This is a genomic window from Rhizobacter sp. Root1221, from assembly GCF_001425785.1.
Taxonomy (GTDB): Bacteria; Pseudomonadota; Gammaproteobacteria; order Burkholderiales; family Burkholderiaceae_C; genus Rhizobacter.
On record NZ_LMDI01000076.1, the window covers coordinates 56311 to 113602 of the forward strand.

Consider the following 57292-nt stretch of genomic DNA (forward strand, 5'->3'; position numbering starts at 1 on the left):
TCCATCACGTCGGCGGGGTGGAACGGAATGGTTTCGAGGTCGAGCTTGCCGGCCTCGATCTTGGAGAAGTCGAGGATGTCGTTGATGATGCCGATCAGCGATTCGGCCGCGCCGTGGATCTTGCGCACGTAGTCGAGCTGCTGCGGATCGAGCCCGCTCTCCATGGCCAGGTAGGACATGCCCAGGATCGCGTTCATCGGGGTGCGGATCTCGTGGCTCATGTTGGCGAGGAAATCGCTCTTGGCCCGGTTCTCCAGTTCGGCCACGCGTCGCGCATCGCGGTCGGCATCCGCCTGCCGGCGTGCGGTGATGTCACGTGCGGTGCCCACGGTGCCCGCGATCCGGCCCTCGCCGTCGTGCCAGGCCGTCTTGATCGTCTCCACCCACGCCAGGCTGCCATCCGCCCGCGAGTGCCGCTCCTCGATCCGCCGGGGGCCCCGCGACGCCATCACCTTGATGTCGTCGAGGACGTAGGCGCGGGCGAGCTCTTCCGGGTGCACATCGAAATCGGTCTTGCCGATCAGGTCGAGCGGCTGCGCAAACCCCGTGGACTGGGCCACCGCCCGGTTGACCGCGATGAACCGGCCCTCGGTGTCCTTCACCCACGCCAGGTCCGGCATGTTGTCCAGGAGGGCCGCCATGCGTGCGTTCGCCGTGCCGATGTCGGCGGCATGCTGGCGCATGCGTTCGCGCATGGCGTTGAGCGCGTCCACCAGCTGGTCCAGTTCGTCGCCCTGGGTCCGCGGACGCCGCAGGCGAAGCGGCGAGGCATCGGCACCGGTGACACGCGCGGCTGACGCGGCGATGTCCAGCAAGTGGCGCGTCGCCAGGTGGTGCACCACGAACAGGATGAAAAACGCGACCAGGAAGGTCTTGGCGGCGTTGCTGAGCAGGATGACAACGGCCTGCGCCGCCAGGTCGCGGTAGATGTCCGTCAACGTGGCCTCGATGTGCAGCACGCCGATCTGCTGCGGCCGATCGCCGCAGCAGACCAGCGGGAACTCCTTCGCCACCACCCGGCTCGACTGCGGCTCACCGCGAACGATCGAAAACTCCTGGCCGGCCGACGACCCCTCCCGCACCGCCACCGCACGCATGGAGGGCAGGCGCAGGATGCCGTCGAGCTGCTCCCCGAGTTGTTTCGAGTCCATCGCCCACAGGCTTTCGCCCAGGCTGCGCGACGTGGCCTGGTCGATCTCGCCGAGGCGGGTCTCGAGGCGCGCCCGCTCGCTGGAGTAGCTCAGCGCCAGTTGCACGACGGTCAGGACCAGCGTGACCGCCGAACTGAACAGCACCACGCGGATCAGCAGTGCCATGGCGATGCCGCCGCGAGGCATCCTCGCCACCGAACCCAGCCAGCCACGGTACGGCGGCGGCGGTTCGGGTTGGGGTTCCGAGGAAAGCATCGATGCGTTGGCCGGTCACACGGGGCTTCATGGTACGCCCGGGGGTCGGGGGGGTCGCATCGGGGATGTCCGGAGCGATCCCCCCAGGCGCGGGGTCACCTGGGCTGGAGAACCAGGCCCCTGTCGGCACCGGGGCCTCCGGCCGGAGGCACCCCTGCCACGCCACCCGGCGGGCAGGTCGGCTACTCGTCGTCGAGTTCTTCGTCGTCGTCGGCCTCGGCCAGCGTCGCGCGGGCGTTCTTGATCAAGGCCGTGACGGTGCGGCGTGGTTTGGCGGCGTTGAGGCGTTCCAGTGCATCGAGGTCTTCCTCGAGCACCTCGCCCACATCGAGGAACATCTCGACCAACCCGATGTGGGCGTCGATGTTGCCCCGGTCGAGGCGGATGATCTCGCGCAGGCAGACTTCCTTGTCTTCGCGAATGCCGTCCACGTCAGGGTTCTCGTCGAAGTTGTCGGATTCCTCCAGTTCGGCGAGCGTTTCGGTGTGCTGCTCCACCGCGGCGAACAGGCGGGCAATTTCCTGCTGGACGGCCCCCGCGTCCGGAATGGCGGCGGGAACAGCATTCGGCTCTGTCGTCTTTTTCACGGCATCCCTTTCAGTGACAGCGGGCCATCGGCCGCGCCTCAGGATCTGTGAATGTAGCCCTTTCGGGCTTCAACGCACGAGCTGTCGCGTCCGGGCCGCCGGGTCGCGCTCGATGTCCCGCTCATCGAAGGGAAACCGCAGCCAATCCTTGCGCGCATAGCGCCGCATCGCGGAGAGGCCGGCGCCACCTTCTTCCGCGGACTCGGGCTCGCCATGCGACAGCAAGGTGTAGGCCTCGGGCCCGCGTGGCCCGAACCGGACCACCTGCAAATAGGTGTTCGCATGCGACTGGAGCACGTCCGCACCGCCGGTGTCGGCACGGCACGCGATGACGAAATAGCCGGCCTCGTGGCAACCGCCGTACAGCGGCACGCGCGCCGCCCCGCCGCGCATGTACACGTGGCCGCGCAGCGGTGCGTCGAGCGGCCATCCCTTGCCATCCAGCTCGGCCACCGCGGCGCGGAGCGCGTCGCCCACGCGGGGGTCGTCGCCGTTGGCGGCCCGCGGAGTGTCGAGCGGCGCGTCCGCCGAGAACGCCACCCGGTAGCGTTCGGCCTCGGGCAGGCCGGCCAGCTGGCGCCAGAAGGTGCCCCACAGGAGCGCCCCGCGGTCACCTGCATTCGCCGTGTCGGGCCATTGCCTCAGCACACGGCACGCCTCGGCCACACGTCCCGCCGGGGCCGCGCAGACCGCCGCGAGCAGGTCGGCCTTGAACAGCTCCGCCGAATGCGCGCGCGGCCACAGCGCGTCGTGCCTCACGCGCTCCCCCAGTACCCGCGAGGATGCCGCCCCGCCGGACGCCAGCGCGATCGCCATGCGGTGCCCCAGCCGGCTTCGCAGCGACAAGGGCTGGCGCTCCCCGCCCATCACGGCCGGATACCCCGTCAGCGGCTGGTGCACGTTGTTCAACCAGTAGCTGCCGTTCATGTTGGCTACGTAGTCACCGCGCAGCAGGCTCGGCATCCCCTCCGCAGGCATCGTCCCCGGTTGCACGGCACCGGCGCTGCTCGGCCAGTCGCAGGCCGACCGCGTGCCGTCGAGGAACGGCGTGGATGCGTCCAGCGTGGCAAACATGCGCGCCTTCGGCGTGGCACAGGCCTCGCGATGCACATCGCTGACGTTGGGTACCGTACCGATGTCGGCGTACCAGACCCGCCCGTCGCCCCGCGCGATGGCCGAGGTGTTCACCCACGGCAGCGCTGCCTCGCGGCGCTGGATGGCAATGAAGTCGTCGAGCGACGTGGCCTGGTTCCAGAAGAAGAAGTTCCGGAACACCCGGAAGTTGTCGGCATTGACGTCGCGGACCGCAAGCGCATGGCCCGCGCGCCATCCGAAGGCCTCGTGATGGGCACCGAGGTCGACCACCGGCCCGAACCGCGTGCGGTAGAACGTGCGCGACACGCTGCCCTCGCGCAACGGCACGACCACCTCGCGGGCGTCCATGGCCGCCCATTCGCCGTCCACCCGATAACGGGTGGGATCGGCCGGGTCGAGGACCAGGTCGAACAACCCGAAGCGCCTCGCCTCGGACACCGTGTGGCTCCACGCCACGTCGCGGTTGAATCCGATCATCACCACGGGAATGCCGAGGAACGCCACGCCGGCCACGTCGAGCCGGCCCGGGATCGTCAGGTGCATCTGGTAGAAGCGATCGGGGCCACCCCAGAACCAATGCGGGTTGCCGAGCAGCACGGCACCGTCACCGCCAGTGGCCTCGCCGCCGAAGGCCAGCATGTTGCTGCCGATGCCAGGCTGGTCGCCCACGCGCAGTGCGAGCCGGTCGCGCAGGCTGGGGGTCACGGACGCCTGGGGCACGGCCGCGCGGCCCGGGCTCGCCTGGGCCAGCTCCTTGACGAAGCGTGAGTAGCCTGCGGCGATGTTGGCGGCGAACATGCGCCGGTAGATGTCGTTCGCCGAGATCTCGCGCACCCACGGTTCATTCCGGCACACGCGGTGGGCGCCCCGTGGTTCCTGTTGCCGCACCTCGCGGAGGTGGCGGTTGTACCCGTCGGCGAAACCCTCGATCAGCGCCACCAGGTCGGGTGGTTGCTCCGCCCGGTATCGGGCCACGACCGTGTCGTCCGCCACTGCGCGGAAGAAGAAATCGAGATCCAGGTTCTTCGATCGGCCGAAGGTGGCGTCGTGGGACGGCTGGGCGTCGGGACCGAAGAAGTAGGCGCGCCGCCCCTCGAAGGTGACGAACGCTTCGGCAAGCGTGCACAGCGCATCGCTCGCCTGCGCGTGCCCCACGCCCACACCGAGGTCATGCCAGTTGTCGGCCTTCACGTGTGGGATGCCGTCGGCCGTTCGCCGCACCGCGACGGCCCCGGACGCCTGACCACCCATGACCACCGCCCCGAGCACCACCAGCCACAGCCATCTTCGCATCGTCGTTCCCTGATTGGCATCCATCACCTGTAGACGGTGCAGAGCGGCGGATGTTCAGAAAGAAAGGGGGCGCCCCAATGGAAAATGCCCTTGCCTCAAAGCATCAGGTCCCCAACGGTCGGGCGCGGACCAGCAACGTTCGTTGGGGGTCGTGCAAGCCAGGCGCGTTGATGCCACCATTCCCGTCCCATTTGAGATCTTTCAGGTCGTGGGACTCCCATCCCACCGATTTGGCGTTCTCGAAGCCGACACAGTCGTTCTTGTTTCCGCACGCACGCCCCTCCCCGACGCTCAGCATCGCGTGAACGAGCCGCTCGCCCTCGAAGAATCCCACAACGCTGCCTGCCGGCAGCTCTTTGGCCGCCTTGTAGTTGGGAACGAGGGGGTCGGTATCCTTGACGAGTCCGTCCTTGGCGTCAACGCCGCGACTCACGGCACCGGCCTCGACGCCGCAATGCTTCACAGAGTCCCAGCACATCGCGGCCGACAGAGGCTCGTAGTGCGGATGGTTCGTATCGGCAGCCGCCTCTCGAGCCAGATCTGCCGCGAGGTTGGCGCGCCCAGGATCGGCCGGGACTTCTGGAGCCCGCTCTTCCTCGGCTTGCGTGCGCACCTGACGATCGGTCTGTGCTGGTGCTCCGCCCATCCCCAGGGCGGATGTGACCTTGGTCGCCACCGCCCGGACGACATGGCCCATGCCACAGCACGGGTCGGTGGCGGGGTCGCGCGGACGGAGGTCCGGTGAGGGCGTGTTCAGCGGCGCCTCCTGCACCGAGCGCGAACTGGTGGGGGTGAGCTGGGGAGCCACCTCCTGAGTGGGCTGCTGCCGCGCGGGCTGCAGTGCAGGCTGCCGGGACGGTCCCGGGTTTCGTTCGAACATGACGTTTGCTCCAGTGTTCGGCGTGTGTCACGCCATCGTGATGAATGCCTTGAGGACGGCGGCGTTCGCCGAGCCCGGCACTCGCCCGGGAACTTCGACTTCATCGGTTGATGCCCTGGTGACGCGGAGCCATCGCGCGAATGACAAGACAAGCGATTCGAATGGCCGTTGCCACCTGACGAGGTGATCGCGATCGCCCGAAGTGCACGCCGATCGATCAGAGCTTTTTCTCGTTCGGGAAGATCTGGTAGACGCTTCGAATGCTCCCATCAACCGCGTCCTTCTTCTGGGCAAACAGACGCCACTGCCCATCGGTGTCGCGCACGCCGATGATCTCGGCGCGGCGATGGTCCGAGTCATATTGGCCGCCGATGGCTGACGCACCATAGATTCTTGCGGCGGGCTGCGCGCCCTTGAGCTCGGCGTAGAGTTCCTTGCCCGTCTGTGCCGGCATGTCCGGCGTGTCCGGCTCGCCGTCTTGACCCTTTGTGCCCTTCTGTGATGGCCTGGGCTTGACGTGAGCGACGTCCACATGCCCTCCGTCCACCGGCTGCATCACGATGCTGCACCCCGACAACTCGCCGGTCAGCATGATCGATGGCCCCTTGTCGCCGAGTCGATGGAATTTCATGGCGGCGGTACCCTCATCCATGCGAATCGAGTGCGCCCTGAATCCGTGCCCATCGTCATTCGGCACCAGAGACGCGGGCTTGATATCGAAGGCCTCGGTGCCGCGCATCCGATTCGTACCGAAGACCAAACTCGGTCGCATCGGCGTTTCCCCTCGCATCGACGTGTCCCGATGGCGCATCGCGTAGTCGGCCTCACCGGATCGCTGGCTCGGGCCGAGGCCGAATATCTTGACCGGGAACTGCTTCAGAAAACGCCCAGGATCCGACAGAAGCCTGCCGTAGGCCTCTGCCGGCGACATGACAATTCCTCGAGCATCTCCTTCCTGCGTGGTGCTCGCGCGCGACGAGTCGGTGGCGGGAGCTTGTTCCTGGTGCACCTCTGGCGGCAACGCGGCTGGCTGCGAGAGCGGCTCGCGGGGCGTGATGTGAGAGGCCCCCGGCTGCGTGGCCTGCTGTCGTGTGGCCTGTTGCTGTGCAGGCTGCTGGGTAGTAGGCTGCGGGGTAGGCTGCCGGGACTGCCCTGGTGATCGTTGCATGACGTTTGCTCCAGTGTCCGGCGTGTGTCACGCCATCGTGATGAATGCCTTGAGGACGGGCGGCGTCAATCGAAGCGAAGGCCGGGGGCATGCCCGGCCCACACCCGCGCAAACGCGGCCCACGGGTTCCTTGTCCCTACACCTCGGAGACGCCGCCCCCAGACTCGTCATCCCTGTCACCCGGCCCCTTCGGAGCGCGCTTGGATTCCTCATGCTCGGAGTCACCGGGCACGAATTTGTATTTCTTGCGTTTGTCAGCCACGCCGGCGGACTCATCCTTCGTACTCTGCTTGTGGTCGTAGCCGAACTTTTCCAGGTGGCTGTCAGAGTCGGAACCGCCCTCCTCCAGTTCCATGCCTGTCCCCTCAAGCGCCTTGCCGGATTCCAGACCATAGATGCGGTCGTGCGTGCCCTTGACCTTGGTATACGCGTCGGGACGCGGAGTGGTGATGCTGACGCTCATGTCCTCACCAATGGCGCCAGGCAGCCTCAAGGTGTCGCGCACCAGGCGCTGGGTGGAATAGCCAGACGTACCACGCGGCACTCTCGGCATCTGGAAATGCAGGTTGGCCCCGGGGGGCAATTCTGATAGACGCTCCGCCGTCTCGGCGGTCTTGCTGATGTCTACGCTGCGCAAAATGGGAACACCCTGAACTTCCAGGTTGTGCCGGTTTTTTTCGAAGTTCGCGTACTTGGGTGTCTCTTCAAACGTGCTCACTGCCATGCGATCAACGAGACCGGGATCTTGACGCTGGCGGGCCATGGCGCCGGAAAGATCAGCCTCGGACAAGAAGACCCGGTCACGATCAGCCAAATTCTCTTCAGGTGGACGAACTTGGCCCGGGGGATGCCTGCCGCCAACGGTGGGCCGGTAGCCGAGAATCTGGTCTTCGGGGACCGGAATTCTTCCATGACGGTCCGTATCGAACAAATGCTGGCCATCAGTTCCACGGCCGACGTACTTGCCGATGAGCGGGCCTGATTCCGGCCCTGGGTAGTGGACCTGAAAATCCCGGTCCACCTCCGACCGGTGCGGTCGATACCCGCTTGAGGCGGCAGGCATGGCCGGCAACGCGGCTGGCTGCGAGAGCGGTTCGCGGGGAGCGAGGTGAGAGGATGCCTGCGTGGCCTGCTGCCGTGTGGCCTGCTGCTGTGCAGGCTGCTGGGTGGGCTGCTGGGTAGGCGGCCGGGACTGCCCTGGTGATCGTTGCATGACGTTTGCTCCAGTGTTCGGCGTGTGTCACGCCATCGTGATGAATGCATCGAGGACGGGGCGTTCCCCTGGGGTCACTCGAATCGAAGGCCGGGGGCATGCGCAGCGCACACCCGCGCAAGCGCGGTCCTCGCGTCAGGCGTGTCCGCCTCGGCCGCATCGCCCAGGCGAAGGAAGTGCAGTTCGTTGTCGGGCTGCTGCGCCGCGGTGGCCATCGGCGCGTAGCCCAGCGCGGCCAAGGCCGCGAGCGAGCGGCGGTTGTTCGGCTTCATCGCCGCGAACAGCTGCCGGATGCCGGCGGCTTCGAACATGGGCTGCAGCAGCCGCGCGGCCTGCACGCCGTGGCCCTCCCCCTGGCGGTCCGCCCCGATCCAGAAGCTGAAGAGGCCAGCGTCGTCCGCCATCCCGGCACCGACGATGCCGATGGCGCCCCAGTCCTCGTGCAACACCACGCAGTCGAGCCGGTGCGGGTTGCGGGTGGCCTCGTCGATCCACGCCGCCAGGCCGTCGGGCGACGCCGAGGCCGGCAGCCGGAACGCCATCGAGACGTCGACGTCGCGGTACTGTAGCCACAGCGCCTGCGCATGGTGCGGCGCCAGCGGCTGCAGCCGCAGCGATCCCTCCGCAGCCGCGGAGGGCAGGAACCAGCGATGCGCCTGCAGGAGCGGTTCGCGCCGCGCGAGTTCGGCGCGGACCGCGAGGCAGGTGGGATCGTCGGGCACGGCGGCCAGCACCTGCGACGCGTCTTGCGCGGCGGCTTCGTGGTCGCCCGTGTGCAGGCCGCACACGGCCAGCGTACTCAGGTCCTGGAGGTTGTCGCCGCACACCGCCATGCCGGCCAGGCTGGCCTCGCGCGCCAGGCCGTAGTGCCGGGCCTGCAGCGCCAGGTAGCTGAGCGCCTGATGCATCGGATACGCCGCTCTCGACGGCAACCACAGGCGCCATGTGGCCTCCAGCGCACGCTGCCATGGCCCGAGCGGGAAGTCGGCTTGCGCCCAGTCGAGCGACGTGAGGGCACCGTACATCGACAGCAGGACTTGCGGGTCGTGGTCCGATTGCCGCAATGCCGACAGGCACTGGGACGCGGACGCTGCCGATGCTGCGGCAACCCCGGCAGCATGCGTGTCCTGGCGCACGCCGGCGACACGCCCGGCCAGCTTGGCCAGGACGCCGGGCGCCTCGTCCAGGGGCGCCATGATCAGCAGCAGATCGGGCACGCCCTCGCCCCCTGCATCGACCGTCCACTCGGCACCCAGCCGTTGGGCGCCCTGCGCGAGCGCGTGGAAGTTCGCGGCCTGCCGTGGCGGCGGCAGCGTCAACGCCACGGGCAGGACGAACGCGCCAGCGCGGATCGCCCGCTCTTGCGACACCGCCCGGTCAGCCGCCAGCAGCAGGAAGCGGCCGCCGGCGACCCGGTGGATGGCATCGAGCATCCGGAGGCCCTCCAGCGGCACGCGCACCTGCACGGACTCGGCCGCGCCGGCGTATGCGTCCACCACGGACCGCGCGAGGTCCGACAGCCCTGCGCCGTCCTGCGCGAGGTCGAACGGACGCCACCCGGCCTCCAGGGCGACCGCGCCGCGCCCCGCCTGGCCGGGCCGCGCGAGGACCTGCGCGACCGAGACATGGCCGCCACCGCAGTCCACGAGGGCGTGGGGCAGCGTGGCGAAGTAGCGCTCGGCCAGCACCACCACCGGATTCACTGCCGACAGTGGTTCGGCGCGGGCCAGCAATTCGCCGCGCTGCAGCGTCGCGAACAAGCCGTGCTCCGCCGCGACCGCGAGGGAGGGATGCCTGGCCAGTGTCAGGGCTTGGGCCTCGTCATCCACGCACACGACATAGCGAAGCGAAGGCCAACCCTCACCGAGGTCGGTCAGCCGGGCTTGCAGGGACACCAGCAGCTTCCACAGGAACGCGCCGTTGCCTGGCCACAGGTCGAGCACCATCAGCGGCTCGTCGAGCGACAGCTCGGCGTGCTGCCAATAGGTCACGATGGCATCGGCATAGGCCCGGGCCACGGCCACCGGTGCCGCCGCCTCCTCGTCTTTGGCGCCAGCCCTCAGAAGGGCATGGAGGTCGTCGAACGGCATGGCGCTGCCCGGCAGCGCGGGGATCGCCACGCCGCCGTCCGGTGGCGCAGGCACCGGACGCGTCTCGGCCTGCGCGGGCGATGGTTCCGGCGGCTGCGGCGCGGGAGTCGCCGTGAATGCCTTCACGTAGAAGTCACTGGTTGCCACGGCGGACTGGTAGCGCGCCCAATCGCCGTGGGGCAAGGCGGCCGGAATGGGCACCTTCCGCCGCTCGGTGCCGATCGTCACCTCGTGCATCGGGACGGCGGTGAACCGCTCGCTGAAGTAGTCGTCCTCGAAGTACCGGACCTTGTCTGCCTTGATCACCGGCATGCCGGACCGCACCACGAGTTCCAGGTCCTTGCTCATCTGCAGCAGTTCCTGCGGCAGCATGATGGCCCGCGACTGGTACTGCTCCGTGGTGCTGGGATTCCCGCCGTCGGCCTTCACGCCGAACAGGCTGCCCTTCGGGGTCTGCCGGCTCGACGTTGACACGGTGTCGTTGCCGATCATCTTCGAGTACTCCTCCGCCTCGCTGATCTGCGACGGCGTGAAGTAGATGACGGCCCCCATGTTGCTGACGATGTTGTGGGCGTCTTCCTGCCCGTACACGGCCTCGAGCTGGTTCTTGTCCTGGATGATGATGGCCAGCCGCATGTTGTAGCCGGCCATGTACCCCACGCCCTTGGCGATGATCTCCACCTTCCCCATGGCCGTGAACTCGTCCAGCATCAACAGGCACTGGTGCTTGAGCTCGGGGTTCTGCTCCGGCAGCTCCTTCACGTTTTCGTTGATCAACTGCGAGAAGAACAGCTTGATGATGGGCGCGGCCTGCAGGATCTCGCCCGCCGGGATGTTCAGGTAGATCGTGACCTTCTTCTTGCGCACGTCGCGCAGGCTGAAGTCGTCGCCGGAGGTCGCCTTGTCGATGACGGCGTTGCCCCACGGTGTCAGCGCTGCGGAGAACGTGGCGTGCACGCCCTTGAGCGCCTGCTCGCCGCTGTTCAGGAAGCGGTTCAGGGTGTCTCGGCAGCTGTCCGACAACGGCTGCGCGCTGCCCGCCCGCTGCGCCATCACCTGCTTGAGGTACTCCTCGATGGGCATGCCCTTGCCGGAACCTTGGCGCAGGATCTCGCCGATGGTGTGCGGCAGCTCGGGCGTCTCCAGCACCAACAGGCCAAGGCCGATGAAGAGGTTCTTCGCCGCGTCCGACCAGAACGGATCCTTCTCGTTCACCGGGTAGATGATGGTGGCGAGCGCCATCAGGTCATTGGCCCGGAAATTGGGATCGTCCGAGACGTAGCCCAGCGGGTTCCAGCGGTGGGTGTTTTCCGAGAACGGGTTGAAGTAGACGATCTCGTTGCCGAGGTACCTGCGCCGGAACTCCGACGTCAGGTTGTAGTTTTCGCCCTTGATGTCGAGCACCACGGCGGACCCGGCGAACTGCAGCAGGTTCGGCACGCAAAAGCCCACGCCCTTGCCGGTTCGGGTGGGTGCAGCCAGCAGCACGAATTCGTAGCCCCCCAGTCGAAGCAGCTTGTTCTTGAACTTGCCGAGGACCACCCCATTGTCCCCGTCCAGCTTCTCCTTCCTGATGTCCTGGGCGGTGGCGAAGCGGGCCTTCCCGAACAGCGTCTCGTTGGTCACGCGCGCGCGCGCGGCCATGAAGGCCGCGAACGTGCCGCCAAAACACATCAGGAACGACATGAAGAACAAGGTCTTCACCCGCAGCAGCACGGCCGGATCGGTGTACGAGAAGTAGGCCTGCTGGATGGTGAACAACCCCGCCTGCCCCGGCGACTGCTTGTACGAGAGGTACAGCAACACGCCGGCCATGTAGTTGGCGATGCCGAACAGCAGCAACGCGCCCACCACGCCGCCGACCCACATCGGCCATCCCGAGGTTTTCGATTTCATGAGACCGCCGCCAGCTTCTTTTGTGGATCGAAGTAGATTTCGCTGATGAACCGCTCGCCATCGTGGTTCTGGAACTGCACCACGATGTCGATGGTCAACGTCAGCAGACGCTTGATCACGTCGAACGTGAGGTTGGCGCCCCCGGGAGAGTCCTGGATCATGATCGCCAGCTGTTCGAACGCGAGCGCCGGTGAGCCGGCATGGCAGCTGGTGATGCTCCCCGGGTGGCCCGACGCGGCGTTGCGCACGTAGTACAGGCATTCGTCCCCGCGAACCTCGGCGAGCAGGATGCGGTCGGGTTTCATGCGCAGGCAACTCTCGAGCAGGTCCTTGGGCCGCACCTTCGACTTGTCCTGGCCGCCCTTGCTGTACAGCAGGTGGACGCTGTTCTCGTGCGGCAGGAAGAGTTCTCTCACGTCCTCGATGGTGATGAGGCGCTCGGCCATCGGGATCTCGTAGACCAGGCCCTTCATGAAGGTCGTCTTGCCGGAGCCGGTGGCGCCGGACACGACGATGTTCTTCCGGTACGCCACGGCCTTCTTGATGAACTGTTCGTACTTCTCCGCTTTCAGCAGGCCCAGCAACTCATCGTCCTGGGCGCTGACCTGGCTCTGCAGTGGCGTCACCTTGCGGAACAGCCCCTCTGCCGCGAAGTCGTCGATCCGGCGCACCAGCTGCGACGGCTTGCGCATCGTGAACGAGTACTTGCCTTCCTCGACGGCGGGCGGCATCACGAGCTGGATGCGCGAGCCGTCCGGCATCGATGCGCTCAGGATGGGTGCAGTTTCATCCCACTTCTGGTTGGAGTAGGTAGCCACGGCCGTGCCCAGCGCGCGCAGCAGGTCGGTCACTGCCTCCGGGCACGGATGGGATGTCCAGCTGGAGTGCGCCTCGACCCACACCACACCCGGCGCGTTGACGGCAATCTCGGTGATCGCCGGGTCGTCGATCCAGGCCTTGAACGGCTCCAGGAAGATGAGGACCGACGACTCCCTCACCAGCACGGACGGGTTCTTCGCGTTCATGGGTTGCCGGCCACCGTGTGGGTGTAGACCGTGTTGAACCACAGGTCGCGGTTGAGGTACACCATCACCCGGTCGCCCCGGTTCTTGGAGATGGTGGGCGGGATGTTGATCGTGGACTCCAGCACCCGTTCGGCCAGGCTCTTCGACGTGCTGCGCGTGTTCTCGCCCGTCACGACCGTGGTCCCCCGGCTGTTTTCCTCCTTCTGGAGCTCGATGACGTCGCCGATGATCGACAGCAGCACGGCGGCGCCGATGCGCTGCGCCCAGTGGTAGTCGATGCCCCCCTGCACGCCCATCGCACCCACTGCGTCGGTGGCGGGTGAATCCACGTCGATGACCACCCCGGTGGGTGTCTTGATGCGCTGCCACAGAATGGCGATGCGCACGTCGCCCTGCTTCACGTCGGACTTGTATTCACCGATGATCTTGCTGCCCTTCTCGATGAGCAGCACCTTGCCGTTCTCCGAGTACACGTGTTCCGGCACCACGCAGTTGGAGCTGCCCGACACCGTCGAGATCAGCTGGGTCTCGAGCACGCAGGGAATGAACGAACCCCGGGCCAGCAGGTACGAGCGGTCGCCGAACTTGCGTGCGCTGACCTGCGGCGTGGTGGTAGGCACGTTGATGCCGTCGGCCACCTGCTCGCCGTACGCTTCGATGGTGCGCATGCGGGGCGGCTCGGACGCCGCCGGCTCGCTGACCGCGGGCCCGCCGAGCATCATGCTGGGCGGCTCCGCCTTGGGCGCACCACCGCCAGCCCCGCTCGCCGCGCCCACCACGGGAATCGGCAGCGGCGTGGGCGGTGGGGTCAACGCCGTTCGCAGCACCTCCTCGAACTTGCGGGTCTCCGGCGGCTTCTCGTCCACCCGCAACTGCTTCTCGACCGGCGAGGGTTCGCTTTGGGCCCGCATGAAGTTGGAGATCTTCGTCTTGATGAAGTAGGCGGAACCCCCGATCACGGCCAGCGTCACCACGAACGCCAGCACGATTTTCGGAAAGACGTTGGACTTCGGGCGCGAGCGCTCCACATCGAACCGGTGCGGGTCGTAGGTATCGTCCGGGGCGGCCGACGCCAGTTTCGATTCGGCATTCATGGCTGCTCGACCCGCACGATGTTCGGGAACACCGTCTTGTTCTCGCTCGACGCCCCCATCGCATCGTAGGCCTCGTTGAACACGCCGACCGTCGACCCGGCCAGGCGCAGGTTCCACAGCGGGGCCACGGCATGCAGCACGAGGTAGTCGCCTTCCATGTGGGAGTTCACGATCACCTCCTCCTTGGTGCCGGGCACGCTCTTGTAGACGGTGGGCACTTCCTGGTTGCGCGGGAAGAGGAGCCACGTGAAGCGTCCGTCGTCAAACGCCTCGCGGGGGCGGATGTCCACGGTTTCCGTGACCACCTGCATGGTGTAGTTGGCGTTGCGGTAGGGATAGTGGCTTTGATAGGCCATGGGCACGGACTCCAGGCTCGTGACCTTCGGCACAGCCTTCTCCGGCGCGCCCTCGCTGGCACCCTGCGGCACCACAGGCGCCGGGGCGTCGTAGTCGAAGATGAGCTTCGACATCCGGCCGGTCACGGCGCCCTTGCCGGGCCGCAGCGGCACGAGGTCGAACACATAGGACCGCGTGCGGGTGGTGACGAGCATCGTGGCCATCGAGGCATTGCTCAACGCACGCACGAACAATCGATGGCCGCGCTTTTGTACCTCCCAGCCGGAGATGCCACCACCCGCGACGTCCTCGACGGGTTCGCCCGGACTGAACTCCACCAGCACCGGATGATCGACGGCGCCAAGCACCCGCGTCACTTCGCTGGGTGCGTACTTGACGTGGGAGACCCGTGCGCGGTCGCCGTCGTCTTTCAGCATGGGCGCGGAGAACGCGCTGGCGCACAGGCCAACGCCGAGGATGAGACCAACACCAACGTGATTCATTGCGCCGCTCCGGGGGAGGTGGATGTGTCCGTGAAGTACTCTTGATCCGTGTGGTACGCGACCACCGTGAAGCCCAGCGGGTTGGCGATCAGGTCCACTTCCTTCGCGAAGGTTTTCGGCTGGTAGGCGAACTTCAGCGTGGCGATGCGCCGGGCCGTGGAAGTCGCGCTGCCCTGCTTGGTGTCGCGCTTGACCAGGTCATAGCGCACCGTCGCCGTGTTGTCCGGATGCAGCACGATGCTGAGGATGGTGGGAATGGCCTCGATCGAATCGCCCACCTTCTTGTCCAGCGCGTTGGAACCGCTGAACTGCGCGGAGTACTCCTTCCACAGCCCCGTGTCGGCCAGCACCCGCACGGTGTCGTAGTCGCGTTGCAGCAGCTTGTAGATGTAGCGCTCGCGTGCCATCACATACTCGCGGACCCAGTACTTGTGGGTCAGTTCGTTCTGGCCCACGAACTTCCTGGCGGTAGATGCCAGCTGGGCCTCACCCGTGAGCTTGTCCACGGTGATCACATAGGGAATGGCCTGCTTCAACGGGATCAGCAAGGCCAGGCAGATGGTCATGATCACCAGCAGCGCACCTGCGGCCGCCGCCACGCGCCAGGCGAGGATCCTCGACTGCCGCTCGTGCAGCACCACGTCCTCTTCCCAACTGAGCTTGGGCGGCAAGCTGCTCTCCACCGGTTCCTTGCTTTTGCGCCACTTGATCATGGGGTCTCCGCCTGTTTCTGCGGGGCGGCCGGTTTCTGCGGATTGATGGGGGTGCGGACGCTGCCGTCCGGGTATGCGAGGTCCGCCACCGGGTGAGAACAGGCGGACATCAGCAGCAGGCTCAGCAGCGCTGCGCAAAGGGATGGGATGGTCTTGTGCATGGCTCGAAGTTCAGATGAAAAATGGCGAGGGGCCCGTGGTCAAGGCTTCTTCTCCCGGTTCCAGGCATCCCGGAATGCGGACCCGGCCCGGTTCGACGAATGCTCGCTGGCACGCCGTGCCTGGAGCCGCTCGGAACCCCGGAACGTCTTGGCGATACTTTGTCGAGCCTCTTTGGCCATCGCCGGCAGCCGCGTCTGGCCAACGGTCCTGCCGGCCGTCTTGCCGAACGAATACGCCGCCATGTTGATGGCCCGCTGCTTGGCCCGGCGCGCGAGCGACTTGGGCGCGGCAGGCCCCGAAGGCGACGAACTGCCGGAGGTGCCGGAGGTGCCGCTCACCGGCTTGTTGCCGCGGCCCATGCCGTCGCTCACGTTCATGCCGGCGGCGCCATAGGCCATGCCTTTCATGGCACCACCAAGGCCACCACCTCCCAGGCCTCCCTGCACCATGCCCTTCGCCGCGCCCATCGCCGAGCCTTGTGCAGACCGAAACATCCCGACGGCCTGGCTCGTGATCCCCAACGACCCCACCATGTCGCCAGCGATGCTGCTCGCCTTGGTGAGCAAGGCGCCCAGCACGATCATGATGGCGATGACCTTGCCCTGTTCCTCGTAGAGCTTCGATCCGACCGTGCCCTTCATCGGGATCAGCCCGTCCGCATTCTCTTGCAGCAGGAAGATGAACTTCTCGGCCTGCTGCTTGGCGGCCAGCACCACGACCAACAGCACGATGGCCGTCATCACGTACTTGACCGCCGAGGTCAGCCAACCCTCCGCCCATTTGGCCGTGGACTCGAACGCGAAGCCCGCCAGGAACAGCGGCCCGAAGGCGAGCAAGATCACGATCGACTGGCTGATGACCTGGATGTCGATGAACGCGAAGACCCCGAATGCCAGGATGAAGAAGCTGACGATCGCCTGCAGGATGATGGCGGGCACCCCGTCCAGGTGGATGCCCGGGCACCCCCCAAAGACGCAGATCTCGACGGACAGGTGCTCCCGGTCGTACAGCAGCTTGTGCACGTCCTCGAAAGTGGTGATGCCTGCCTGCATCACTTTGTCGAGCTCCTCGTAGAGGCTGCCGCTGCCTCCTCCACTCACGTATGTCGTCAGGCTCAGCTGCAGTTCGTTGAAGATGGGGCGTATCTGGTCGACGTAGGCGCTGCCGGTCAGGCACAGCGCAAACACCAGGAACGCCCGCATGGCCTTGGCAAACACGTCAAGGAAATGGTTGGACCCCCCGGCGCCGCGAATGACCGCGAACCCGTGGAACATCACCTGCAGGCTGACCCCGGCGGCGACGAGAGGAATGACACCTTCCGCGAGCTGCCCGGGCAGGTCCGTCGCCAGCGGCTCGAAGACGTCCTCCATCCACGTGTTGATATCAACGAAGGCGGTGAATGCCATAGGTCATCCCAGGAAGTGCGGCATCCAGTCGGCCGGGTCCTCGCCATGGATCGCCCGCAGGCGGTCCAGCTTCTGGACATTGGCCGTGGTGCCGGACAGCACCTTCAACTCTTCGTCGAAACCGGTGAGGTTGAAACTGCCCAGAGAGACGGTGTCGCCTTGCTTGACCAGGAAGGTGCGAGACCCTTCGCCCAGGCCCTTGAGCAGTTCGAACTCGGTGGCAGTGAGCTTGAAACCCTCCACGTAGTCGTCGTAGTCGGCCGTGGGGTTCGGCAGGAAGATGAAGGTGGCCGTCTGCTCGATCAGGGCCCGCGCAATGGGGCTGCGCAGCGTGTCCGACGGGCTCTGGGTCATGTACACGCCGAACCCGTTCTGCTTCCGGATGGTCTTCTGCTTGTTCTTCGCGAAGTCTTCGAAGTACGACACGGAGAGGGCTTTCCAGTACTCGTCCATGAAAAACGCGAACCGCCGGCCATCGATCATGGCTTCGACCCGGTACATCAGGTAGATCATGATGGCCGGGCAGGTGACCGGGTCGTCCAGCAGGTCGGTGTAGTCGAAGCCGAAGATCCCCCCGTCGTCGAATTCCAGCGCATCCTGGTCGCAGTCGAGGGCCCATCCCAGCGCGCCCGTTGCGGTCCAGCGCTTCAGCCGTTCTGCCACGCTGTTCTGGTCCACGTTCGGAAGGTTCTGGATCACCGCCTGGAAACCGCGGAGCTCCTGGGGCAGCCTGGCCACGGCGCGCACCGCGTGCGTGATCTCGGCCTCTTCCCGCGGTGAATGCGGCATCTCCGCCCGGTACGTGCAAAAACGCACCAGCTCGTCCCAGAACAGCAGGTTCGCCTCGCTGGGCTCCATCTTGAACGGGTTGAACTGCGTGGGCTCGCCCTTCCTCAGCGACAGGTACTTGCCGCCGGCGGCGCGGATGGCGATCTCGGCGCCGCGGTCCTTGTCGAAGTACACCATCTGGGTGCCGTACTTGCGCAGGTTGAGCAGCAGGTACAGCGCCAGCACCGTCTTGCCCGAACCGGACTGGCCGATGATCTGGCAGTTGCCGAGGGCCGACTGGCCGGTGGAGTCCTCATGCAGCGGCGTCGCATGGAAGTTGAAATAGTAGGGCTGGGCCGCCGGGGTGCGAAAGATGGTGACGGCTTCTCCCCAGGGGTTGCCGTCGCGCTTGCCGGCCTGGAAGTTGTGCAGCGAACACAAACCCGTGAAATTGCGCGAACTCAGGTGGGCCGAGCGCGGGCGCGCGCGCCAGTTGCCGGGCAACTGGGAAAGGTAGGCTTGGTCCACCACGAGGTCGACCGGCACGCCCAGGAACCCGATGGACTGCATGCGCTCCAGCGCCACCGCCCGGCAGTCTTTGACGTCCTTGACGTTGTCGCCGATGATTTGCATCACGTAGTGGTATTCGCCAAAGGCGAATGAACCGCTGATGACACCGTCGATGGCCGCGTCCAGTTCCACGATCTGGCTCACGGCACCATCGTCCGCGCTGGCGAGGCGCTTGCGCTGGATGCGCAAGGCGGCCAATGCGTCCATCGTGTGTTTTGGCGAGAACGATTGCGTCTCGATGTACTCGAACGGCAACGCGATCATCGTGTTCAGGATGCCCGGCTCGGAGTACTCCGCGTAGTCCTTGATGTCGATGAACGTCGAGTAGTGGGTGCCGGCCACGCCGCGCGTCTCCACGATCTCATTGCCAAACAGCACCCGCGACAACGAGAGGTAGTGGTAGAGCGGCACGTCCTTGACCGGGATGGACCGCCAGACGCCGTTGATCAGGTAGGCATAGAACTCCTGCTGGCCGCTGCACAACACACCCTCGTGCTCATGGTCGGTCAACAACGTGGGACCGTAGGCCGAGAGCGACGTGGTCACCTGCTTCTGCAGGTCGCCGATCCTGTCGATGATCTCCTGCTCTTCGTGGCGCCGCTCCTCGATGGTGCTGGCCGTGCGGGCACTCAGCCTGCCCGCCTTCTGCGGGAACGGCCGGTACAGGATCGTCAGGTAGATCTCCGTGGCCATCAGGCCTTCGTCGTTCAGCAGGGCGTAGTACTTCTCGACCACGTGCTGGGCGAAGGTTTCGGCTGGTGCCGCCAGTTGCGCGCCAGTGAAGCGCCGCAGCCGGTGCACCCAGAAGGCATATTTGCCGTTCGACAGGCTGCGCACCAGCACGTTGAACGCCTCCATCTTGGCGTAGGCCTCGGCCACGGAAAGGCCGTCGAACGCCAGGCCATCGATCTGCCAGGTGGACATGTAGTCGCCGCTGCGGGTCGACACGATGGTGCTCGTGATACGAGCCGACATCGGGATGTGCCGGCTCAGCGTGTCGTCATGGTTGGCCAGCCGTTGTGTGGACGCCCTCACCGCGCACCCTCCTCGAACGACGGGCTGCGCCGGGCGTAATTGTTCGCCGAATAGCTCTTGGCGCCCCAATGAAGCACGTTGCGCTTGGCAGGGAAGCCGCGGATGACCAGCATGTACTGCAGCAGGCGCTGGTCATCCTGCGAACTGATGTACCGCATCACCAGCACGCAGATCACGCATGAAAGCGCTATGGCCGCCGCCACGAGAAACCCCAGGAAAATCATGCCCCACATGCCGGCCAGGATGTGGGCGCCGACCACCAGGATGAATGGCACGACGGGCACCCCCGCCATCATGGCGGGGCGAGTCGCGCCTTTGAATATCACGTCGCGGTAATTCATGGAGGATCGAGGTGAGGTTTTGAAGGAGAACGGGGTGTTTCAGCCCGGGCCGGTCAACCGATCAATTGCGGCCCGACCGCAGCAGCGGAACCGATCAGAACCCCACCCCAGAACACCGGCGCAACGTCTTTCCATTCCGCGGCCTGGAACACCATCCGGAAACCCACGAACATCAACGCGCACGTCACGATGACACCGCCAAGGCCCAGCATCCAGTCTTTGACGTTATTGAGCAGATCTTCTGCCGAGCTGCTGATTTGTGCGAATGCCGGATGGGACGACAGGAGCATCGCGGAGGCGATGATCAACACGCGCGCATGTGAGTTCGAGAATTTTGTAAACATCATTGGCCTCTTTGGTGGAATCAATCGAACATGGATCTGTTGACGGAGATGCGGGGAAAACTGCCTTTTGCGGACCTGGTACCCATCAATACTTTATCTACATAGCCCATCCTCTCTCCGGTGACAAAGTTTCCGGAGTAGTAACACGACAGCGCCGCCCGCAGCACCGACGCGGGGTCGCTGGTTTTCAACGACCGCGCCGCACTTTCCTTGCATTGCGAATACACATGGGCCCCGGCCCGAAGGTTCTGGCACACGTCGAAGCCGTTCTTGACGTCGCCGTTCCACGCCAGCCGCTTGAAATGCACCCGGTTCACCTGGCTCAGGCCGATCGAATAGTTATAGCCGGCCTTCTCCAGATACTCCGCTGTGAGCACCGCTTCCCGCAGATCAGCGGGCTGCCGTTGGAGCCGCCCACCCACCACGCCGATGGCGTACGGATTCCCCGAAGATTCGACTTGCACGATCTTCGCCATCATTTCCGGTTCAATAAGGCCGGCGCACTGCGCTGCGTGAATATCAAACCCCATCATGGATTCCATTGTGCGCCGCATGCCGGACGCTGCAATATGCCTTTTGTCACCTCCCTCGGCGACCCGCACGCGCTCGCGTCGCAGCGGGCAATATGATTGCTTTTCGAGGTAAGTAGATACCCTGACGAGTAATATTTTGTTAAACCCCCTAGGGTTAGGGGCATAAAAACCGCGATGCACGCCAATAACTGGCCAGATCTAAAGCGCGCCGGACGTTTCCCGTCGCAAAACGGATTCAAATGGGAAGGATTGATTACCCGGCCAGGGATTCGACACCGCGGTGCCATCGAGGAATATCCGTCACACGGACACCCCGTGGCCCCGCCAGGTGCAGCTCACCGGCGCGCCGTTTTCCAGCGGATACCGCACGACAGGTGACATCACGAACAGGTCACCGCTTGAGGACGCGGCCAGGCCCGGGTCGGTGGCGAGGGCGATGCGCCAAGCTTCAGGGCGCGCCAGGTGCGCGGATCTCCTCGCGCATCGCGCGGCGCAACCGGGCATCCAGGTTCGACAGCGGTTCGTCGAACAGCAGCACGGCCGGCTCCAGCGCACGAGCCAGCGCCACACGCTGCTGCAGGCCGTACGACAGGTCGTCGATCACGCTCATATGGGGAAACAGCTCGCAGCGCTGGAACACGAGGCTCACGTTGCGCTGGGCGGGCCCGAGCGTGGTGACGTCATGTCGCGCGATGAGGATGCGGCCGCTAGTCGGGCCCTCGAGCCCGGCGATCATGCGCAAGGAGGCGGACTTTCCGCAGCCCGAACACCGCAGCGAGAAATGGCGGGGCCAAGCTGCCGCCGCGATGGCGACATTCCGGATTGCCGGAGCAGCCTGGAAGGCGACCGCGCACAGACGGGTGATGGTGTGCTGCGCCGTCCGGTCCGGGCGTTGAACCCGATGACTCCGCTTTTGGAACGCCCAAAGCAAATCAGGCATTCAGCGTTTCCGCTGAATGCCTGATTCTTCTAGCTGTTTGGTGGGTGGTACAGGGATTGAACCTGTGACCCCTGCCGTGTGAAGGCAGTGCTCTACCGCTGAGCTAACCACCCGGAAACCGGGTCTGCAAATTCACCGTCGTTTGCAGAGCCTCAGATTATGCCACAAGCAAACGCCACTTTGTCTTCCCGTTGGAAGATTTATCGAGATCTTTCAGCACACCCTCGTGGGCCTCGGTCTCCAGCACGTTGGCCACGAGCACCGGCAAGGTGAACTGGCTGAAGTCGATGGCGGTGATGACCACCTCGCCCGGGCCGCCGGCATCGGTGGCATCGATGACGAGCGAGTCCTGCCCGCGGGTCATGCGGATGTAGACCTCGGCGAGCAGGCCCGCGTCGAGCAAGGCGCCGTGCAGCGTGCGGTTGGTGTTGTCCACCTCGAGCCGCCTGCACAGCGCGTCGAGCGAGTTCGACTTGCCCGGGAACATCTCCCGCGCCATGGTCAAGCTGTCGGTGATGGCCGAGACGTGGGTGGGGAACTTGGGGCGGCCCAGGCGGCGCAGTTCCTCGTTGAGGAAGCCCACGTCGAACCCGGCGTTGTGGATGATGATCTCGGCGCCCGAGAGGTAGTCCATCAGCTCGTCGGCCACCGACGCGAACAACGGCTTGTCCGACAGGAACTCGTCGGTGAGGCCGTGGATCTTGACGGCGTCCTCGTGGTTCTTGCGCTCGGGGTTCAGGTAGAAGTGCAGGTTCTCGCCGGTGAGCCGGCGGTTCACCATCTCCACGCACCCGATTTCGATGACGCGGTCGCCGGACTCCGGGCTCAGGCCCGTGGTTTCGGTGTCGAGGAAGATCTGCCTCATGCGGGGGCTCCATCGTTCGAACGGCGCGAGGCCCACACCCACATGGCCACACCGGCCACGATCATGGGCACGCACAGCCACTGGCCGCGGCTCATGCCGAGCACGAAGTTCTCGAGGCCCTTGTCGGGCTGGCGGAAGTATTCGGCGATGAAACGCAGCACCCCGTAGCCCATCAGGAAGACGGCCGACACCAGGCCCCGCGCCCGCGGTTTGCTGGCGAACCACCACAACACCACGAACAGCAGCATGCCTTCGAGCAGGAACTGGTACACCTGGGACGGGTGGCGCGGGACGGGGTTGGTCTCGTAGTTCGGGAACAGCATGGCCCACGGCAGGTTCGGATCGGCCGGCCGGCCCACCAGCTCACCGTTGATGAAGTTGCCGACACGGCCCGACGCGAGGCCCGTGGGCACACACGGGGCGATCAGGTCCCACACGTCCATCACCGGGCGCTTGCGGGTCCACCCGAACACGGCCATCGCGACGATCACCCCGAGCAGCCCGCCATGGAACGACATGCCGCCCTTCCACACCGCGAACACCTCGAGCGGGTTGGCGAGGTAACGGGTCAACTGGTAGAACAGCACGAACCCGAGCCGGCCGCCGACCACCACCCCGACGACCCCGTAGAACAACAGGTCCTCGACGTCACGGCGCGTCCAGCCCTTGTCGGCGAACTGCGGCTTTTTCACGCGAAGCGACGCGAGCCACAGGAAAAGGCCGAACGCGACGAGGTAGGTCAGCCCGTACCAGTGGATGGCGACGGGGCCGAGCTGCAGGGCAACGGGGTCGATGTGGGGATGGACGATCATGGGCAGACCGGAATTCTGGCAGGGGCGAACGATAACCCAGGTCAGGTCAGCGTTCCCGTGACGTGTTCGACGAACCGCGCCACCACCGGCCCGGCCCCCTCCGGCCACACGAGGCTCGTCTCGCAACGCGGGGCGCCGTCGGCCAGTGATTTCGGCAACTCACGGTAGATCACGCCGGGCCGCTGCAGCTGCACCATCGAATGCGGCACCCATGCGATGCCGAGGCCCGCCGACACGAGGTTCACGATGGTCTGCATCTGGATCGCCTCCTGCCCGATCACCGGCGACGCGCCATGCCGGTGGTAGAACGCCAGCACGGCGTCATACAGCGACGGGGCGATCCCCCGCGGGAAGATGATCAGCGGCTGGGCCAGCACCCGCGCCAGCGGCAGTGGTTTCACCGCGGCCCCGGGCAAGGCCTCCGGCAGCGCCAGCACCATGGGCTCGACGCCCACCGACACCCCCGGCAGCCGTGGCGCCAGGCCCGGGGCGTGCAATACGAAGCCGGCGTCTGCATCGCCCTGCTCGAACGCGAGCATCTGCACGTCGCTGGTGGCCTCGCGCAGCACCACGTCGATGCCGGGCTGGGCATCGCGAAAACCACGCAACCACGCAGGCAGCGGACCGAAACCCACGGTGGACACGAACCCCAGCCGCAGCGTGCCCACGGCCCCGTGCTCCGCCGAGCGGGCCACACCGGGCAGCGCCGCCGCCTGCTTCAACAGCTGGCGCACCGGCTCCACCAGCGCGTGGCCGGCCCGCGTGAGCGCGACGCTGCGCCGCGTGCGGTCGAACAGGGTGACGCCGAGGCGCCCTTCCAGTTGCTGGATGGCCAGTGTCAGCGGCGGCTGCGTCATGTGGAGCCGCTGCGCCGCCTGCCCGAAATGGAGGGTTTCGGCGAGCACCAGGAACTGGCGCCACGCCCGCAGGTCGATGGCCGAAGTCACGTCAGTCATTCGCCAAGCATATCAATCAACCGCATTAGATATATTGGACGACACATTGGGATGGGCCGATACTGTGGTTTTCGCATGCCCAGCCGCAGCCAGGAGAACCCGATGAGCGACATCAACCGCCGTTCCAAGAACATCACCGAAGGTGTGGCGCGCGCGCCGAACCGTTCGATGTACTACGCCCTCGGCTACGAGGAAGGCGACTTCAAGAAGCCGATGATCGGCGTGGCCAACGGCCACTCCACCATCACCCCGTGCAACGCCGGCCTGCAGCGCCTGGCCGATGCGGCGGTGGCCGGCATCAAGGAAGCGGGTGGCAACGCCCAGATCTTCGGCACGCCCACCATCAGCGATGGCATGGCGATGGGCACCGAAGGCATGAAGTACAGCCTCGTGTCGCGCGAAGTCATCTCCGACTGCATCGAGACCTGCGTGGGCGGCCAGTGGATGGACGGCGTGGTGGTCGTGGGCGGCTGCGACAAGAACATGCCGGGCGGCATGATGGGCATGCTGCGCGCCAACGTGCCGGCCATCTATGTCTACGGCGGCACCATCCTGCCGGGCCACCACAAGGGCAAGGACCTCAACATCGTCAGCGTGTTCGAGGCCGTGGGCCAGTTCAGCGCCGGCAACATGAGCGAAGACGACTTCTGCGCCATCGAGCGCAAGGCCATCCCCGGCACCGGTTCGTGCGGGGGCATGTACACCGCGAACACGATGAGCTCGTCCTTCGAGGCGCTCGGCATGTCGCTGCCCTACTCCAGCACCATGGCCAACCCGCACGACGAGATCGTCGGCACCGCGAAGGAAGCCGCCCGGGTGCTGGTGGAAGCCGTGCGCCAGGACCTGAAGCCGCGCGACATCGTCACGCGCAAGTCGATCGAGAACGCCGTGGCCGTGATCATGGCCACCGGCGGCTCCACCAACGCCGTGCTGCACTTCCTCGCCATCGCCCATGCGGCGGAAGTGGAGTGGACCATCGACGACTTCGAGCGCGTGCGCCGCAAGGTGCCGGTGCTGTGCAACCTGAAGCCATCGGGTGAGTTCCTGGCCGTCGACCTGCACAAGGCCGGTGGCATCCCGCAGGTGATGAAGATGCTGCTGAAGGCCGGGCTGCTGCACGGCGACTGCATCACCATCACGGGCAAGACGGTGGCGGAGAACCTGGCCGACGTGCCCGACGCCCCGCGCGCCGACCAGAACGTGATCCTGCCCATCGACCAGCCCATGTACGCCGAGGGGCATCTCGCCATCCTGAAGGGCAACCTGTCGCCCGAAGGCTGCGTGGCGAAGATCACCGGCCTGAAGAACCCGGTGATCACCGGCCCGGCCCGCGTGTTCGACGACGAGCAGTCCGCGCTGGCCGCCATCATGGCCCGCAAGATCAAGGCCGGCGACGTGATGGTGCTGCGCTACCTCGGGCCGCAGGGTGGTCCGGGCATGCCCGAGATGCTCGCCCCCACGGGCGCGCTGATCGGCCAGGGGCTCGGCGAATCGGTGGGCCTCATCACCGACGGCCGATTCTCGGGCGGCACCTGGGGCATGGTGGTGGGCCACGTCACGCCCGAGGCCTATGCCGGCGGCAACATCGCGCTCGTCGAGGAAGGTGACTCCATCACCATCGACGCCCACACGCTGAAGCTCGAACTCAACGTGCCGGACGCCGAACTCGCCCGCCGCCGCGCGCTGTGGAAGGCCCCGCCCCCGCGCTACACGCGCGGTGTGCTGGCCAAGTTCGCCAGGAACGCGTCGGGCGCCAGCACCGGCGCCGTGCTCGACCTGTTCTGACCGGGGTCAGCCCCACGAAAAAGGCGGCCCGCGGGCCGCCTTTTTCGTTCAAGTGACCCGGTGGCGTCAGCGCCGCTTGCCGCGGCGGCCGCGATCGTCCATGCCGAGGTTGGCCAGGTTTTCCTCGCGGCGCTTTTTCACGCGCGCATCCATCTTGTCCATCTCACGGCGCTTGGTGTACCCCGTGCCATCGGCAAAGGCCCACCACACCACCGCGCAACCGAACGGCGACAGGATGCCCCACCAGGGCCACGAAGCCACCATGCCGAACTCGGCCATCTTCATCACCAGCAGCAGAACGCCAATCACGACGAAATACATCGTTATTCTCCGGAAATAAGCCCGATCCGCCCAGCGGTCGCGGAACGGAGCGGTCAACCCCCCCGCATAGAATGCGTTGAGTGAGCAGTGTTGGGAATGTAATTCACCTGGGTCACACCCGGCACGGAAGGAAATCATGAAGTCACCCGTTGTTTCGCTGGCGATCGCGTTCTCCGCACTGGCCGGCCTCGCCGCCAGCGCCCCCGCATGGGCGAACGCCGAGCTCGCGCAGAAGAAAAACTGCATGAGCTGCCACACGATGCAGAAGAAGGTCGTGGGCCCCGCGTTCAAGGACATTGCCGTCAAGTACGCCGGCCAGAAAGACGCCGCCGACAAGCTCACCCAGAAGGTGCTCAAGGGCGGCTCCGGCGCCTGGGGCGCGGTGTTCATGCCCGCCATGAAGGACGCCAACCCGCCGGTGAGCGAGGCCGAAGCCAAGACGCTCGTCCAGTGGGTGCTCCAGCTGAAGTGACCCTTCCGGGCTGACGGCCCCGCGAACAAAAGCCCCGCATGCGGGGCTTTTTTGCTGGCGGCCGGACTCATCTGGCTGTTGATTTTCTTGGCTGAACCGCCTGCGAGCGGCACTCCGCCACTACAGCGGGCTCGTTGCCGGTCAGACCGCAAATCTCTTGCAGATACCCAAGGACAGCCTCGGGAAGGGCTGCTTCGCCGAACAGAAAGTAGCGATGCCTGTCCTTGGCGAGGGCCGATTCACCCATGGCGATGAAACTTCCCGGGTCGGCCTCTCTGATCCATCCACCTCGGTGGTAGTAGATCCTGCCCTTGTCTTTCGCGTAGAAGTCGTTGAGCACGACAAACGACTCACGATCCACGCTGGGCTCGACATCCGTGTACAACGAAAGCCTGCCGCCATCGGCCATGTCGTAGTACTGGTAGAGATGAGTCTTGTCTCGATAGAAATCGCTGGTGCCCAGTTGCTCGAATGTCGAGACATCGATCACATCGACGAGCCGTGCCCCACCGCCGAAATCGAAGTGCGTCAGATACCTCTCTGTCGAACCCTTCTGGTCACCGGTGGCTGCGAACACCCTGAAGCCAAGTTCGCCATCCCTGGTGGAATACAAATTCGACTTCAACGGAAACCATCTGATCTGATGCGCCGATTCCAAAGTCGGTGACGGAGGGGTCGGCTGTCCGCCAGTGAAGATCAGCGCACCGCCAATCAACAGCGCGACCAGACCAGCGAGCACGAACAGTGGGGCCTTGTTCTTCATCTCGCGCATCAGCAACGTCGCAAAAGGGGGGGCGAGCAACGCGAAGCCCCGCAGCGCAAGCGCCAGGCGAGCAAGCGAAGCGAAGCGAAAGATCAAGCTACACGCGAGCCCGGGTCCCCCGGGCGACCCGTGGCGCCCCTTGGGGGCAGGAGGCGCCAGCCGACTGGGGGGCTCAATAAGCTTGCCCGAGTTGGTCCAGGATGGCCGGATTCTCGAGCGTGCTGGTGTCCTGCGTGACGGCCTCGCCCTTGGCCACCGACCGCAGCAGGCGGCGCATGATCTTGCCCGAGCGGGTCTTCGGCAGGTTGTCACCGAAGCGGATGTCCTTCGGCTTCGCGATGGGCCCGATCTCCTTGCCCACCCAGTCGCGCAGTTCCTTCGCGATGGCCTTGGCCTCGTCACCGGTGGGCCGCGGGCGCTTCAGCACGACAAACGCGCAGATGGCCTCGCCCGTGGTGTCGTCCGGGCGGCCCACTACGGCGGCCTCGGCCACCAGGTCGGTGTGCGAAACCAGGGCCGATTCGATCTCCATCGTGCCCATGCGGTGGCCGGACACGTTCAGCACGTCGTCGATGCGGCCCGTGATGGTGAAGTAACCGGTCTTCGCGTCACGGATGGCACCGTCACCCGCGAGGTAGTACTGGCCCTTGAAGTCCTCGGGGTAGTAGCTCTTCTTGAAACGTTCCGGGTCGCCGTAGATGGTGCGGATCATCGACGGCCAGGGCTTCTTGATGACGAGGATGCCGCCCTGCCCCCACGGCACTTCCTTGCCCGTCTCGTCCACCACGGCCGCCTGGATGCCCGGGAACGGCAGCGTGCACGAACCCGGCACGAGCGGCGTGGCACCCGGCAGCGGCGTGATCACGTGGCCGCCCGTCTCGGTCTGCCAGAAGGTGTCGACGATGGGGCAGCGGCCGCCGCCGATGTGCTGGTGATACCACTCCCAGGCGGCCGGGTTGATGGGTTCGCCCACCGAACCGAGGATGCGCAGGCTCGTCAGGTCGTAGCGTTTCGGGTGCACGGCCTCGTTGGCCTCGGCCGCCTTGATCAGCGACCGGATGGCCGTGGGCGCGGTGTAGAAGATGGTGACCTTGTGGTCCTGGATCATCTTCCAGAAACGGCCCGCGTCCGGGAACGTGGGGATGCCCTCGAACACCACCTGCGTGCCGCCCAGCGCGAGCGGGCCGTAGGCGATGTAGGTGTGGCCGGTGACCCAGCCGATGTCGGCGGTGCACCAGAAGACGTCGTTCGGGTGCAGGTCGAACGTCCACTTGGTGGTGAGCGCCGCATGCAGCAGGTAGCCGCCGCTTGCGTGTTGCACACCCTTCGGCTTGCCGGTGGAACCCGACGTGTAGAGCAGGAAGAGCGGATGTTCCGCCCCCACCCACTCGGGTTCGGCCGTCTCGGGCTGGCCGGCGGTGAACTCGTGGAGCCACACGTCGCGGGCCGCATCCCACGCCACCTTGCCGCCGGTGCGCTGGTACACGATGACGTTGCGCACGGACTCGCAGCCGCCGAGCGCGATGGCCTCGTCGACGATGGCCTTCAGCGGCAGCTGCTTGCCACCGCGCTGCTGTTCGTCGGCGGTGAGCACCATCACCGCGCCGGCGTCCTGGATGCGGTCGCGCAGGCTCTGGGCCGAGAAGCCGCCGAACACGACCGAATGCGTGGCGCCGATGCGGGCACAGGCCTGCATGGCCACGATGCCCTCGACCGACATCGGCATGTAAATGACCACGCGGTCACCCTTGCCCACGCCCTTCGCGCGCAGCGCATTGGCCAGGCGGGCCGTGCGGGCCAGCAGGTCGCTGTAGGTGTGGCGCGAGACCTTGCCGTCGTCGGTCTCGAAGATGATGGCGACCTTGTCGCCGAGGCCCGCCTCGACTTGCCTGTCGAGGCAGTTGTACGACACGTTCAGCGTGCCGTCGTCGAACCACTTGAAGAACGGCGCGCCCGAGGTGTCGAGTGTTTTGGTGAACGGGGTCTTCCAGGCCACGAACTCGCGTGCGAGGCGCGCCCAATAGCCTTCGTAGTCGGCCTCGGCCTCTGCCACGAGCTTTTCGTAGGCGGGCATGCCGGAGACGAACGCCCCCTTTGCAACGGACTCAGGCGCGGGATAGGTCTTGGATGCGGCGTCGCTCATGAAAGTCTCCAGGTCGGTTGTTCACTGCCGGCTCGCACAGTAAGGCGGGGCTCTTACGATGCGCTTACTTGGCACGCAAGGGGTTGCCCGGGGGTGCCGTGCGGACGCGAGGGTAGTTTGTCACGTTACGCCCACTACAATTTCGCGCTGCACATTCCCGAACCGAATCGACCCCCATGGCTCAGCTTCCCGATCCCGTCAGCGGCAAACTCCGTCCGCTGCCCAACCTGATCTTCGCCAGCCGCTGGCTCCAGTTGCCCCTGTACCTCGGGTTGATCCTGGCCCAGGGGGTGTACGTCTTCCACTTCCTGCAGGAACTGCTGCACCTCATCGAGGCCGTGTTCGGCAGCAAGGCCGCCCTCGACGCGCTGATCTCGAGCATCGGGTACCAGCTGCCGGCCCTCAAGGATGCCGCCGGCAACATCATCGGCACGGAAGCCCCGAAGCTCAATGAAACCGTGATCATGCTGGTGGTGCTGGCACTGATCGACGTGGTGATGATCTCGAACCTGCTGATCATGGTGATCGTGGGGGGTTACGAAACCTTTGTGTCACGCATGGACCTCGACGGGCATCCGGACCAACCCGAGTGGCTGAGCCACGTCAACGCCTCGGTGCTGAAGGTCAAGCTCGCCACCGCCATCATCGGCATCAGTTCGATCCACCTGCTGAAGACCTTCATCAGCGCCGGCAACTACACCGAGAAGGTGCTGATGTACCAGACCATCATCCACCTCACCTTCCTGGTGTCGGCGCTGGCCATCGCCTGGACCGACCGCATCCTGTCGTCGTCCCAGGCGGCCGCGCGCCACTGATCCTGTGCCTCCCCCTGCCGGTCCTCGGCAGGGCCGGGGCCGCGTCCTGCGGCCCCCACTCGCTCCCTTCTCCCCCAGGCCTTCGGCATTTGCACCACAGTGGTGCAATCGTGCCGCACACCCGAGCGCCACAGTAGGAGACTCCACTTCACCCGAGGGGCGATAATCGCGGACTACCTCTGCCAACCGTCCGCAAGCCATGACGACCACGATCCGCCACGCCGACCTCGTCAAGAGTGTCGCCGCAGCCCTGCAGTACATCAGCTACTACCACCCGTCCGACTACATCGCCCACCTCGCGCGCGCCTACGAGCTGGAACAAAGCCCGGCGGCGAAGGACGCCATCGCGCAGATCCTGACCAACTCGAAGATGTGCGCCGAGGGCCGCCGCCCCATCTGCCAGGACACCGGCATCGTCAACGTGTTCCTGAAGATCGGCATGGACGTGCGCTTCGCCGACTTCCCCGGCAGCATCGAGGACGCCGTCAACGAAGGCGTGCGCCAGGGCTACCTGGACCCGGAGAACAAGCTGCGCGCCAGCATCGTGGCCGACCCCCACTTCGACCGCAAGAACACGCAGGACAACACCCCTGCCGTGGTGCACATGACCGTGGTGCCGGGCAACACGGTCGACGTGCAGATCGCCGCCAAGGGCGGCGGCAGCGAGAACAAGAGCAAGTTCGTGATGATGAACCCGAGCGACAGCCTCGTCGACTGGGTGCTCAAGACGGTGCCCACGATGGGCGCCGGCTGGTGCCCGCCGGGCATGCTCGGCATCGGCATCGGCGGCACGGCCGAGAAGGCCATGCTGCTCGCGAAGGAGTCGCTGATGCAGGACATCGACATGTACGAGCTGAAGGCCCGCGGCCCGCAGAACAAGCTCGAGGAACTGCGCATCGAACTCTGCGACAAGATCAACGCGCTCGGCATCGGCGCCCAGGGCCTCGGTGGCCTGACCACCGTGCTCGACATCAAGATCGCCACGTACCCCACGCACGCGGCCAGCAAGCCCGTGGCCATGATCCCGAACTGCGCGGCCACGCGCCACGCGCACTTCGTGCTCGACGGCTCCGGCCCGGCCTACCTCGAACCGCCGAGCCTCGACCTGTGGCCCGACGTGAAGTGGGCGCCCGACTACAACAAGAGCAAGCGCGTCAACCTCGACACGCTGACCCGCGCCGAAGTGGCCGCGTGGAAGCCGGGCGACACGCTGCTGCTGAGCGGCAAGATGCTCACCGGCCGCGACGCCGCGCACAAGCGCATCCAGGACATGCTCGCCAAGGGCGAGAAGCTGCCGGTCGACTTCACGAACCGCGTCATCTACTACGTGGGCCCGGTCGACCCGGTGCGCGATGAAGTGGTGGGCCCGGCCGGCCCCACCACCGCCACGCGCATGGACAAGTTCACCGAGATGATGCTCGACAAGACGGGCCTGATCGGCATGATCGGCAAGGCCGAGCGCGGCCCGACGGGCATCGACGCCATCAAGAAGCACAAGAGTGCGTACCTGATGGCCGTGGGCGGTGCCGCGTACCTCGTCTCGAAGGCCATCAACAAGGCCGAAGTCGTGGGTTTCCACGACCTGGGCATGGAAGCCATCTACCAGTTCGAGATCACCGACATGCCGGTGACGGTGGCGGTGGATTCGGAAGGGACTTCCGTGCACAACACCGGTCCGAAGGAATGGCAGGCCAAGATCGGCAAGATTCCGGTCGCGACGGCCTGACATCCACGCCATCCCGGCGAAAGCCGGGATCTTCACCGGCGCGTTGAACCGCGGCGATTCCGGTCCGAGGTGGTAGATCCCGGCCTGCGCCGGGATGACAAGGGAGACCCGCGATGGCCCTCGATCACCTGCGTGCCCTGCGCATCTTCGTGAAGGTGATCGACGAGGGCAGCTTTGCCGGTGCCTCGCGGGCGCTCGACATGACCACGTCCAGCATCACACGCAGCGTGGCGGACCTCGAGGAACACCTCGGCAGCCGGTTGATCAACCGCACCACGCGCAGCCTGTCGCTCACGGAAGTGGGTGCCACGTACCTCGAGCGCGTGCGGCCCCTCCTCGACGACCTGGACGAGGCCGATGCGCAGGCCGCCGCCGCCACGGGCGAGGTGCGCGGCCGGTTGCGGGTTGCCAGTACGACCAGTTTCCTGGCCAGCAACCTGACACGGCTGTTGCCGGTGTTCCAGGCGCGCCACCCGCTGGTCAGCGTTCAACTGAACGCCATCCGGCCGGGCATCGAACCCGACGAAAGCGCCGACGTGACCATCCTGGTCCACCGAGGCCCCGACCCGCTGGACGGGCACTTCGTGGCGCGGCTGCTGGCGCACACGGAAGTGATCCTGTGCGCCTCCCCCGCCTACCTCGCGGCGCGCGGCCGCCCGTCGACACCGGAAGAGTTGCTCCAGCACGAGGTGCTCGTGCCCGACCTCCCGTTCGTGGAGCGTGTGACGCGCTTTCGCCCGGCGGATGGCGGCGACACGGTGCTGGTGGAAGCGAGGGCGGCCCGCACCACGTCCGCCCACCCCGAACTGCTGGTGATGGCGGCACGCGACGGCCTGGGCATCGCCGGCGCGCTGTCGTTCGAGGTGGCCCGCGACCTCGAGCGCGGCACCCTCGAACGCGTGCTGCCGGACTGGGACATCGGCACGTTACAGGTCTACGCGGCCATGCCCAGCCGCAAGCACCTGCCGGCCCGCACGCGCCGCTTCATCGAATTCCTGCTGGAGCAGCTGGGCGGCCAGCCGGTGGACCCGTGGCTGGCCGGCACCATCACCCCACCGCGCGGCGCAGGTCCAGCGTGAACGGGAAGTTCGGGTTGCGCTCTTCCTTCGGCACGGCGATGGGCCCCGGCGTGTGGCCCATGCGGAAGAACCGCGCCAGCCGGCGGGCCTCGGCCTCGAACGCATTGACCGGCGCCGTGTCGTAGCTGCGGCCACCCGGGTGGGCCACGTGGTACTGGCAACCGCCCAGTGACCGGCTCATCCAGGTGTCCACCACGTCGAACGTCAGCGGTGCGTGCACGTCGATGGTGGGGTGCAACGCCGACGGCGGGTTCCAGGCGCGGTACCGCACGGCACCCACGAACTCACCCACGCGGCCGGTGTTGTGCAACGGCACGACGCGGCCATTGCACGTGAGCACGTGCCGGTCGGACACGAGTCCCGTCAGCTTGACCTGCAGGCGTTCCACCGACGAATCGACGAACCGGGTGGCGCCGCCCACGGCGCCCTCCTCGCCCATCACGTGCCACGGCTCCAGCGCCAGGTTGACCTCACCCGACACCCCGCCGGCGCTGAAGTCACCGATCTTCGGGAACCGGAACGACAGGTGGGACGCGAACCACTCGGCCTTGAACTGGTAGCCGAACTCGTTGAGTTCGGTGATGACGTCGGTCAGGTCCTGCCACACGAAGTGCGGCAGCATGAAGCGGTCGTGCAGCTCGGTGCCCCAGCGCTTCAGGCGCGCGGGCTGGTACGGCTGCTGCCAGAAGCGCGACACGAGCGCGCGCATCAGCAGTTGCTGCGACAAGCTCATGCGCGCGTGCGGCGGCATCTCGAACGCGCGCATCTCAAGCAGGCCCAGGCGGCCGGTGGGGCCGTCGGGCGAGTACATCTTGTCGATGCAGAACTCCGCGCGGTGGGTGTTGCCACTCACGTCGATCAGCAGGTTGCGCAACAGCCGGTCGATGAGCCACGGCGGGCAGCGGCCCGCGTGTTCGGCGGTCACCCGCTTCAGCTCGGCGAACGCGATCTCGATCTCGTAGACCGAATCGTTGCGCGCTTCGTCCACCCGCGGAGCCTGGCTCGTGGGGCCGATGAACAGCCCCGAGAACAGGTAGCTCAGCGCCGGGTGGTTGTGCCAGTAGGCCACCATGCTCATCAGCAGGTCGGGCCGGCGCAGGAACGGGGAGTCGGCCACCGTGGCGCCCCCCAGCACGAAGTGGTTGCCGCCCCCGGTCCCGGTGTGGCGGCCGTCCACCATGAACTTCTCGGTGGACAGGCGTGTCTCGTGCGCGGATTGGTACAGGTGCGTGGCCTGCTCGACCAGCTCATCCCAGCTGTGGGCCGGGTGGATGTTGACCTCGATCACCCCCGGGTCCGGCGTGACCCGCAGCGTCTGCAGGCGCGGGTCCTTCGGCGGTTCGTACCCTTCGAGCACCACCGGCAGCTTCATCTCGGCCGCGGTGTCTTCCACCGCGGCCACGAGTTCCAGGTAGTCCTCGAGCGCCGTCACCGGTGGCATGAAGATGTAGAGCTTGCCCTGGCGCGGCTCGGCGGACATCGCCGTGCGGGTGATGTGCGCCGCGGACGCCCCGCGCGCCGGCGGAGCCGAAGGAACGGCGGCCGACACCTGCAGGTGGTGTTTCAACGCGGCCGCGCGCGAGCGGTCACCGAAACCGCTGGGCGCGCTGGACACGGCGGGGTTCGCGTCGTGCGCCGCGGCCTCGTCGCCCGCGCCGCCACCGAACTTCAGGCGGCGATACGGCGGCAGTGGCGAAAACGGCTGCGTCTGGTCGGGCGCGTGGGTGTAGGGGTAGTCGATCTCGGTGACCCAAGGCTGCGAGTCGAGCGGCAGCCGGTAGCCGATGGGGGAATCCCCCGGCACGAGGTAACACCGCTCCGTGCGCAGGAACCACTGCCCCGAGCGCCAGCGCGCGGCGCCCGTGGTGTCACGCGCCATCGGCAACGAGTGGCCCACGACTTTCTCGAGCCCCTGCGTGAACACCTTGCGCAGGCGGTCGCGCTCCATTTCGTCGGAGAGCTTCGCGTCGAACGGGTCCACGTTCGTGGGCAGCTTGCGCTCGCGCCACAGGTAGTACCAGACGTCCTCGTACGACGGGAACACGTACTTCGGGTCGAGCCCCAGGCGGCGCGCCACGCCGGCCAGGAACTGTTCGGCCATGCCTTCGGTGACCTCGTAGTCCTTCGTTTCGTCGGCGAAGAGTTCCGGACGGGTCCACACCGGTTCGCCGTCCTTGCGCCAGAAGAGGTTCAGCGACCAGCGCGGCAGTTGTTCGCCCGGGTACCACTTGCCCTGGCCGTAGTGCAGCAGGCCGCCGTCGCCGTACTTCAGGCGCAGCTTGTCCATCAGGCTGGCGCTGAGGCGGCGCTTGTTGGGGCCGAGGGCCTCGGTGTTCCACTCCGCGCCGTCGCGGTCATCCACCGAGACGAACGTGGGTTCGCCGCCCTGCGTGAGGCGCACATCGTGGCGGCGCAGGTCCTGGTCCACCGCGTGGCCCATGGCCACGATGTCGTCCCATTGCGCGTCGGTGTACGGCAGCGTGACCCGTGGTGCCTCCCAGATGCGGGAGACCTTCATGTGGTGCTCGAACTCGGTCTCGCATTCGTCGATGGCACCGGACACCGGCGCGGCCGACGACGGATCGGGTGAACACGCGAGCGGGATGTGCCCTTCGCCGGCCAGCAGGCCCGACGTGGGGTCGAGCCCGATCCAGCCGGCGCCCGGCAGGTACACCTCGCACCAGGCGTGCAGGTCGGTGAAGTCCACCTCGGTGCCGCTCGGGCCGTCGAGCGACTTCACGTCGCTCTTGAGCTGGATCAGGTAGCCCGACACGAAGCGCGCGGCGAACCCCAGGTGGCGCAGCAGTTGCACCAGCAGCCAGCCGCTGTCGCGGCACGAGCCGGAGGCCGTCACGAGCGTCTGCTCGGGCGTCTGCACGCCGGGCTCCATGCGGATCAGGTAGCCGATGTCGCGCTGCACGCGCTGGTTCAGGTCGACCAGGAAATCGTTCATCGCGCGCTTGGTGCGCGGGATGCTGTCGAGGTACTTCGAGAACGCCGGGGTCAGCTCACCCTTGATGCGGTAAGGCGCCAGTTCGGCCACCAGCGCCGTGTCATACGTGAACGGGTAGTGTTCGGCCGAGGGCTCCAGGAAGAAGTCGAAGGGGTTGAGCACCGCCATCTCGACAACGATGTCCACCTCGATGCGGAACGACGTGGTCTTGTCCGGGAACACCAGGCGCGCGAGGTAATTGCTCTGCGGATCCTGCTGCCAGTTGATGAAGTGGGTGGCCGGTTCGACGCGCATCGAGTAGCTCAGGACACGGGTGCGCGAATGCGGCGCCGGGCGCAACCTCACCACCTGCGGGCCGAGGTTGATCGGCCGGTCGTAGCGGTAGTGGGTCACGTGGTTCAGCGCGACGTGGATGGACATTCAGGGCTCCAGGGAGAAAGCAGGTAGGTCGGAGGTGTCGCGGATGTCGATGCGCACGCGCATCGATTCCGTGCCACCCCCTTCACGCACACCGCGGATGGGCGAGCAGGCCGCGTAGTCGGGCCCCACGGCCAGGCGCACGTGGCGTTCGTCGATCAGGCAGCCATGGGTCACGTCGACGCTGAGCCAGCGCCGGCGCGGCAGGTCGACACACACATCGACCCACGCATGGCTCGCCAGGTGTTCGGCACCCGGCGCATGGAAATAGCCGCTCACGTACCGCGCCGGCACCCCGTGGCTGCGGCAGGTGGCGATGAAGATGTGGGCGTGGTCCTGGCACACACCGCCACCGAGGGCCAGCGCCTCCATCGCGGTGGTGTGCACGGACGTGGTGCGGGGCTTGTACGGCACCCGCGCGAGCACCTCGCGCGCCAGGCCGATGGCACGCGACTCGTCCACGCGGCCGCCGGACACGGTGTCCGCCCCGAGTGCAGCGAGGCGGGTGTGCGACTGGGTCAGCGCGGTGGGCCGCAGGTACACCTGGGCGGGCGCACCGTCGTCCACCAGCACGGGCTCGCCGTGCGTCTGCACCGTGCCGCTGGCCCACACCGACCCGCTGGTCAGGCGCCGCGTGACACTGCAGGTATGGGCCACGTTGCCGTACCCGTCGCGGGACGGGAACAGCGGGCCCGGCGCCTTCACCGACCAGTCGAGCACGGTCTGGTGGGCGCTGCCCTGCGGGGTCAGGCAGAGCGACTGCAACGCGTACTGCAATGGCGCGCTGTATTCGTAGCGGGTGACGTGCTGGATGTGCAGTTTCATCCGGCAGCGTGTCGGTCAGGCGGCCACGGGCACGAGGAAATCGCGGCTGATGCCAACGCCCAGCGTGCCCACGCGGTCGAGGAACTGGGTGAGGAACGCGTGCAGACCCGTCGCGAGGATCTCGTCGATGCGGCCGAACTTCAGGTCGGCCTGCAGGCGCCCGGCCCGGCGCAAGGTGTCGCCCGACTGTTCGTTGGCGACGTGGTGCAGGTTCGACACCACCTCGTCCATGCACGCCGCGAGCGACCGCGGCATGTCGGACCGCAGGATCAGCAACTCGGCCACCTTCTCCGGCCGGATCACGTTGCGGTAGGCCTTGCGGTACACCTCGAAGCCGGACACCGACCGCAGGATGGCGGACCAGTGGTAGAAGTCGTACTCCTGGTCCTTGCCATTGGGCCCCGCGGTGCCGAAGAACTCGCTCTCCACGGCATGGAACTTCACGTCGAGCATGCGGGCGGTGTTGTCGGCGCGTTCGAGGAAGCTGCCGATGCGCAGGAAGTGGAACGCCTCGTCCTGCAGCATGGTGCCCACGGTGACCCCGCGCGACAGGTGAGAGCGGAACTTCACCCACTCGAAACTTTCGCCCGGGTCTTTCTGGAAGCTCTTGTTGCGCAACATGCGCTGGAACTCGAGCCAGGTCTGGTTCTGCGTTTCCCACACCTCGGTGGTCAGCGTGCCGCGCACGGCCCGCGCGTTTTCACGTGCGGCCATCAGGCAGCTGTAGATGCTGGACGGGTTGCGCTCGTCGCCCACCATGTAGTCCATGATCTTGCGATCGGTGACGGCGCCGTAGCGCGAGGTGTAGTCCTCGGTCAGCTCGGAAATGCTGAGCAGGCCCTTCCAGCCGTTTTCGGCGGTGTCGGCGGACTGGGGCAGCAGCGACGTCTGATAGTTGACGTCCAGCATCCGGGCGGTGTTCTCGGCCCGCTCCATGTAGCGCGCCATCCAGTAGAGGTGATCAGCGGTTCTCGACAGCATATGTTCAGGCCTCCAGCACCCAGGTGTCCTTTGTACCCCCGCCTTGCGACGAGTTGACGACGAGCGATCCCTCCTTCAGCGCCACGCGGGTCAGGCCGCCCGGCACCATCTGCACGTCCTTGCCGCTCAGCACGAACGGGCGCAGGTCGATGTGGCGCGGCGCGATGCCGCTCTCCACGAACGTGGGGCACGTGGACAGCGCCAGCGTGGGCTGTGCGATGTAACCCGACGCGTTGGCGATGAGCACCTTGCGGAAGTCGGCGATCTCCTCCTTCGTGGAGGCCGGGCCCACGAGCATGCCGTAGCCGCCGGCACCGTGCACTTCCTTGACCACCAGCTCGGGCAGGTGGTCGAGCACGTACTTGAGGTCTTCCTCCTCGCGGCACTGGTACGTGGGCACGTTGTTGAGGATGGGTTTTTCGCCGAGGTAGAACTCGATCATCTTCGGCACGTACGGGTAGATCGACTTGTCGTCGGCGATGCCCGTGCCGATGGCGTTCGACAACGTCACGTTGCCGGCGCGGTACACGCTCAGCAGGCCCGCGCAACCGAGCGTGCTGTCGGGGCGGAACGCGAGCGGGTCGAGGAAGTCGTCGTCGACGCGGCGGTAGATCACGTCCACCCGCTTCGGGCCCTGCGTGGTGCGCATGTAGACGAAGTTGTCGCGCACGAAGAGGTCCTGGCCCTCGACGAGTTCGACGCCCATCTGCTGCGCGAGGAAGGCGTGTTCGAAGTAGGCACTGTTGTACATGCCCGGGGTGAGCACCACCACCGTGGGGTCGTTGACCGCGGCCGGCGCCACGCCACGCAGCGTTTCGAGCAGCAGGTCGGGGTAGTGCGCCACCGGGGCCACGCGGTGCTGGCTGAAGAGCTCGGGGAAGAGCCGCATCATCATCTTGCGGTTCTCGAGCATGTAGCTCACGCCGCTCGGCACGCGCAGGTTGTCTTCCAGCACGTAGTACGAACCGCTGCCATCGGGATTCGCCGCGCGCACGATGTCGATGCCGCTGATGTGGGAGTACACGCGCTCGGGCACGTCCACGCCCATCATCTCGGGCCGGAACTGCGCGTTCTTGAAGATCTGCTCACCCGGCACGATGCCCGCGCGGATGATGTCCTGCCCGTGGTACACGTCGTGGATGAAACGGTTGAGCGCCGTGACCCGCTGCACGAGGCCCTTTTCCATCTCGGCCCATTCGTGGGCCGGGATCACGCGGGGGATCAGGTCGAAGGGGATCAGGCGTTCCGTGCCGCTGCCGTCCTCGTCCTTCGCGCCGTAGACGGCGAACGTGATCCCCACGCGACGGAAGATCATCTCCGCCTCTTCGCGGCGTGAACGCATCACGTCGCCGGGTTGCTGTGACAGCCAACGGTCATAGAGCCGGTAGTGCTCTCGCACCTGGTCAGGGCTCGCCTGCATCTCGTCAAAGCTCGAAATCATTCGCAGTCTCTCCTCGAAGACCAACTTAGCAATATCCAGGCCACGCGATCACCGCCATGGTGCACTGCCAGACCGATGCACTGCATGCAGGCATCCGCCCGATTTACCCCGGAATCCGGGCTGTCGACCCCGCGATTTCGCACCATCCCAGGGAGTGGTGTACCACCGAATTTGCACCGAAGTCCAACCCGGTGCGCCGGTGGCCGTGGCGGCCCACGCGATCGTGGAACCGGTGCCGGGGGATCAAGGGTGCTGGGAAGGCCGGAACATCGACCGGCCCGGGTCGTCGAACGCCGATTCGAACAGGCGCGAGTGGGGCATGGTGGAGTGGCTGTTCTGGCGCCACCAGTGGTCGGCCTTGGCGCGGTGCGCCCGGCGGTCGGCCTCGCTGCGGGCCGCGGCCCGGCGGCGCAGGTGGTCGCGGCAGCGGTCCCACGCCCAGGGCACGGCCACACCTGCGGCCAGCGCGCCGGCCACGACAACAAACAAGGCGGGGTCGATACTGCTCATCGGGTCATTTTCGCCCATCTGGTGGCAACGTGCCACGCGCGTGCCAGTATCGTGCCGACGTGGGCCGCTCGCAGCGCCCGCCGGCCGCGGTGCCGTCGCCGGACCAGTGCCATGCGCCGCAGGCCGGGCTGGTGAACACCTTCACCCCGCGGTCTTCGAGCCGGCCGAGCACCTCGGCCACCGGGTGGCCGAAGCGGTTGCGGTAACCCGCCTGGATCAGCGCCACCGACGGCTGCACCGCATCGAGGAACGCCGCGGTGGACGAGGTGCGGCTCCCGTGGTGGGGCACCAGCAGCACGTCGCTGGCCAGGGGTGCGCCCGCGGCCACCAGCTGCGCCTCCTGCGCCCGTTCGATGTCACCCGCCAGCAGCGCACTGCCGTTGTCGCCCTGCACCCGCAGCACACACGATTTCGCGTTGGGTTTCAGTGGGCGCGCATGGTCGGTGTCGAGCGGGTGCAGCACGTCGAATTGCACGCCGTCCCACACCCACGACTGGCCCGCGTCACAGCGGCGGTCGGCGTGCGCCAGGCCCAGCAACGGGTGGCCGGGTTCGAGTGAACTGAGCAGTTCATGCACCGGCAGCGCGGTGAGGAGCGCTTCGGCGCCGCCCACGTGGTCGGTGTCGCGGTGGCTGAGCGTCAGGCGGTCGATGTGGTGTTCTCCCCGCGCCCGAAGCAGCGGCAGCAGCACCCGTTCACCGGCATTGGTGTCGGGTGAGTACTGCGGGCCGGTGTCGTAGACGAGCAGGTGAGACCGCGTGCGCACCAGCACCGCCGTGCCCTGCCCCACGTCGGCCGCGAGCAACTCGAAGCGCCCGTGCGCGGGCCGCGGCACCGCCGGCAGGGCCAGGGGCACCAACAGCGGCACGGCCAGCAGCCGCAGGCGCCAGGGCAACGGCATCACGAGGCACGCCGCCCCGCACAGGCTCGCCAGCTGCGCCCAGGCCGGGGCGGCGGGCGACGTCCACACCCCGCCCGGCCAGGTGCTGATGGCCTGCAGCACCACCCCGGCCTGCTGCACGAGCCAGGCCCCTGCCAGCCACAGCGGCGCGCACAGCACGCCCAGCAGCGCCAGCGGCGTGATGGCCAGCGTGAACAGCGGGATGGCCACGAGGTTGGCCACGAAACCCACCACCGACACCTGCTGGAACAGCATCAGCGACAGGGGTGCGAGGCCCGCGCTGGCCACCAGCTGGGTCTTCACGCCGTTGCGGAGCCCGCGCACCACCGCATCCCACAACCGGGTGGCGGCTGCCGGCGCGCCGGGGCCCGACGACACCATCAGCAAGGCCACCGCGCCGAACGACAACCAGAAGCCGGCCTGCAGCAGCGCCCAGGGGTCGGCCGCGCTCACCACCGCGGCGGCCAACAGCAGCACCAGCGGCAGCGGCCAGCGCCCCCCCGCCGCCTGCAGCAGCGTGACCGTGGCGAGCATCCACACCGTGCGTTGCGCCGGCACGCCCCACCCGGCGAACGCGGCATAGGCCAGCGCGGCCGCCAAGCCGCCCACGCGCCCCGCCACGGGCGCCGGCACGCACAAGCAGGCCGCGGTGCTGCGGGCCCAGAGGCGGCGCAGCCCCCAGCCCGCGACCCAGGCGAACATCGTGATGTGGAGCCCACTGATGCTGACGAGGTGGGCGATGCCGGTGTCGCGGAAGACCTGCCAGTCGTGGCGATCGATGGCGGACTGGTCGCCCACGGCCAGCGCGGCCAGCACCCCTGCTTCGCGCGGGCCGGGCACCGTGGCGAAGAGGGTGTCGCGCACGTGCTGGCGCGCCCGTTCCACCGGGTGGGCCCAGCCCGTGCCGAGGCGCTCGGGGGCCGCGCCCGAACCCGGTTTCACCGAACCCACGGCGCGCAGGCCCTGCTCGAACAGGTGAAGTTCCTGGTCGAACCCGTTCGGGTTGCGCAGCCCGTGCGGCCGGCGCAGGCGAACGGTGAAGCGCCAGCGGTCGCCCGCGCGGAAGTCAGGCGGGGGGCCGCCCGGGGTGGCGCGCCCCCCGAACCCGGCGTACCAGCCCAGCAGCACGTGAGGCGGCACGTCGACCGGCGCACCGTTCCAGTGGGCCGTGCGCACATCGAACCGGAAGCGCAACCCGTTGTCGAGCACCTGCGTCATGGCGGCCACCGTGCCGTCGAGCACGAGGTCTTCGCTTTCGAGATGGATGGGCAGCGCCTGCGCGAGCCGATGCAGGGCCTGCCCGGCCGAGAGGCCGAAGCCGAGCAGCATGGCGGCCACGCACGCCCAACCCACCCGGCGGCGCCGGATGGCCGTGACGGCCAGCGCGGCACCGGCTGCCACCACCGCGAGCACGCCGCCCGCGGCAGGCAACTCGCGCAGTTGCAGGTGGGCGAGCACGCCCGCGAGCCAGGCGGCACACAGCGCCCCGCCCCGCCACCCGAAATTGACTCCTGAGTTCACCTTTGATTCCCGGTTCCCGGACAGCGGCCCGGGCCGAGTGTAGGATTTGCCCCTTCGCCTACCCCCTGAAGAACCATGTCCGTATACGACCGCCTGAAAACCCTCGGCATCGAACTGCCGCCCGTCGCGGTGCCTGCCGCCGCCTATGTGCCGTTCGTGCAAACCGGCAACCTCGTGTTCCTGTCGGGCCACATCGCCAAGCTGGACGGCAAGCCGTGGGTGGGGCAGCTGGGCCTGAACATCGACACCGCCACGGGCCGGCTCGCGGCCCGCGCCGTGGCCATCGACCTGCTGGGCACGCTGCACGCGGCCGTCGGTGACCTGAACCGTGTCACGCGCATCGTCAAGGCGACGAGCCTCGTGAACAGCACCGCGGCGTTCACCGAACAGCACCTGGTCACGAACGGCTTCTCGGACCTGATCGGCGAGGTGTTCGGCGACCTGGGCAAACATGCGCGCGCCGCGTTCGGCGTGGCCCAGATTCCGCTGGGCGCCTGTGTCGAGATCGACCTGATCGCCGAGGTCGCCTGACCCATGGCCACCGCCTTGTCCGACCGCAACACCTCGCGCCTGCTGTGGGGCATGGCTGCCGCGTGCGCCGTGGCCCTGGGGCTCGCACTGGCCGCGCAGTACGGCTGGGACATGCGCCCTTGCCCGTGGTGCGTGCTGCAGCGCCTGCTGTTTGTCGTGATCGGCGTGCTGTGCGCCGTCGGCGCACTTGCGCCGCGCTTGCGCCGGCCGCTGGCCGGGCTGTCGCTGCTGACCGCCGTGGCGGGTGTGGCGGCGGCGGTTTACCAGCACACGGTCGCGGCCGCCAGCTTCTCGTGCAACCTGACCTTCGCCGACAAGGTGGTCAGCGGCCTGAAGCTCGATTCGCTGCTGCCGTCGGTCTTCAGCGCCACGGCCAGTTGCGCCGAAGCGGCCGTGTCGGTGCTGGGCGTGCCGTTCGCGTACTGGAGCCTCGCGTTGTTCGTGTTGCTGGGGGCCGCGGCGGTTGCCGTGGTGGGCCGCGCACGCCGTCCTCAGGGACATTGAACGAACGGCGTTGACCCCGGGGGGCGCCTGCGCTAACTTGTTCGTCTCTGGTCATCGAAGGAGCGAACATGTGGCACTGGAACTCGCTGTGGGCGCCAGCTCCGGGGGACCCTCCCGCGATCGACGACCCCAAGCTGTACCGCGCCCCATGGACGCCGGAACAGGCCTTCGTGCTGCAATCGCGCGCCTGGGACACCCTCGTGAGTGCCAGCCGCGCGTGGTGGAGCTTCTGGATGGCGTCGCTGTCGATGCCGGGTCAACCGCCAGTGGGTGAACTGACCCCGAAGACCGACATCGAATCGCCCCCACCGCCCCACCGGGCCGATGCCAAACGGCGCACGGCGTCAGCTCGCACGCGTGCCCCGGCACCGGGGGCCAAGCGCGCACCCCATCCGGAATCGCGCTCGGGCCTGCAGGCCCGCAAGCGCTGACAGGGTGCTGGGCGCCTCGCGGCGCTCAGTGCTGGTTCAGTGCTGGTTCAGTGCGCGCTCAGTGCGCGCTCAGTGCGGTTTGCGCGGCCGCTTGAACGACTTGGGCGTATACACATTGCCTTCCCATTCGCCCGCCGACTTGGCGCGGCGGATGGCTTCGGCCGCCCCGCGCGAAGCGCGAACGCGGTGCACCACCCACATGGGCGCGTGCACGGCAGCGCGCCACGCCTGATCGAAACGGTACCGGGCGCGCGCACCCAGGCACAGACGCAGCAGCATCACGACACACACCGCCAACGCGGTCCCCGCCAGCACCTTCTCGATCACATCCAGCTCCTCGACGCCTCACGGCGACGCCACGATCTTACACAGCGCCCCGGGTCCGTCCAGTGATCTTCGCGCTGTCGGGCCCGCCCACCTGCGGGATGGGCAAATCGCCACGATGGCCGTGGGGCATGAGGCGGGCGTTACGCTGCACCACGATGGCCCTTCCTCACACCATCCCGCCCACCGTGCATCACGTGACCGTGCTCGCCCGGCATCCGGCACGATTCGCCTGGCAGGTGCTGCGGGCCTTCAGGGCGAACCAGGGTCTGCTGCTGGCCGGCGCGGTCGCGTACTACGCCCTGCTGTCGATCGTGCCGTTGCTGATCCTGGCGGTGATTGCGCTGTCCCACGTCATCGACCAGGCCGAACTGCTGGAAACACTCGGCATCTACCTCGAATGGCTCGTACCTGGCCAATCGGGCTCGGTCGTGCGCGAGTTGGCGAGCTTCCTGGACCACCGCGACGTGATGGGCTGGGTGCTGCTCGCCACGATGCTGTTTTTCAGCTCGCTCGCGTTCACCGTGCTGGAAAACGCGATGTCGGTGATCTTCCACCACCGGGTTGCCATCCGCCGCCGGCACTTCCTGGTGTCGGCGGTGCTGCCGTACTGCTACATCGTGTGCCTCGGCGTGGGCCTGCTCCTCGTCACGCTCGTGGCGGGGGCATTCCAGGTGCTGGGTGACGAAAGCGTGCGGTTCGTGGGCCGCTACTGGTCGCTCGGCGGCGTGTCGGGCGTGCTGCTGTACCTGCTCGGGTTTGCCGGCGAGGTGATCTTGCTCACGTCGATCTACCTGGTCATGCCGGTAGGCCGGCTGCGCGTGCGCCACGCCCTCGTGGGCGGGGTCACCGCGGCGGTGCTGTGGGAGATCACCCGCCACCTGCTGCTCTGGTACTTCGCAACGCTGTCGCAAGTGAACGTGGTGTACGGCTCGCTCACCACAGCCATCGTGGTGCTGTTGAGCCTCGAGTTCGCCGCGGGCCTGCTGCTGCTCGGCGCGCAGGTGATCTCCGAGTTCGAGCGGCTGGACCCCGCCCCGCCGGCGGGTTTGCGGACCCCAGGGTAAACCTTGCCGGACAACCCGCACAGCCGACGGAGGAGCCGTCCTACACCGCGCGGGCGTACCAAGAGGCATAAATGGAGGAAGTGCGGCACCGGCCGCTTTCCACCATCCAGCAGGGAGATCCCCATGAGCGTGACCGCGAGCGACACCATCACCGACGGCAAACTGGTCTACCTGCCGCCCGAGGCCGGTGACGTGAACACACCGCGGTTCCAGCCCGATCCCGACTGGCTCGAATCCGCGGAACCCACGTTGCAGAAGGCCGCGATGTGGCGGTGGTTCTCCACCCACTACGAAGACCCCGAAACCGCCACGCCCCACGACAGCGCCGGCAACTACCTGTTCCTGGACGGTGGCCCGTTCCTCGCCGACAAGGTGATCCCGGACCGCTTCGAGGGGTTCGTGCCCGACGAAGTGATCCAGGAACTCGTGCGCAGCGTGCAGGCCGAAGCCGGCAACGAATGGGCAGCGAAGGTGCTGGACCGTTTCGGAGGCTGACTCACCCCGCAAGCTTCACGCTCACCCGCCCGGCGACGGGCGTGTGCGGCCATTGCACCGCGGATCGTCTCGAACAGCAAGCGGATGGCGATGCAGGCGGCCAGCACGGCCGCCAGCAGCGTGAGCAGCCGCGCGAGCCCGAACACCTCCGGCCCTTGCGCGCCGGTGCGCGCCATGCAGTCGAACGCAGCGACTGCCGACACCCCGAAGACCACCGGGGACACCAACACGCCACGAACCCACCACCGCCGCCGCACCAGCAGCGGCGCGAAGGCTGTTGCGGCGGAGACGAAGAGCAGCACCAGGCACGCCAGGTCGAACACGTCGGTCATCGCTCACTCCCCCACCACCCATTCGATCCGCGCGCCCAGCGCCCGCAGGTTCTCGGCAAACCGCGGGTGGGCGCGCCGGATGGGTGCGGCCTTGCGGATCACCGACTTGCCGTCGATGCTCGCAGCCAGCATCAGCATCGCGATGGCCACGCGGATGATGTACGGGCTCTCCACGGTGGCCGGCACCAGGCGCTTGCCGCCGAACGTGACCACCCGGTGCGGGTCGGACAGGAACGCGTGGGCACCGAAACGCGAGAGTTCCGACGTCCACCCCATGGCGCCGTCGTACACCTTGTTCCAGAACATCACGCTGCCTTCGGCCTGCACACCGAGCGCCACGAAGATGGGCAGCAGGTCCACCGGCAGGTAGGGCCACGGCGCCGCCTCCACCTTTTGCAGGATGTGCTGCGTGAACGGCTCGCGCACACGCAGCGGACCATGGGTTTCGGCACGCGACCAGCCGCCCTCGTGTTTCACGTGCACGCCGAACTTGGCGAACGTGCGGTCGATCAACGGGAACTGGTCGGGTGAGCTGTTGCGCACCTCCACCTGGCCGCCGGTGATGGCACCCAGCGCGAGGAAGGTCACGATCTCGTGGAAGTCTTCCGTGAACGTGAAGTCGGCGCCGCCCAGTTCGTCCACCCCTTCGATCATCAGCAGCGACGTGCCCTGCCCGGAGATGCGTGCGCCCATCGCGGACATGAACGCACAGAACTCCTGCACGTGCGGCTCCGAGGCCGCATTGGTCAGCGTCGACGTGCCGCGCGCGAGCGCGGCGCACAGCACGAAGTTCTCGGTGGTGGTGACCGACGCGTAGTCGAGCCAGTGTTGCGTGGCATCCAGCGGGCGCAGCGAGCGGATCAGCAGCGCCCCGTCGGCACGTTCCACGGCGGCGCCGAAGCGCTCGAACACTTCCACGTGAGGGTCGATCTCGCGCACGCCCAGCGTGCAGCCCTTCACGTCGTTCTCGATGCGGGCCACCCCGAAGCGTGCCAGCAGCGGCGGCACCAGCATGACGGACGACCGCATCGCCTCGGGCAGGCGGTCGCGGTCTTCGTCGAAGGCGGTGTCGAGGTGGTGGACTTCCAGCACGCCCGTGTGGAAGTCCATGTCGACCGCGCTGCCGAGCGCGCGGAAGATGTCGAGGATCTTGCGCACGTCCGTGATGTCGGGCACCCCACGCAGGCGCACCGGCTCGCGCGTCAGCAGCGTGGCACACAGGATGGGCAGCACCGCGTTCTTGTTCGCCGACGGCACGATGCGTCCGCGCAGGGGGGTGCCCCCATGGACGATCAGGTCGGACAGCGGGGACGTGGCGGTGTCGGCGTGCATGGCGGGTCTTCTTTCTCCGGTATCGCCCCGCCGGGATGGCAGGGTCGACACGGAGCATCCGCCCGCGATGAGAACGCCGTTCGAAGGGAAACGGGACTTTTGTGAAGTCCCGGTGAAGCCGCCGGGCCCCGCGAGCCGTCAGTTCGCGGCCGGGCGCAGCGCTGTCCGTGCCGCGGCCGCCAGCAGCACGGCCGCCAGCACCACGGTGGCCAGGCCGGACGTGAGCGACCGGTGTTCGGCCACGAACCCGATCAACGGCGGCCCCACCATCATCCCGAAGTAGCCCAGCGAGGCCACGGCCGCGATGCCGTCAGCGGGCTTGATGCCGGGCACGGTGGCCGCCGCGCTGAACAGCACCGGCACGATGTTCGCGAACCCGAGGCCTACCAGCGCGAACCCGAACAGCGCCACCTCGGGCGACCGTGTCAGCAGTGCGAGGCTCATGCCCGCCGCGGCCAGCAGGCCGCTGGCGCGCACCAGCAAGGCAGACGACAACCGCGACCGCACCCAGTCGCCACCAAAACGGGCCGCGGCCATCGCCCCGCTGAAACTCGCGTAGGCGAGTGCGGCCGTGGGCGCGTCCGACTGCAGTTCCTGCTTCACGTACAACACGCTCCAGTCATACATGGCCCCTTCGGCGATGAGGCCGAGCGCGGCCAACACCCCGATCAGCAGCAGCGTGCCACGCGGCAGGATGAAGGCACTGCCGCCGCCCTCACCCGCCTTCGCGAGCCGGGGCATGGTCCAGCAGCCGAAACCCACGAGCACGAGCCCGGCCAGCGTGGCGGCCATGAGGTGGCTCGTGGGAGCCACGCCGCCGGCCAGCAGCGCCCCGCCCACCGCCGCACCCACCATGCCGCCCAGGCTGAACATGCCGTGGAACCCGCTCATCAACGGGCGGCCGGCACGGGCTTCGAGGTCGGTGGCCGCCACGTTGATGGACACGTCGAGCAGGCTGTTCGACACCCCGAACACGACCATCAGTGCCCACAAGGCGGTGACATCGTCGAAGGCGAGCAGCAACCCGATGCTGGCCGCGCACACCGCCCCGGCGGCCAGCGCCACCACCCGCGGCCCGTGCCGCCCGATGAGCCGCCCGGCCTGCGTCAGGCCACCGATGGCCCCCACACCCCCGGCCAGCATCGCGAGCGCGAGCGCCTGCTCGCCCAGGCCATAGTGCAGCTTCACCGTGGGCACGTGCACGCCCCACGTGGCGAACAGCACGCCAGCCACGAGAAAGAGGGCCCGCAGGCCCCACGCGTAGAGGGGTTCGATCATCGGGACGGCCTCAATGGGGCGGATGCAGCGGTTCGGCCAGGCAGCGTGAAACCACCGGCGGGCCATCGCCGATGTGCAATTCGAGGCGGCGTTCGCGCAACGAGACGTCGTGGGCCGTGACCCGGTCGAAACGCCGCAGGTGTTCGACCCAGGATTCATCGAGCATGTACTCGAGGTAGCGGCCGGGCACGGACGGGTCGCGGAACAGCTCGCACGACAACGCACCCTGGCGCAGCCGGCTGCGTTTGGTGGCGAGCATCACCTCGCGGAATTCGTCGGCCCGGGCCGGGTCGATGTGGTACTCGATGGTGGTCATCACCGGGCCGGCGCTGGGCTCCACCGGCATCACCGGGGCCTTCCACACCTGCAGCAGCGTCATGTCTTCCAGCGCGTCATCGGAGACGGGCTTCAGGCGGCGCACCACGGTCATGGCGATCACGCCCACGACGGCCGACGTGCAGAGGCTGACCTTCAGCGAGGTGAAGGACGCGAGCTGCCCCCACAGCGCCGCCCCGAACGCGCTGCCACCCATCAGCGACATCTGGTAGATGGACATGCCCCGCGCGCGCACCCAGTTGGGCAACGAGAGCTGGGCCGACACGACGAGGGTGTTGGCCACCGAGATCACCGCCATGCCCGCCACCATCATGGCCGGCGACGCCACCCACGCGTTGGGTGCAAAGGCCACCACGATGGCCGCCACCGCCTGCACGAAGACCCCGGTGCGCACGAGCTTGTCGCCGTCCAGGCGCTGCCGGACGCGTGGCATGTTGGCCGCGGCGATCACCGCGCCGAACCCCATCGACGCGAGCAGCAGCGTGAAGGTTCCGGCGTCACCGCCCGGCAGGTTGCGCGCCACGAGCGGCAGCAGCGACGCAAGGCCCACGGCCTGCACGAAAAACACCGAGATGCGCAGCAGCAACCCGTGCATCTGCGACGACTGGCGCACGTGCTGCACCCCCACGCGGATGGCGCCCCAGAAGCGCTCGCCCGGCAAGGCGCTCACCTTCGGCTCGGACTTCCACCGCATGATGACGAAGCCCGCACCCACCGACAGCACGGCATTGAGCGCGAACACGTAGGCGCTGCCCGCGGTGGCGATCAGCGCCCCGGCGAAGATGGGGCCCACGATGCGCGACGCGTTCATCGCCAGGCCGTTCAGCGCAAGCGCCGCCGGCAGCTGGTTGCGGGGAATGAGTTCGGGGATGATGGCGGCGAACACCGGCCAGCGCATCGCGAGGCCAATGCCGTTGGCGAACGTCAGCGCCAGCAGCAGCGGCGCGCTGATGCCGTCGCTCACGGTCACGAAGTACAGCAGCGTGCCCACGGCCGCCACCCAGAACTGGGTGACGATGAAGTAGCGCCGGCGGTCGAGGATGTCGGCGAGCGCCCCGCTGGGCAGGCCCAGCAGGAACACCGGCAAGGTGGAGGCGGATTGCACCAGCGCCACCATCACCGGCGACGTGGTCAGCGAGGTCATCATCCACGCCGCCGCCACGTCGTTCATCCACATGCAGATGTTGGCCGTCAGCCAGGCGCTCCACAACATGCGGAACACGGGCTGCGACAACGGTGCCCACGGCGACACCGGCGGGATGGCCGCGGGGGCTGCGGAGGTTGCGGGGGGCGGCTTCGGAATGGCAGGCTCCGGAGGAGAGCCGACCATCCTATCGAAGATCCGACGGCCCTGCCGCCGAGGGTGTTAACGTTCCCGCACCAGCGTTCCCGAATCGAATCAGTTCGGCAAGACGCGTGACGCCTTGATGCCGTCCACCACCTTGCCCTTGCGGGCCCGTTTGCCCACGTGGGCAGACAGCGCGGTGGCACCCAGCGTGTCCTCCTTCGCCTTGCCCCCGCGGCCCGCTCCCTGCACCTTCAGCGAATTCGCGCAGGTGGCCACGGAGACCAGCGGGTCGTTCGCATCCACGTCCATCAGCGTGAGGCCGCGGCCGCCCTTGGGCTGCAGCTTCAGCTCGGACAGGCCGAACACCAGCAGCCGCCCGGTGAGGCTCAGACATGCCACCTGGCTGTGGCCGGCGGCCACCGGCACGGGCGGCAACACCTTCTCGTCGGCCTCGAGCGCGAGGAACCCCTTGCCCCCCTTCTGGCGGCTGACCAGGTCACCGGCATTGGCCAGCAGGCCGAACCCGCCGGTGTTGGCCAGCAGCAGCGTGGTGTCGGCGCTGGCCGCGAAGTAGTGCAGCGGCTGCGTGCCCGATTCGAGTTCCACGAGCGTGGTGATGGGCTGGCCGTCACCGCGCCCGCCCGGCAGCCCCGCCACCGGCGTGGAGTACACGCGGCCGTTGCTGCCGAACACGAGCAGGGTGTCGACCGTGCGGCACGGGAACACACCGTACAGCGCGTCACCCGCCTTGAAGCCGAGGCCACCCACCTCGATCTCGTGCCCCTTGAGCGCCCGCACCCAGCCCTTCAGGCTGACCACCACGGTCACGGGTTCGTCGATCACCTTCACCTCGGCCACGGCACGCTTTTCCGCCTGGATCAGCGTGCGGCGGTCGTCGCCGAACTGCTTGGCGTCGGCCTCGATCTCCTTGATGACCGTGCGCTTGAGCGACGACGGGTTGTTCAGGATGTCCTCGAGCTTGGCCTGGTCGGTGCGCAGGTTCGCAAGGTCCTGCTCGATCTTGATGGCCTCGAGCTTGGCAAGTTGACGCAGGCGGAGTTCGAGGATGTCCTCGGCCTGCCGGTCGCTCAGCTTGAAGCGTTCGATCAGCGCGGCCTTGGGCTCGTCCGAGTTGCGGATGATGTGGATCACCTCGTCGATGTTCAGCAGCACGAGCTGCCGGCCTTCGAGGATGTGGATGCGGCCCAGCACCTTGTCCAGGCGGAACTGCGAGCGGCGCTGCACGGTCTCGGCACGGAACGCACACCATTCGGTCAGCACCTGGCGCAGCGTCTTCTGCGTGGGCCGGCCGTCGCTGCCAATCATCGTCAGGTTGATCGACGACGAGCTCTCCAAGCTGGTGTGCGCGAGCAGCGTGGTGATCAGTTCGGCCTGCTCGATGCGGCTCGTCTTCGGTTCGAACACGAGGCGCACCGCCGAGTCCTTGCTCGACTCGTCGCGCACCGCGTCCAGCACCGACAGCACGGTGACCTTGAGCTGGACCTGTTCCGCCGACAAGGCCTTCTTGCCCGCCTTGACCTTCGGGTTCGTCAGCTCCTCGATTTCCTCCAGCACCTTCTGCGAACTGGTGCCCGGCGGCAACTCGGTGACCACGAGCTGCCACTGGCCGCGCGCCAGTTCCTCGATCTTCCAGCGTGCGCGCACCTTCAGGTTGCCGCGGCCCGTGGCATACGCCGCGCGGATCTCCTCCGGGCCGCTGATGATCTGGCCGCCACCTGCGTAGTCGGGCCCCAGGATGTGCGTGGCGAGTTCGTCGTCGGACAGCCGGTCGTTGCGGATCAGCGCCACCGCGGCCGCGGCCACTTCACGCAAGTTGTGCGACGGGATTTCGGTGGCCAGGCCCACGGCGATGCCGCTCGCGCCGTTGAGCAGCACGAACGGCAGGCGGGCCGGCAGCTGGCGCGGTTCCTCGAATTCACCGTCGTAGTTGGGGATGAAGTCGACCGTGCCTTCGTCGATCTCGTCGAGCAACAGCCGCGTGATGGGCGCGAGGCGCGCTTCCGTGTACCGCATGGCCGCCGCGCCGTCACCATCGCGCGAGCCGAAGTTGCCCTGGCCGTCGACCAGCGGGTAGCGCAGCGAGAAGTCCTGCGCCATGCGCACCATCGCGTCGTACGCCGATTGGTCGCCGTGCGGGTGGTACTTGCCCAGCACATCGCCCACCACCCGCGCGCTCTTGACGGCCTTCGGGCCGCTGGCGGTGGTGAACGCGAGGCCCATGCGCTCCATCGAGTAGAGGATGCGCCGCTGCACCGGCTTCTGGCCGTCGCAGACGTCGGGCAGCGCGCGGCCCTTGACCACGCTCAGGGCGTACTCGAGGTAGGCGCGTTCGGCGTAATGGGCCAGCGTGACGCTGTCGCCGGTATCGGGTTGGTCTTCGTTCATCGTGCGGTTTCGGAAAGATTCGGTTGGATGCGCAGCCGCGACGCGGGCGCGGGCGGGCGTGCCTGCAGCAGCGCCCAGTAGAGTTCGAGCACCTGGTGCACGTGCGCCCGGGTTTCGGGAAGGGGCGGCATCTTGCCGCCATGTTGGCGCACCGTGCCTTCACCGGCATTCCACGCGGCCAGGGCCACGTCGATGCCGTCGTGCCGGCGCATCAGGCCGGCCATCAGCCGGGCGCCGGCCAGCACGTTGGTACGCGGGTCGAGCAGTTGTTCGGTGGTGGCGTCTGCCGTGGCGGGCATGAGCTGCATCAGCCCCACGGCCCCGCGCGGCGACACCGCCCGTGCGTTGAAGCCGCTTTCCACCGTGATGAGGGCCTTCAGCAGTTCGATGTCGATGCCGTGGGTGGCGGCCGCCTCACGCAGCACGGGCTGCAGCGAACGCACCTCCGGCGCGATTTCGAGCCACGTCAGCAGGCCACCCGCGCTGTCGGACTTGCCCGGCACCCGCTGCGTGGCGGGGTCGCCCAGCAACCGGCGGTAGCGGGCGTCCACCTGCGTGGACGCCACGTGGGCGACGCCCGCGCCATCCACGTAACCCCACAGCTCGGCCCGGGCCAGCAGCGGGGCCAATGCGAGCAGTGTGGCCGCGAGGTTCAGCGCGACGCCCACACCAGGGCTCCGGTGGCCAGCACCTGCAGCGAGAACACGATGCCGAACCCCTTCCAGCTGGGCAGGAACTGGTCGTGCATGCGTTCGACGGCCCAGTGCCGCAGCGCCGCCGCATTCACCCGGCCGTCGACCACCATGTTGTGCTGCGTGAGCGTGCCCTCGTCGATCTGTTCGCCCACGCGGCCCACGTAATGCAACGCCACGCGCCGCATCATGCGTGGCATGCCGGGGTTTTCGTGCAGGTACGTGCGGAACGACTGCACCAGCTTGCGCGGCGACGAGAAGGCGGTCGCGATGGCCCCGGGCCGGCGCGACTCGATGGTGTCGAGGAAGCGCCCCAGCGTGTGGTCATAGAGGTACCCGCCGTGCGAACGGCACAGCGTGGCCAGCGCGCGGCCGATGCCGCGCTGGTGCCCGGCCAGCCCGTACAGCACCGGAAACACGAGCGCCGACAGCACCACCACGATGCCGCGGTGCATGGTGCGGTCGGACAGCCAGAAGAACAGGCCCGCGCACACGGCGCTGATCACCACGCCGAACAGGATGCAGCGGCCCACCTCGATGGTGTAGCGGGCGCCCGACTTCAGGAGGGGCTGGGCGGCGGCGGGAGCGGAAGCAGAAGCGTTCATTGGGGTGTCCGTGTCATCTCAGATGTCGACTTCGACATCGTCTCCATGCAGTTCCATCAGGTCGCGGCGGGCCTGCGCCTCGCCCTTGCCCATCAGCTTGGTCAGCGAATCGACGGTGGCGCTGAAATCGAGCGCGCCGAACCCCACCTGCAGCAGGCGGCGGGTGTCGGGATTCAGCGTGGTGTCCCACAGCTGTTCGGCGTTCATCTCGCCGAGGCCCTTGAAGCGGCCGATGGTCCACCCGTTTTCGCGGGCGCCTTCCTTGCGCAGCTTGTCGAGCGTGGCGGCAAGCTCCCCGTCGTCCAGCGCGTAGATCTTCGCGGCGGGCTTCTTGCCACGGGCCGGTGCATCCACGCGGAACAACGGCGGCTTCGCGACGTACAGGTGCCCGGTCTCGACGAGTTTAGGGAAGTGGCGGAAGAAGAGCGTGAGCAGCAGCACCTGGATGTGCGAACCGTCCACGTCGGCGTCGCTCAAGATGCAGACCTTGCCGTAGCGCAGGCCGCTCATGTCGGGCGAGTCGTTCGGGCCGTGCGGGTCGATGCCGATGGCCACCGAGATGTCGTGGATCTCGTTGTTGGCGAACAGGCGGTCGCGCTCGACCTCCCACGCGTTGAGCACCTTGCCGCGCAGCGGCAAGATGGCCTGGGTTTCCTTGTTGCGGCCCATCTTCGCGCTGCCGCCGGCCGAGTCGCCTTCCACGAGGAACAGCTCGTTGAGGTTCAGGTCGCGGCTTTCGCAGTCGGTGAGCTTGCCGGGCAGCACGGCCACGCCCGAACCCTTGCGCTTTTCCACCTTCTGGCTCGCACGCTGGCGCGTCTGCGCCTGGCGGATCACCAGCTCGGCGAGCTTCTTGCCCAGGTCCACGTGCTGGTTGAGCCACAGCTCCATGGCCGGCTTCACGTAGGTGGACACCAGGCGCAGCGCGTCGCGGCTGTTCAGGCGTTCCTTGATCTGGCCCTGGAACTGCGGGTCGAGCACCTTGGCGCTCAGCACGAAGCTCGCGCGGGAGAACACGTCCTCGGGCATCAGCTTCACACCCTTGGGCAGCAGGCTGTGCAGGTCGATGAACCCCTTGACCGCGCCGAAGAGACCGTCCTTCAGGCCGGATTCGTGCGTGCCGCCGTTGACCGTGGGGATCAGGTTGACGTAGCTCTCGCGCATGGGCGCGCCATCTTCGGTGAACGCCACGCACCAGGCGGCGCCCTCGCCTTCGGCGAAGTTCTCGGTCTCGCCCTTGTCGGCGTAGTGCTCCCCTTCGAACAGCGGGATCACCGGGTCGGCGTTCAGCGTCTGCGACAGGTAGTCGCGCAGGCCGCCCTTGTACATCCACGTGGTGACGTCGCCGGTCTTCTCGACGGTGAGCGACACGCTCACGCCCGGCATCAGCACCGCCTTGCTGCGCAGCAGGTGGGTCAGTTCGTTGCGGGGGAAATCGACAGTCTCGAAGTACTTGGCATCGGGCCAGGCGCGCACGGTGGTGCCGGTGCGGCGGTCGCCGGAGCCGTTCTTGCGCACGGCCAGGGGCTCGATCACGTCACCGCCGGAGAAGGCCAGCTGGGCCACCTGGCCTTCGCGCCACACGCTCACCTCGAGGCGCTTGCTCAGGGCGTTGGTCACGCTGACCCCCACGCCGTGGAGGCCGCCGGAGAAGCTGTAGGCGCCGCCGGAGCCCTTGTCGAACTTGCCGCCGGCGTGGAGCCGGGTGAACACGATCTCGACGACGGGCACCTGCTCCTCGGGGTGCAGGCCGAACGGAATGCCGCGGCCATCGTCCTGGACGCTGACGGAGCCGTCGGTGTGCAGCGTGACGTCGATGCGCTTGCCGTGGTTGGCCAGCGCCTCGTCGGCCGCGTTGTCGATCACCTCCTGGATGATGTGGAGGGGGTTGTCGGTGCGGGTGTACATCCCCGGACGCTGCTTGACGGGCTCCAGGCCCTTGAGGACACGGATCGACGCTTCGCCGTAGGAAGAATTGCTCGGTTTGCTTGCCATGGGCGGGAATTCTAGGTGCGCCGGGGGACCTTGCCGGTGCGTTACCCTTGAGCGGTTTGTCACACTCCGTTCCGAACCCCATGCGTTTTCTGCTGATTTTCCGCCCTGTCCTCGCCGCCGCGGCCCTGCTGGCCCTCGTTCCAGCCGCTCGGGCCGCCGACATTTCCACGGTGCAGAACCTCTCCCAGGCCGAGTTCCGTGAACTCTCCGAGGACCTCGGGGCTGCGCTGTCGTTCAAGCCGATGATCCCGTCGGAGAGCATGGGCACCACCGGCTTCGACGTGGGCGTGGGCGTGACCGGCACCCGCCTCGCCCACCGCGGGGTGTGGGCCAAGGCCTCGGGTGGCAGCGAACCCGAATCCACGCTGCCGGTGGGCACTGTGCGCGTCCACAAGGGCCTGCCGTTCGACGTGGATGTGGGGGCATCGCTTTCCACCACGTCCACGAACGCCCGCGCCATCGGCGGCGAAGTGCGCTGGGCCGTGCTGCCGGGCAGCACCGTGGTGCCGGCCGTGGCCCTGCGCGCCAGCGCCTCGATGCTCACCGGCGTGGGCCAGATCGACCTGAACACCTACGGCTTCGACGTGTCGGTGTCCAAGGGGTTCGCGATGCTGACGCCGTACGCCGGCGTGGGCACGGTGCTCGTGCGCAGCAGGCCCGACGCCGGGACCGGCCTCGCCCGCGAAAGCTTCAGCCAGACGAAGCTGTTCGCCGGCCTGAACGTCAACCTCGGCCTGGTGAACCTGGCGTTCGAGGGCGACCGCACCGGCGACACCACGAGTTACGGCGTGAAGGCCGGCTTCCGCTTCTGACCGGGCCGGCAAGGTCCGCCCGAAAACACTACAGTGTCGGGATGACCAGAACCGCCCCGCCCCCGTTGTCGATGGTTCAGGTGCTCGCCTGCGCCGGACTGATCGTCACGCTGTCGATGGGCATCCGCCACGGCTTCGGCCTGTGGCTGCAGCCCATCACGATGGAGCGGGGCTGGACGC

At 67.3% G+C, this 57292-nt stretch carries 49 protein-coding genes, 1 tRNA gene and 1 pseudogene (2 of these 51 running past the window's edge); 12 read left to right on the forward strand and 39 right to left on the reverse strand.

Features of this window, described 5'->3' with window-relative positions; translation table 11 throughout:
• From ASC87_RS29675 to ASC87_RS29780, 22 genes and pseudogenes are all read right to left on the reverse strand, one after another.
• A protein-coding gene (locus ASC87_RS29675; RefSeq protein ID WP_162255226.1) for a response regulator crosses the window boundary here: on the reverse strand, nt 1-1316 show its 5' portion. The gene continues 1366 nt to the left of window position 1, outside the view; 1316 of the gene's 2682 nt are visible here — the first part of the coding sequence; it begins with the start codon at nt 1314-1316; its stop codon lies off the left edge, out of view.
• A 272-nt stretch (nt 1317-1588) separates the two neighbouring features.
• Nucleotides 1589-1993 carry a hypothetical protein gene (locus tag ASC87_RS29680; protein WP_056671747.1) on the reverse strand — a complete coding sequence of 135 codons (405 nt, stop codon included), beginning with the start codon at nt 1991-1993 and terminating at the stop codon, nt 1589-1591.
• A gap of 69 nt (nt 1994-2062) precedes the next feature.
• Entirely contained in the window at nt 2063-4381 is a 2319-nt protein-coding gene (locus tag ASC87_RS29685) for a penicillin acylase family protein (protein WP_082569061.1), read from the reverse strand.
• Nucleotides 4382-4484: 103 nt separating this feature from the next.
• Nucleotides 4485-5261 carry a hypothetical protein gene (locus tag ASC87_RS29690; RefSeq protein ID WP_056671750.1) on the reverse strand — a complete coding sequence of 259 codons (777 nt, stop codon included), beginning with the start codon at nt 5259-5261 and terminating at the stop codon, nt 4485-4487.
• A gap of 217 nt (nt 5262-5478) precedes the next feature.
• Nucleotides 5479-6192: a hypothetical protein gene (locus tag ASC87_RS29695; protein ID WP_056671753.1), complete on the reverse strand. Its 714-nt coding sequence runs from the start codon at nt 6190-6192 to the stop codon at nt 5479-5481.
• A gap of 373 nt (nt 6193-6565) precedes the next feature.
• A complete protein-coding gene (locus ASC87_RS32355; RefSeq protein WP_157604459.1) occupies nt 6566-7642 on the reverse strand; it encodes a hypothetical protein in 1077 nt (358 codons plus the stop codon).
• Nucleotides 7643-7716: 74 nt separating this feature from the next.
• On the reverse strand, nt 7717-11628 hold the full coding sequence (locus tag ASC87_RS29710; protein ID WP_082569062.1) for a GNAT family N-acetyltransferase: 3912 nt from the start codon (nt 11626-11628) through the stop codon (nt 7717-7719).
• Nucleotides 11625-12653: a P-type DNA transfer ATPase VirB11 gene (gene virB11 / locus ASC87_RS29715; RefSeq protein WP_056671767.1), complete on the reverse strand. Its 1029-nt coding sequence runs from the start codon at nt 12651-12653 to the stop codon at nt 11625-11627. The genes ASC87_RS29710 and virB11 overlap by 4 nt, the downstream gene beginning before the upstream one ends.
• Nucleotides 12650-13747 carry a type IV secretion system protein VirB10 gene (virB10, locus tag ASC87_RS29720; protein WP_056671770.1) on the reverse strand — a complete coding sequence of 366 codons (1098 nt, stop codon included), beginning with the start codon at nt 13745-13747 and terminating at the stop codon, nt 12650-12652. Before virB10 ends, virB11 begins: the two co-directional genes overlap by 4 nt.
• Nucleotides 13744-14586: a TrbG/VirB9 family P-type conjugative transfer protein gene (locus tag ASC87_RS29725; protein WP_056671773.1), complete on the reverse strand. Its 843-nt coding sequence runs from the start codon at nt 14584-14586 to the stop codon at nt 13744-13746. Before ASC87_RS29725 ends, virB10 begins: the two co-directional genes overlap by 4 nt.
• A complete protein-coding gene (locus tag ASC87_RS29730; RefSeq protein ID WP_056671776.1) occupies nt 14583-15299 on the reverse strand; it encodes a virB8 family protein in 717 nt (238 codons plus the stop codon). The genes ASC87_RS29725 and ASC87_RS29730 overlap by 4 nt, the downstream gene beginning before the upstream one ends.
• The gene (locus tag ASC87_RS32360; protein WP_157604460.1) at nt 15296-15460 is read right to left on the reverse strand and encodes a hypothetical protein; all 165 of its coding nucleotides are present in this window, start codon (nt 15458-15460) and stop codon (nt 15296-15298) included. Before ASC87_RS32360 ends, ASC87_RS29730 begins: the two co-directional genes overlap by 4 nt.
• 39 nt (nt 15461-15499) lie before the next feature.
• Nucleotides 15500-16867 (reverse strand): type IV secretion system protein, encoded by a 1368-nt coding sequence (locus ASC87_RS29735; protein WP_056671778.1) that lies wholly within the window; start codon nt 16865-16867, stop codon nt 15500-15502.
• Nucleotides 16868-16870: 3 nt separating this feature from the next.
• Complete coding sequence (locus ASC87_RS29740; RefSeq protein WP_056671781.1) at nt 16871-19240, reverse strand: VirB4 family type IV secretion/conjugal transfer ATPase; 2370 nt, start codon at nt 19238-19240, stop codon at nt 16871-16873.
• Nucleotides 19237-19581: a type IV secretion system protein VirB3 gene (locus ASC87_RS29745; RefSeq protein WP_082569063.1), complete on the reverse strand. Its 345-nt coding sequence runs from the start codon at nt 19579-19581 to the stop codon at nt 19237-19239. The genes ASC87_RS29740 and ASC87_RS29745 overlap by 4 nt, the downstream gene beginning before the upstream one ends.
• Nucleotides 19582-19634: 53 nt before the next feature.
• On the reverse strand, nt 19635-19928 hold the full coding sequence (locus tag ASC87_RS29750) for a TrbC/VirB2 family protein (RefSeq protein ID WP_056671787.1): 294 nt from the start codon (nt 19926-19928) through the stop codon (nt 19635-19637).
• A gap of 17 nt (nt 19929-19945) precedes the next feature.
• On the reverse strand, nt 19946-20467 hold the full coding sequence (locus ASC87_RS29755) for a lytic transglycosylase domain-containing protein (protein WP_200954592.1): 522 nt from the start codon (nt 20465-20467) through the stop codon (nt 19946-19948).
• A gap of 454 nt (nt 20468-20921) precedes the next feature.
• Nucleotides 20922-21281: pseudogene (locus ASC87_RS33475) on the reverse strand (ATP-binding cassette domain-containing protein); the annotation flags it as partial.
• Between the two features lie 155 nt (nt 21282-21436).
• Nucleotides 21437-21511 (reverse strand) — tRNA-Val (locus ASC87_RS29765).
• A 44-nt stretch (nt 21512-21555) separates the two neighbouring features.
• Entirely contained in the window at nt 21556-22263 is a 708-nt protein-coding gene (gene dnaQ / locus ASC87_RS29770) for a DNA polymerase III subunit epsilon (RefSeq protein WP_056671796.1), read from the reverse strand.
• Nucleotides 22260-23075 (reverse strand): prolipoprotein diacylglyceryl transferase, encoded by an 816-nt coding sequence (gene lgt / locus ASC87_RS29775; protein ID WP_056671799.1) that lies wholly within the window; start codon nt 23073-23075, stop codon nt 22260-22262. Before lgt ends, dnaQ begins: the two co-directional genes overlap by 4 nt.
• 41 nt (nt 23076-23116) lie before the next feature.
• Complete coding sequence (locus tag ASC87_RS29780) at nt 23117-24031, reverse strand: LysR family transcriptional regulator (RefSeq protein ID WP_056671802.1); 915 nt, start codon at nt 24029-24031, stop codon at nt 23117-23119.
• Nucleotides 24032-24133: 102 nt separating this feature from the next.
• On the opposite strand from ASC87_RS29780, the gene ilvD reads away from it, so the two are divergent.
• Nucleotides 24134-25816, forward strand: coding sequence for a dihydroxy-acid dehydratase (gene ilvD, locus ASC87_RS29785; RefSeq protein WP_056671806.1), 1683 nt, complete (start codon nt 24134-24136; stop codon nt 25814-25816).
• A 66-nt stretch (nt 25817-25882) separates the two neighbouring features.
• On the opposite strand, the gene ASC87_RS29790 is transcribed toward ilvD, so the two are convergent.
• Nucleotides 25883-26137, reverse strand: a complete 255-nt coding sequence (locus ASC87_RS29790) for a TIGR04438 family Trp-rich protein (protein ID WP_056671809.1) — start codon at nt 26135-26137, stop codon at nt 25883-25885.
• Between the two features lie 136 nt (nt 26138-26273).
• Between ASC87_RS29790 and ASC87_RS29795 the strand changes: the two genes are divergently transcribed.
• The gene (locus ASC87_RS29795) at nt 26274-26609 is read left to right on the forward strand and encodes a c-type cytochrome (RefSeq protein WP_056671812.1); all 336 of its coding nucleotides are present in this window, start codon (nt 26274-26276) and stop codon (nt 26607-26609) included.
• Nucleotides 26610-26676: 67 nt separating this feature from the next.
• Here ASC87_RS29795 and ASC87_RS29800 read toward each other — a convergent pair whose 3' ends face one another.
• Both ASC87_RS29800 and acs read right to left on the reverse strand, forming a co-directional pair.
• Nucleotides 26677-27468, reverse strand: a complete 792-nt coding sequence (locus ASC87_RS29800) for a DKNYY domain-containing protein (RefSeq protein WP_056671815.1) — start codon at nt 27466-27468, stop codon at nt 26677-26679.
• A 76-nt stretch (nt 27469-27544) separates the two neighbouring features.
• On the reverse strand, nt 27545-29515 hold the full coding sequence (gene acs, locus ASC87_RS29805) for an acetate--CoA ligase (RefSeq protein ID WP_056671819.1): 1971 nt from the start codon (nt 29513-29515) through the stop codon (nt 27545-27547).
• Nucleotides 29516-29691: 176 nt separating this feature from the next.
• Between acs and ASC87_RS29810 the strand changes: the two genes are divergently transcribed.
• The 3 genes from ASC87_RS29810 (at nt 29692) to ASC87_RS29820 (ending at nt 33135) form a co-directional block, all read left to right on the forward strand.
• Nucleotides 29692-30330 (forward strand): TIGR00645 family protein, encoded by a 639-nt coding sequence (locus ASC87_RS29810; protein ID WP_056671822.1) that lies wholly within the window; start codon nt 29692-29694, stop codon nt 30328-30330.
• Nucleotides 30331-30529: 199 nt separating this feature from the next.
• Nucleotides 30530-32056 carry a fumarate hydratase gene (locus tag ASC87_RS29815; RefSeq protein WP_056671824.1) on the forward strand — a complete coding sequence of 509 codons (1527 nt, stop codon included), beginning with the start codon at nt 30530-30532 and terminating at the stop codon, nt 32054-32056.
• Nucleotides 32057-32169: 113 nt separating this feature from the next.
• A complete protein-coding gene (locus tag ASC87_RS29820; RefSeq protein WP_056671827.1) occupies nt 32170-33135 on the forward strand; it encodes a LysR family transcriptional regulator in 966 nt (321 codons plus the stop codon).
• On the opposite strand, the gene ASC87_RS29825 is transcribed toward ASC87_RS29820, so the two are convergent.
• The 6 genes from ASC87_RS29825 to ASC87_RS29850 form a co-directional block, all read right to left on the reverse strand.
• The gene (locus tag ASC87_RS29825) at nt 33104-36508 is read right to left on the reverse strand and encodes a DUF2126 domain-containing protein (protein WP_056671830.1); all 3405 of its coding nucleotides are present in this window, start codon (nt 36506-36508) and stop codon (nt 33104-33106) included. The genes ASC87_RS29820 and ASC87_RS29825 overlap by 32 nt on opposite strands.
• Nucleotides 36509-37330, reverse strand: coding sequence for a transglutaminase family protein (locus ASC87_RS29830; RefSeq protein ID WP_056671834.1), 822 nt, complete (start codon nt 37328-37330; stop codon nt 36509-36511).
• A 15-nt stretch (nt 37331-37345) separates the two neighbouring features.
• Nucleotides 37346-38311, reverse strand: coding sequence for an alpha-E domain-containing protein (locus tag ASC87_RS29835; protein WP_056671837.1), 966 nt, complete (start codon nt 38309-38311; stop codon nt 37346-37348).
• Nucleotides 38312-38315: 4 nt separating this feature from the next.
• Entirely contained in the window at nt 38316-39752 is a 1437-nt protein-coding gene (locus tag ASC87_RS29840) for a circularly permuted type 2 ATP-grasp protein (RefSeq protein WP_056671840.1), read from the reverse strand.
• A gap of 243 nt (nt 39753-39995) precedes the next feature.
• Nucleotides 39996-40262 (reverse strand): hypothetical protein, encoded by a 267-nt coding sequence (locus ASC87_RS29845; protein ID WP_056671843.1) that lies wholly within the window; start codon nt 40260-40262, stop codon nt 39996-39998.
• Nucleotides 40263-40266: 4 nt separating this feature from the next.
• On the reverse strand, nt 40267-42684 hold the full coding sequence (locus ASC87_RS29850) for a DNA internalization-related competence protein ComEC/Rec2 (protein WP_235582347.1): 2418 nt from the start codon (nt 42682-42684) through the stop codon (nt 40267-40269).
• Between the two features lie 75 nt (nt 42685-42759).
• Here ASC87_RS29850 and ASC87_RS29855 point away from each other — a divergent pair, with 75 nt between their 5' ends.
• From ASC87_RS29855 to ASC87_RS29865, 3 genes are all read left to right on the forward strand, one after another.
• A complete protein-coding gene (locus ASC87_RS29855) occupies nt 42760-43215 on the forward strand; it encodes a RidA family protein (RefSeq protein ID WP_056671846.1) in 456 nt (151 codons plus the stop codon).
• A gap of 3 nt (nt 43216-43218) precedes the next feature.
• Nucleotides 43219-43719: a disulfide bond formation protein B gene (locus tag ASC87_RS29860; protein ID WP_056671849.1), complete on the forward strand. Its 501-nt coding sequence runs from the start codon at nt 43219-43221 to the stop codon at nt 43717-43719.
• A gap of 68 nt (nt 43720-43787) precedes the next feature.
• Entirely contained in the window at nt 43788-44150 is a 363-nt protein-coding gene (locus tag ASC87_RS29865) for a hypothetical protein (protein WP_056671851.1), read from the forward strand.
• Between the two features lie 69 nt (nt 44151-44219).
• On the opposite strand, the gene ASC87_RS29870 is transcribed toward ASC87_RS29865, so the two are convergent.
• The gene (locus ASC87_RS29870) at nt 44220-44477 is read right to left on the reverse strand and encodes a hypothetical protein (protein ID WP_056671854.1); all 258 of its coding nucleotides are present in this window, start codon (nt 44475-44477) and stop codon (nt 44220-44222) included.
• Between the two features lie 155 nt (nt 44478-44632).
• On the opposite strand from ASC87_RS29870, the gene ASC87_RS29875 reads away from it, so the two are divergent.
• Both ASC87_RS29875 and ASC87_RS29880 read left to right on the forward strand, forming a co-directional pair.
• Nucleotides 44633-45541, forward strand: a complete 909-nt coding sequence (locus tag ASC87_RS29875) for a YihY/virulence factor BrkB family protein (protein WP_056671857.1) — start codon at nt 44633-44635, stop codon at nt 45539-45541.
• Between the two features lie 123 nt (nt 45542-45664).
• Nucleotides 45665-46036, forward strand: a complete 372-nt coding sequence (locus ASC87_RS29880; RefSeq protein ID WP_056671860.1) for a hypothetical protein — start codon at nt 45665-45667, stop codon at nt 46034-46036.
• A 335-nt stretch (nt 46037-46371) separates the two neighbouring features.
• Here ASC87_RS29880 and ASC87_RS29885 read toward each other — a convergent pair whose 3' ends face one another.
• From ASC87_RS29885 to ASC87_RS29915, 7 genes are all read right to left on the reverse strand, one after another.
• Nucleotides 46372-47673: a UDP-N-acetylglucosamine 1-carboxyvinyltransferase gene (locus ASC87_RS29885; RefSeq protein ID WP_056672172.1), complete on the reverse strand. Its 1302-nt coding sequence runs from the start codon at nt 47671-47673 to the stop codon at nt 46372-46374.
• A 165-nt stretch (nt 47674-47838) separates the two neighbouring features.
• Nucleotides 47839-48978, reverse strand: a complete 1140-nt coding sequence (locus ASC87_RS29890) for an MFS transporter (RefSeq protein ID WP_056671863.1) — start codon at nt 48976-48978, stop codon at nt 47839-47841.
• 10 nt (nt 48979-48988) lie between these two features.
• Nucleotides 48989-50644 (reverse strand): MFS transporter, encoded by a 1656-nt coding sequence (locus ASC87_RS29895; RefSeq protein WP_056671865.1) that lies wholly within the window; start codon nt 50642-50644, stop codon nt 48989-48991.
• A 69-nt stretch (nt 50645-50713) separates the two neighbouring features.
• Complete coding sequence (parC, locus tag ASC87_RS29900) at nt 50714-53008, reverse strand: DNA topoisomerase IV subunit A (protein WP_056671868.1); 2295 nt, start codon at nt 53006-53008, stop codon at nt 50714-50716.
• Nucleotides 53005-53676: a lytic transglycosylase domain-containing protein gene (locus tag ASC87_RS29905; protein ID WP_235582348.1), complete on the reverse strand. Its 672-nt coding sequence runs from the start codon at nt 53674-53676 to the stop codon at nt 53005-53007. Before ASC87_RS29905 ends, parC begins: the two co-directional genes overlap by 4 nt.
• Complete coding sequence (locus ASC87_RS29910) at nt 53661-54305, reverse strand: hypothetical protein (protein ID WP_056671871.1); 645 nt, start codon at nt 54303-54305, stop codon at nt 53661-53663. Before ASC87_RS29910 ends, ASC87_RS29905 begins: the two co-directional genes overlap by 16 nt.
• An 18-nt stretch (nt 54306-54323) precedes the next feature.
• On the reverse strand, nt 54324-56300 hold the full coding sequence (locus tag ASC87_RS29915) for a DNA topoisomerase IV subunit B (RefSeq protein WP_056671874.1): 1977 nt from the start codon (nt 56298-56300) through the stop codon (nt 54324-54326).
• 80 nt (nt 56301-56380) lie between these two features.
• On the opposite strand from ASC87_RS29915, the gene ASC87_RS29920 reads away from it, so the two are divergent.
• The gene (locus ASC87_RS29920; protein ID WP_056671877.1) at nt 56381-57112 is read left to right on the forward strand and encodes a hypothetical protein; all 732 of its coding nucleotides are present in this window, start codon (nt 56381-56383) and stop codon (nt 57110-57112) included.
• 41 nt (nt 57113-57153) lie between these two features.
• Nucleotides 57154-57292: the start of an MFS transporter gene (locus ASC87_RS29925; RefSeq protein WP_056671881.1), read on the forward strand. 1076 nt of this gene lie beyond the right edge of the window; the window shows 139 of its 1215 coding nt (coding positions 1-139); the start codon lies at nt 57154-57156; the stop codon falls past the right edge of the window.

Bases quoted from the DNA above. Each gene is read 5' to 3' on its own strand.
- ASC87_RS29685 (WP_082569061.1), bottom strand. From the start codon at position 4,381: ATGCGAAGATGGCTGTGGCTGGTGGTGCTCGGGGCGGTGGTCATGGGT.
- ASC87_RS29690 (WP_056671750.1), bottom strand. From the start codon at position 5,261: ATGTTCGAACGAAACCCGGGACCGTCCCGGCAGCCTGCACTGCAGCCC.
- ASC87_RS29695 (WP_056671753.1), bottom strand. From the start codon at position 6,192: ATGTCGCCGGCAGAGGCCTACGGCAGGCTTCTGTCGGATCCTGGGCGT.
- ASC87_RS32355 (WP_157604459.1), bottom strand. From the start codon at position 7,642: ATGCAACGATCACCAGGGCAGTCCCGGCCGCCTACCCAGCAGCCCACC.
- ASC87_RS29710 (WP_082569062.1), bottom strand. From the start codon at position 11,628: ATGAAATCGAAAACCTCGGGATGGCCGATGTGGGTCGGCGGCGTGGTG.
- virB11 (WP_056671767.1), bottom strand. From the start codon at position 12,653: ATGAACGCGAAGAACCCGTCCGTGCTGGTGAGGGAGTCGTCGGTCCTC.
- virB10 (WP_056671770.1), bottom strand. From the start codon at position 13,747: ATGAATGCCGAATCGAAACTGGCGTCGGCCGCCCCGGACGATACCTAC.
- ASC87_RS29725 (WP_056671773.1), bottom strand. From the start codon at position 14,586: ATGAATCACGTTGGTGTTGGTCTCATCCTCGGCGTTGGCCTGTGCGCC.
- ASC87_RS29730 (WP_056671776.1), bottom strand. From the start codon at position 15,299: ATGATCAAGTGGCGCAAAAGCAAGGAACCGGTGGAGAGCAGCTTGCCG.
- ASC87_RS32360 (WP_157604460.1), bottom strand. From the start codon at position 15,460: ATGCACAAGACCATCCCATCCCTTTGCGCAGCGCTGCTGAGCCTGCTG.
- ASC87_RS29735 (WP_056671778.1), bottom strand. From the start codon at position 16,867: ATGGCATTCACCGCCTTCGTTGATATCAACACGTGGATGGAGGACGTC.
- ASC87_RS29745 (WP_082569063.1), bottom strand. From the start codon at position 19,581: ATGAATTACCGCGACGTGATATTCAAAGGCGCGACTCGCCCCGCCATG.
- ASC87_RS29750 (WP_056671787.1), bottom strand. From the start codon at position 19,928: ATGATGTTTACAAAATTCTCGAACTCACATGCGCGCGTGTTGATCATC.
- ASC87_RS29755 (WP_200954592.1), bottom strand. From the start codon at position 20,467: ATGGAATCCATGATGGGGTTTGATATTCACGCAGCGCAGTGCGCCGGC.
- dnaQ (WP_056671796.1), bottom strand. From the start codon at position 22,263: ATGAGGCAGATCTTCCTCGACACCGAAACCACGGGCCTGAGCCCGGAG.
- lgt (WP_056671799.1), bottom strand. From the start codon at position 23,075: ATGATCGTCCATCCCCACATCGACCCCGTTGCCCTGCAGCTCGGCCCC.
- ASC87_RS29780 (WP_056671802.1), bottom strand. From the start codon at position 24,031: ATGACTGACGTGACTTCGGCCATCGACCTGCGGGCGTGGCGCCAGTTC.
- ilvD (WP_056671806.1), top strand. From the start codon at position 24,134: ATGAGCGACATCAACCGCCGTTCCAAGAACATCACCGAAGGTGTGGCG.
- ASC87_RS29790 (WP_056671809.1), bottom strand. From the start codon at position 26,137: ATGTATTTCGTCGTGATTGGCGTTCTGCTGCTGGTGATGAAGATGGCC.
- ASC87_RS29795 (WP_056671812.1), top strand. From the start codon at position 26,274: ATGAAGTCACCCGTTGTTTCGCTGGCGATCGCGTTCTCCGCACTGGCC.
- acs (WP_056671819.1), bottom strand. From the start codon at position 29,515: ATGAGCGACGCCGCATCCAAGACCTATCCCGCGCCTGAGTCCGTTGCA.
- ASC87_RS29810 (WP_056671822.1), top strand. From the start codon at position 29,692: ATGGCTCAGCTTCCCGATCCCGTCAGCGGCAAACTCCGTCCGCTGCCC.
- ASC87_RS29815 (WP_056671824.1), top strand. From the start codon at position 30,530: ATGACGACCACGATCCGCCACGCCGACCTCGTCAAGAGTGTCGCCGCA.
- ASC87_RS29820 (WP_056671827.1), top strand. From the start codon at position 32,170: ATGGCCCTCGATCACCTGCGTGCCCTGCGCATCTTCGTGAAGGTGATC.
- ASC87_RS29825 (WP_056671830.1), bottom strand. From the start codon at position 36,508: ATGTCCATCCACGTCGCGCTGAACCACGTGACCCACTACCGCTACGAC.
- ASC87_RS29830 (WP_056671834.1), bottom strand. From the start codon at position 37,330: ATGAAACTGCACATCCAGCACGTCACCCGCTACGAATACAGCGCGCCA.
- ASC87_RS29835 (WP_056671837.1), bottom strand. From the start codon at position 38,311: ATGCTGTCGAGAACCGCTGATCACCTCTACTGGATGGCGCGCTACATG.
- ASC87_RS29840 (WP_056671840.1), bottom strand. From the start codon at position 39,752: ATGATTTCGAGCTTTGACGAGATGCAGGCGAGCCCTGACCAGGTGCGA.
- ASC87_RS29845 (WP_056671843.1), bottom strand. From the start codon at position 40,262: ATGAGCAGTATCGACCCCGCCTTGTTTGTTGTCGTGGCCGGCGCGCTG.
- ASC87_RS29855 (WP_056671846.1), top strand. From the start codon at position 42,760: ATGTCCGTATACGACCGCCTGAAAACCCTCGGCATCGAACTGCCGCCC.
- ASC87_RS29860 (WP_056671849.1), top strand. From the start codon at position 43,219: ATGGCCACCGCCTTGTCCGACCGCAACACCTCGCGCCTGCTGTGGGGC.
- ASC87_RS29865 (WP_056671851.1), top strand. From the start codon at position 43,788: ATGTGGCACTGGAACTCGCTGTGGGCGCCAGCTCCGGGGGACCCTCCC.
- ASC87_RS29875 (WP_056671857.1), top strand. From the start codon at position 44,633: ATGGCCCTTCCTCACACCATCCCGCCCACCGTGCATCACGTGACCGTG.
- ASC87_RS29880 (WP_056671860.1), top strand. From the start codon at position 45,665: ATGAGCGTGACCGCGAGCGACACCATCACCGACGGCAAACTGGTCTAC.
- ASC87_RS29890 (WP_056671863.1), bottom strand. From the start codon at position 48,978: ATGATCGAACCCCTCTACGCGTGGGGCCTGCGGGCCCTCTTTCTCGTG.
- ASC87_RS29895 (WP_056671865.1), bottom strand. From the start codon at position 50,644: ATGGTCGGCTCTCCTCCGGAGCCTGCCATTCCGAAGCCGCCCCCCGCA.
- parC (WP_056671868.1), bottom strand. From the start codon at position 53,008: ATGAACGAAGACCAACCCGATACCGGCGACAGCGTCACGCTGGCCCAT.
- ASC87_RS29910 (WP_056671871.1), bottom strand. From the start codon at position 54,305: ATGAACGCTTCTGCTTCCGCTCCCGCCGCCGCCCAGCCCCTCCTGAAG.
- ASC87_RS29915 (WP_056671874.1), bottom strand. From the start codon at position 56,300: ATGGCAAGCAAACCGAGCAATTCTTCCTACGGCGAAGCGTCGATCCGT.
- ASC87_RS29920 (WP_056671877.1), top strand. From the start codon at position 56,381: ATGCGTTTTCTGCTGATTTTCCGCCCTGTCCTCGCCGCCGCGGCCCTG.